Origin of the sequence: Bradyrhizobium sacchari (assembly GCF_002068095.1) — a bacterium.
GTDB classification, from domain to species: Bacteria; Pseudomonadota; Alphaproteobacteria; order Rhizobiales; family Xanthobacteraceae; genus Bradyrhizobium; species Bradyrhizobium sacchari.
In genome coordinates, this window is sequence record NZ_LWIG01000062.1 from 39,601 (window position 1) to 91,203 (window position 51,603).

Below are 51,603 nucleotides of genomic sequence, written 5' to 3' on the forward strand. Positions count from 1 at the left end.
AGTGGAGGGATCAGTGGGCCGCCCCTGCGACACCGAGGTGCCGCTCCAGGACCGACGGGTCAGCCTTCAACGCGGCGCTCGGAGCGTCGTGGACGATGGTTCCGCGCTCCAATATCACAACGCGGTCGGCGAGCCCCAGAATCTTTTGGGCATTCTGCTCGACGATGATCGAGCAGATACCCCCTGCCCGGGTGATGGTCCCGATCGCTTTGAGCAACTCCTCGACGATGATGGGGGCAAGGCCCTCGGTCGGCTCGTCCAGCAGCAGGACCTTCGGGTTGAGGGTCAGCGCGCGGCCGATCGCCAGCATCTGCTGCTCGCCGCCGGAGAGCTGATTGCCGAAATTGCTCCGCCGTTCCTTCAGCCGCGGAAACATTTCGTAGACCTTCTCCACCGTCCAGGGACCCGGCTGGGCCACAGCGGTCATGTTTTCTTCCACGGTGAGCGAGCGGAAGATGTTGCGCTCCTGCGGCACCCAGCCGATGCCGGCGCGCGCCCGCTGGTCGGGCCGGAGCGAGGTGACGTCAATGCCGGCCAGTGCGACCGTGCCCGAGAAGCGGCGGGTGACGCCGACGATGGAATTGATCAGCGTGGTCTTGCCGGTGCCGTTGCGCCCGAGCAGCGCCAGCACCTGCCCCTCGGCGAGGCTCAGGCTCATCTTCGGCAGCACCACTGCCTCGCCATAGCCGGCGCGCAGGGCATCGATCGCGAGCAGGTCAGACATTGACCGCCTCCTCGCCGAGATAGACCGCCTTGACCTGCGGATCGCGCGCGACCTGCTCGGGCGGGCCCTCGGTCAGCAGCGCGCCAGAGACCAGCACCGAGATGCGGTCGGCAAAGGAGAAGACGAGATCCATGTCGTGCTCGATCAGCAGCACCGTGACGTCGCGCGGCAGGCTGCCCACCACGGCGAGAATGTCGTGCCGCTCGCTCTCGGGCACGCCGGCGGCGGGCTCGTCGAGCAGCAGCACGCGCGGCTTTGCGGCGATGGCGACCGCGATCTCGAGCAGGCGCTGCTTGCCGTAAGGAAGCGTTACGGTCTGCTCGTTCATCACGTCGAGCAGGTGGAAGCGTGTCAGCAACTCGGCGATCTCGCCGTTGACGTCGCTGCGCGTGCCCATCCGCCGCCACCAGTCGCCGCCGTGGCCGAGGCGCTCTGAGACCGCAAGACCGATGGTCTCGAGCGGGGTCAGGTCGGGATAGAGCTGGTTGATCTGGAAGGTGCGCGACAGGCCCCGCAGCACGCGCTTGTGCACGGGCAGATCGGCGATGTCCTGGCCTTCGAGCAGGATGCGGCCCGAGTTCGGCTTCAGCACACCGGTGAGCTGGTTGATGACCGTGGTCTTGCCGGCGCCGTTGGGGCCGATCAACGCATGGCGGGCGCCCTGCTCGATCTTGAGCGAGAGATCGCGGGTGACGCGCAGGCCGCCAAAGGTCTTCTCGAGATTTTGGGTTTCGAGCGCGATGGTCATGCGTCGCTCTCCGGCACGGCGACGACAGATTTACGTCCCGCAACCTGCTTGATCACCAGGTTCGGCACATACAGCACCCAGCGATGCAGGCGTTGGCGGCCGACCAGCACGATCACGACCAGCACGAGGCCGATCCAGAACTGCCAGTATTGCGGCGTGATGGTTGAGAACAATTCCTGGAGCATGCGGAACACCACCGCGCCGACCAGTCCGCCATAGAGATAGCCGGTGCCGCCGATCACGAGCACCAGCATGAGGTCGGCGGAGCGTTCGAAGGCGAACACGTCGAGCGAGGCGATCGCGGTGGTCTGGGTGAACAGCGCGCCCGCAATGCCGGCATAGAATGCCGCGAGCGTGTAGATCGCGATCAGTCGGCGGTTGACGGGTATGCCGATGGCGGCGGCGCGCAAGGGATTGTTCTTGATCGCGCGCAGCGAGAGGCCGAACGGCGAATGCACGATGCGGCGGGCGAACAGGAACAGCACGAACAGCACGGCCAGCGAATAGAAGAAGCCGGCTTTGCCGAACATGTCGAACGGGATCTCGCCGAAGATCGGCTGCATCTCGATGCCCTGCAGGCCGTCAGTGCCGCCGGTGATGTTGGAGAAGCGCTCGGCGAGAGCTTCCAGCAGCAGCGCGATGCCGAGCGTCACCATCAGGCGCGTCAGGTCGACGCCGCGGATCACCAGGAAGCTGGTGGCGAAACCGAGCACCATCGCGGCAAGGCCGGCGACGATGAGCGCGAGCACCGGCTCGTTGATGATCCCATGCAGGGCAAGCAGTCCCGCGGCATAGGCGCCGACGCCGAAGAAGGCGGCGTGGCCGAGCGAGACGATACCGGCATAGCCGAGGATGAGATCGAGCGACATCGCAAATAGCGCGAGGCGCAGGATGTCGGTCATGATCAGATAGCGCGTGGGAAACAGAAAGCCGCAGGCCAGCACGACGAGCCAGAAGGCGAATTCGCCGTAGTGCCAGCGCGCCTGGCGCTGGGCGTGAAAACCGACGTCGGAGGAGGCGGTCATCGGCGAACTCAACGCGCGGCCGTGCGGCCGAACAGACCGTTCGGGCGCCAGATCAGGATCACGATCATCATGGTGTAGATCACGAAGGGGCCCATCTTCGGCACGTAATACTTGCCGGCGACGTCGCCCATGCCGAGCAGAAGGGAGGCCAGGAACGGACCGGTGATCGAGGATGAGCCGCCGACCGTGACCACGATCAGGAAGTAGATCATGAACTTCAGCGGGAAATACGGATCGAGGCCGAGGATCTCGGCGCTGAGCGCGCCACCGAGTCCGGCCAGCCCGCAGCCGAAGGCAAAGGTGAAGGCGAACACCTGCGGCACGTTGATGCCGAGGCCGCTCGCGGCGCGCGGGTCATCGACCGCGGCGCGCAGGCGGCTGCCGAAGCGGGTCTTGGTCAGCACCATCTGCAGGCCAATGGTGAGCAGGCCGCAGATGACGATGATCATCAGCCGGTAGCGGCCGATGCCGACGCCGAACACGTCGAACTGGCCCTGGAGCACGGCCGGCAGATTGATGAACACGCGCGAGGAGCCCTGGATGTAGTCGACGGCTGCGACCGACATGAAAGTCAGGCCGATGGTGAACAGCACCTGGTCGAGATGACTGCGCGTATAGAGATGTCGGTAGAGCGTGCGCTCCAGCGCGATGCCGATTGCAGCCGACGAGACGAAGGCAAGCGGCAGCGCAGCGAAGAACGGCCAGCCCATCCGGTTGACCAGCACCATGCAGACATAGCCGCCGGCCATGGCGAAGGCGCCATGGGCGAGGTTGACGAAGTTCATCAGGCCGAGCGTGACCGCGAGACCGCAGGCGAGCACGAACAGCAGCATGCCGTAGGCAACGCCATCGAACAAATTGGTGAGGATCGCGGTCATCGGGGGTCGAGGTCATCTCAAGTGTGGTCAAGGGCCGTGCTGCGCTCCCTCTCCCGCTTGCGGGAGAGGGTTGGGGAGAGGGTGTCTCCGCAAAGGGACAGTCCACTAGTGGAAAGAGCCCTCACCCGACGCTTCGCGTCAACCTCTCCCGCAAGCGGGAGAGGTGAAGCAAGCGCGTCACTTCTTGGTCTTGCCGAGATCCTTGACGGCCTCGAAGGTCGCGAACTCGACATTGTAAAGCTCGCCGTCGACCTTCTCGACCTTGCGGATGTAGATGTTCTGCACGATGTCGCGGGTCTCGGGGTCGATCGAGATCGGACCCCGCGGGCTCTCCCACTTCTGGCCCTTCATCGCCTCGATCAGCTTGTCGCCGTTGGTGTCGCCACCGGTCTTCTTCAGCGCCTCGTAGATCAGGTTGATACCGTCATAGCCGCTCACCGCCATGAAGCCCGGGCGGTTGCCGAAGGCCTTCTTGTAGGCCGCGACGAAGTCCTTGTTCATCGCGGACGGATGCGCTGCGGAATAGAGATGCGCGGTGACCGTGCCGAGCACGGCGTCGCCCATGTTGTTGAGCAGGTCGTCGTCCGTGACGTCGCCCGGCCCGATCACCTTGATGCCGGCCTTGTCGAGGCCGCGCTCGGCATACTGCTTCATGAAGTTGCCGCCCTGGCCCGCCGGCACGAACACGAAGATGGCGTCGGGCTTGGCATCCTTCATGCGCTGGAGGAACGGCGCGAAGTCGGGGTTGGCGAGCGGCGTCTTGACCTCTTCGACCACCTCGCCGCCGCCCGCGGTGAAGTTCTGCTTGAAGAAGTTGAGCGCGTCATTGCCCGGGGCGTAGTCCGAGGTCAGCGTCGCGACCTTCTTGATGCCATTCTTCACCGCCCAGTCGGCGATGATGGTCGAGGACTGCGCCAGCGTGAAGCTGGTGCGCACGATATAGGGCGAGCGCTCGGTGATGATCGAGGTACCGGCCGCCATCACGACTTCCGGGATCTTGGCTTGCGTCGCCAGCGGCGCGGCCGCGAGCGCCGCGGGCGTCACGCCGAAGCCGGCGATGAAGTTGACCTTGTCGTTGACGATCAGCTCCTGCGCGGCGGTCTTGGTCTTGTCAGGAATCGCCGCATCGTCCTTGAGGATGATCTCGATCTTCTTGCCGGCGACGGTGTCGCCCTTCTGCTGCATGTAGAGCTTGATCGCGTTCTCGATCTGCTTGCCGGTCGAAGCCTGGCCGCCGGTCATCGGCAGGATCAGGCCGACCTTGACGCTGTCCTCGGCTTTGGCCGACGCGACGGCCGCAAGGCCCGCGATGACGGCCGCCGCTGCGGTGCGCGAAAAAATCTTGCGTTCGAACATCAGATGTCCCTCCCCTTCATTCCTGATCTCTTGTGCGCCGGACCGAGTGCCCGGTCCTTGCCGCGCTTCACCTATGGACAAGCCATGCCGTGCGGCCACATGGCGTCCTCTGCAACCCCGTTGTCAATCGGACGTTGGGCGACCATTCGGCGCAAGCCGCTTGTCCGAGCCAATGACGGCGGGAGAGATTTGTACGATTGTACAAATATAATGGTCCTGTCAACGAAAAAGCCTTTTCGTTGCTCAGGCCAGTCTGGCGCTGGCTTGCTGATGCGGCAGTCTAGGAGGCCCCACGACGACGTGGATGGATAATTCCGCCTCTTATTTGCAGAATCTGAACATCCCGAATGTCGCGCCGTAAGGCATTGCTGGCCGACGTTCGCTCCCTCCGTACCAATGAATACGCGATGTATACCGTATCAACTGCAGTAGCGCCCGCAAGGGGATAATAACGGTATTATAACACCTTTATGTATACAAAGAAATCGGTCTTCGAATAGGCCAATTTTATTCGTTGAGGACTAGAGTCCGCCGCTTCGCCAATCCGGCCCGATACAGAAGTTGCTCATGCCGTTCCGTCCGCTTTCGATCGCTGTCGCAGTCGCACTGCTGGCTTCCACTCTTGGAGGCTGCGGCTCCGTCAACGAGAAGCTCTCGGCGGGCATGGGTGACTACGTCCCGCAATGGGCCGGCGGCCTGCCGGCCGATGCTCCGCCGCGACCGGGCACACCGCAATACGACGCCTACATGAAGGAACGCGAACGCAAGCGGCTGATGCCGGCGGCCGATCGCGAGAAGGAAGAGCAGGCGCAGAAAGGCACGACGGGGACGACGTCGGCCGGCGCGGTGCGTTAGCCTCTCGGCGTCATTCCGGGACGCGCGAAGCGCAAACCCGGAATGACGGTGCCCTAATCCATAAACACCACCGTCTTGCGGCCGTTGAGGATGACGCGGTCGTCGAGATGGTAACGGATCGCGCGGGCCAGTACGCGGCGTTCGATGTCGCGGCCCTTGCGGACGAGATCTTCCGGCGTGTCGCGGTGGCTGATGCGCTCGACGTCCTGGTCGATGATCGGGCCTTCGTCGAGGTCGCGCGTGACGTAATGCGCGGTGGCGCCGATCAGCTTCACCCCGCGCTCGTGCGCCTGGTGATAGGGTTTTGCGCCCTTGAAGCCAGGCAGGAACGAGTGGTGGATGTTGATGCAGCGCCCCGAGAGCTTCGCCGACAGGTCGTCCGACAGGATCTGCATGTAGCGGGCGAGCACGACGAGATCGGTCTTTGTCTTGCCGACGAGATCCATGATGTGCGCCTCCTGCTCCCGCTTAGTCTCCTTGGTAATCGGCAAATGGTGGAACGGGATGCCGCCGAAATCGAGCCCGTCATAGACTTCGCGCGGATGGTTGGAGACGATCGCCGCAAGCGTCATCGGCAACTCGCCGGTACGCCAGCGATAGAGGATGTCGACCAGGCAATGGTCGGACTTCGAGACCAGCAGCATCACCTTGCGATGCGCGGCGCGGTCGCGCATCTGCCATTCCATGCCGAACCGCTCGGCGATCGCGGCAAAGCCGGTCTGGAGCGCTGCGAGCTCCACGGCGAGATCTGCCGCGGTGAACACCACGCGCATGAAGAACTTCTTGGTCTCGACGTCGTCGAACTGCTGGGCATCGAGAATGTTCTGTCCGTTATGGGCCAGGAAGGTGGACACCGCCGAGACGATGCCGGGGCGATCCGGACAGGACAGGGTCAGGACATATTGATGGTCGGGCATCTTGATGAATGCGCTTGGCTCTTGATGAAGGTTTGTGCAACGGCCGCGGAACACCCCGCGATTTGCGTCCTGCTCTAGCACCGACGCTGGCCTTGCGCCAATCCCGGACGAAGAGTCAGGATAAACGGACGCTTGCGATTTACCACCGGAGCACGCCCATGGCCGACCGCTTGAACGGCACCCGCATCCTGATCCTGGAAACGCGCGAGGAGGCGCAGTTCTCGAAGCTGCTGGCCGAGCAAGGCGCCGATGTCGTGCAGTGCCCGATGTTCACCATCGTGGATGCGCCGGACCCCGCTCCCGTCGAGGCCTGGATCCGCCGTGCCATCGACAGGCCCTTCGACGACCTCGTGCTGATGACCGGCGAAGGCCTGCGGCGGATCATGAAGCTCGCGCGGGCCCGCGGGCTCGACCAGGCCATGGTCGCCTCCCTTGCCCGATCGCGAAAATTCACCCGCGGACCGAAGCCGGGAAAGGCGCTGCGCGAGATTGCCCTCGAAGCGCAGCAGACCACGGAAAAGCCGACCACCGAGGGTGTGATCGAGATGCTGGGCAGGCTCGACCTAAAAGGGCATCGGCTTGGCCTGCAGCTCTATCCCGACAAGGACCACAGCGCGCTGACCGGCGCGCTATCAGCGCAAGGCGCCGAGGTCGACACCGTGCTTCCTTATGTTTACGATTCCAAGGCCGCGGACGCCAACATCATCACCGCCATCGACGACATGGCGGAGGGCCGGATCGATTCGATCGCACTGACCAACCTCGGGCAGGTCCGCCGCCTGATCGAAGCCGCCAGGGCGCATGGCAGCGAGGCGAAGCTGCGGGCCGGCCTCGAACGCACGCTGATCGCGTCTGTCGGCCCGGCAGTCTCTGGTGAGCTCGCCGCGCACGGTTTGCGCACTGACGTCTCGCCGGCCGATGAAGCCTTTTTCATGCGTCCGCTGATCTCGGCGATGGCGAGTGCACTGGCGGAGCGGAAGGCGGGACGCGCAGCGAGGTAGGAGCCGGGCGCGGGGGCGGCCTGCAGCGGCTGTGATTGACAGGCCCACCGTCAGCGCTAGGTTGCCGAACAGCAAGAAGAAACAACAAAAGCAGGGAATCGCCGTGACACGCGTCATCGCCTCTTGAGCAGAGGCGCGCGACCTTCAGCGCTCGCACCGTTCCGCATTCGCAACTATCGCTTCCAGTGGCCGTCCGACCTGCTCACCTCCTGGGCTTTCGAGATCGAAACACTGGTGCTCGGCTGGTACATCCTGGTCGAGACCGGGTCGGTGCTGCTGCTGACCATTCTCGCCTCGCTGCAATATCTGGGAACGCTGATTGCACCGGCGCTCGGAATGGTCGGCGACCGCGTGGGGCATCGCGATCTCCTCGTCGTGCTGCGCCTCACCTATACGGCGCTGGCCTCGACCATCATGGTGCTGGCGATGACCGGGCACATGGCGCCGCTCAACGTCATGATCATCGTGACGATCATGGGCCTGATCCGCTCCTCCGATCTCGGCCTTCGCAGCGCGCTGCTCGCCGACATCATGCCGGCCGAGCAGCTGGTCGGCGCAATCAGCCTGTCGCGCACGACCCAGGATAGCGCCCGCATTGCCGGAGCGCTGACCGGAGCCGGACTGTTTGCCGTACTCGGCATTGGCCTCGTCTATGCGGCGGTCGCAAGCCTCTATTTCTTGGCCGCGATTCTCATGTCCTGCCTGACCCGGCCGGAACGGACCGTTGCCACGACGGACCTGCCGGCGAGCAGCCGCGCTGTTTCAAAACTGCTCGACGAGCTGAAGGAAGGGATTGTCTACGCCTGGAATGGCCCTGGAATGGGCGCCGCGCTGTGCGTCGCATTCCTCGCCAATCTCACCGCGTTTCCCTTCACCGGAGGATTGCTGCCCTACATCGCGCGCGAAATCTTTCACACCGACCAGACCGGTCTCGGCTATCTCTCGGCAAGCTTCGCCGTCGGCTCGCTGATCGGCTCGATCACGCTCAGCCTGGTCGGCGGACTGCGTATCGCCCGGCTGCTGATCGGCGCGACGCTGGCCTGGTACGCCATGCTGCTGGTGTTCGTCGAGATCAGGACCATGCCGGTGGCGATGGCCTGCCTCGTTCTCGCCGGCATCGCCCAGAGCATGTCGATGATCTCGGCGGCCGTGATCCTGATGCGCACGGCGAGCGCCCATCTGCGCGGCCGCGTGATGGGCGTGCGCATGATGGTGATCTACGGCCTGCCGCTCGGATTGCTCGCGGCCGGCAGCCTGATCGACACCATCGGCTATTCAGCGACGGGTTCGCTCTACGCCGCCGCGGGCTTCATCGCGATGCTGGCGATCGCGATCCGCTGGCGCGCCGATCTCTGGCCGCTGCACGCCCCCGCCAACACGCGCTAATCCCCATACCCGCGCAGCCGTTCGACATTAAGAATGGTGACGCCGCCATATTCCAGCCGCAGCAGCCCCTCTTTCTCCAGCCGGTTCAGCGCGCGGTTGGCGTTCTGGCGCGACATGCCGGAGAGCGCCCCGATCTCCTCCTGGGTGATCTCCAGATGCGCGGTCGATTCCGGATAGAGGATCGGGTTGAACAGCGAGGCGATGCTGCGGGCAAGCCGCGAGGTCGCATCGAGCGTGCGGTTGACCTCGAGCATGCCGATGAACTGACCGAGCCGCTCGTTGAGCTGTCGCACCAGGAAGCGGTTGAAGCCGACGCTGTTCTCGAACAGCCACATGAAGGCGCTGCGCTCCATCAGCGCGACGCGGCTGCTACGTAGCGCCACCACGTCGTAGCGGCGCGGCTCATTCTTGAGCACGCTGCCCTCACCGAACCAGGCCCCCGCCGTGAGCCCGGCAAGGCTGGTCTCCTTGCCGTCGCGCGACACCCCGCCCATCCGGGCCAGGCCAAAGACCATGCCGGCCCAATAGTCGAACGTATCACCGCGCATGAACACGGTCTCGCCGGTGCCGTAGGACCGCTCCGTGATTCCGGCGCGAGCGACCTCGATCTCCGCTTGCGCGAGTTCGCGCGACCAGGCGGCGATGCGCCTCAGATGATCCTCTGAAATCATAACCTCGAAGTCAGCCGCACCGTGTCGACACCCCGTCCTTATGCTGCGCTGCAGCATCACCATTCCGCCCAGGCATCCGACGAAAGATGGAGGCGGCCTCGGTCCGAAAAACTTTGTCGCAGAATTGTCAGGCCGGAGACATTTCAAAATAACGCTTTCCCCTATTGAGAGCCACCTCGGGTGGTGCGGCTTTTGATCCCGAAAGGGAGCGAGCGCCGCGCCGGTCCGGTCGAGACCAATGTGCATGGTCTGACCGGCACGGCCGTACTAGGATCGCCCGACAGGAACCGACGAAGAGCGCCAATCAAGCGCCATCACCGGGAGGGATTCGTTTGGTGGCTACCAGTCTCGAAGTGCGCGGCGTGTCCTTGCGATTCGGCGGCGTCCGTGCGCTGACCGATGTCAGCTTCGCCATCAAGGAAGGCGAGCTGTTCTCGATCATCGGCCCCAATGGCGCCGGCAAGACCTCGATCGTGAACTGTATTTCCGGTCGCTACAAGCCGACCGAAGGCCAGCTGTTCTATGGCGATCGCGATATCACCGGTTTGACGCCGAATGCCCGCGCTTCGCTCGGCATCGGCCGCACCTTCCAGAATCTGGCGCTGTTCCACCACATGAGCGTGCTCGACAACATCATGGTCGGGCGCCATCACCTCCTGAAGAACAACTTCCTCACGGGATCGCTGTACTGGCTTACCGGCGCGCGCAAGGAAGAGCTCGAGCACCGCCGCAAGGTGGAAGAGATCATCGACTTCCTCGATCTGCAGTCGGTGCGCAAGGCGACCGCCGGCACCCTCTCCTACGGCCTGCGCAAGCGCGTCGAGCTCGCCCGCGCCATGGCGCTGGAGCCACGCCTCATCCTCCTCGATGAGCCGATGGCCGGCATGAACTTCGAGGAGAAGGAGGACATGGCCCGCTACATCGTCGATCTCAACGAGGAGTTCGGGATGACAGTGGTGATGATCGAGCACGACATGGGCGTGGTGATGGACATCTCCCACCGCGTCATGGTGCTGGATTTCGGCCGCAAGATCGCCGAGGGCGATCCGGGCGCGGTGCTCGCCGATCCCCACGTCAAGCGCGCCTATCTTGGTGAAGAGGACGAGGCGCTGGTCGATCCCGACGATGCTCCACCGGCGCAGGAGAGCGCGGCATGATGGATTATGCAGGCCGCGTCGCACAGGCCGACACCTATCCGAAGATGCTGCGGCTCAATGCAAAAGAGCACGGCAACGAGATCGCGTTGCGTGAGAAGGATCTCGGGCTCTGGCGCATCTTCACCTGGAACGACTACCAGAGGCGCGTGCGCGACTTCGCGCTCGGCCTCATCGAGCTCGGCCTTGGCCGCGGCGACGTCGTCGGCATCATCGGCGACAACCGGCCGGACTGGGTGGCTGCAGAGGTCGCAACGCATGCGATCGGCGGCCTCAGCCTCGGGCTCTATCGCGACGTGCTGGACGAGGAGGCCTCCTATCTCCTCAATTATGGCGAGGCGCAGCTGGTCTTCGCCGAAGACGAGGAGCAGGTGGACAAGCTGCTTACGCTCGCCGACCGCGTCCCGAAGCTGAAGCACATCATCTATTCCGATCCGCGCGGTATGCGGAAATATGACGACCCGCGCCTGATGTCGGCGGAGAAGTTCGCCGAGCTCGGCCGTGCCCGGGCCGCGCGCGAGCCGGGGCTTTACGACGAGCTGGTCGATGCGACCAAGGGCGAGGACGTCGCGATCCTCTGCACCACGTCGGGCACCACCTCGCATCCAAAGCTCGCAATGCTCGCCGCCGGCCGCGTGCTCGGCCATTGCGCGACCTATCTTGCCTTCGACCCCAAAGGTCCCGACGACGAATATGTCTCGGTGCTGCCGCTGCCCTGGATCATGGAGCAGGTCTACGTGCTCGGCAAAGGCCTGCTCTGCCGGATGAAGATCAACTTCGTCGAAGAGCCCGACACGATGATGAACGATCTGCGCGAGATCGCGCCGACCTTCGTGCTCTTTGCCCCACGGGTCTGGGAATCCATCGCCGCCGACGTCCGCGCCAAGGTGATGGATGCGACGTCCCTCAAGCAGCGCCTGTTCGACATCGGCATGAAGTCGGGCCTCGCTGCGCTCGAGCAGGGCAAGCGCTCCGGCTTTGCCGACGCCATCCTGTTCCGCGCGCTGCGCGACCGCCTCGGCTTCACCCGCCTGCGCTCGGCCGCCACCGGTGGCGCGGCGCTCGGGCCCGATACCTTCAAGTTCTTCCAGGCCATGGGCGTGCCGCTGCGCACGCTCTACGGCCAGACCGAGCTGCTGGGTGCCTACACGCTGCATCCCGAGGGCAAGGTCGATCCTGATACGACGGGCGTGCCGATGGCCGACAACGTCGAGATCCGCATCGACAATGCCGACGTCCACGGCGTCGGCGAGATCGTGGTGCGGCATCCCAACATGTTCCTGGGGTACTACAAGAACCCGGAAGCGAGCGTCGCCGACATCAGGGACGGCTGGATGCTGTCGGGCGATGCCGGCTATTTCAATGCCAACCGGCAGCTCGTCGTCATCGACCGCATCAAGGATCTCGCCGAGACCTCACGCGGCGAGCGCTTCTCGCCGCAGTTCATCGAGAACAAGCTGAAATTCTCGCCCTATATCGCCGAAGCCGTGGTGCTGGGCGCGGGCCGCGACGCGCTCGCCGCGATGATCTGCATCCGCTACTCCATCATCTCGAAATGGGCGGAGAAGAACCGCCTCTCCTTCACGACCTACAGCGACCTCGCCTCGCGCCCCGAGGTCTACGCGCTGCTGCAAAAGGAGGTCGAGACCGTCAACGCCACGCTGCCGCCCGCCCAGCGCATCTCGCGCTTCCTCTTGCTCTACAAGGAGCTGGACGCCGACGACGGCGAGCTCACCCGCACGAGAAAGGTGCGCCGCGGCGTCATCAACGAGAAGTACGAAGGCATCATCGACGCGATCTACCGCGGCGATTCCGACATCCCCGTCGACACTGTCATCCGCTTCCAGGACGGCACCACGCAGCGCGTGCGAACGACGCTGCGCGTCGTCGACCTCGGCGGACACGGGCACATGGCGGAGGCCGCGGAGTGATACGGGTGTCTGTGGCAAGCGGCGCTGCTCTTCGCCTCTCCCCGCTCGCGGCAGCGCTATCCCATGTGCACTCCGTCATTGCGAGCGCAGCGAAGCAATCCAGACTGTTTCCGCGGAAAGATACTGGATTGCTTCGCTGCGCTCGCAATGACGATGTGGGTGCAGCAGGAGACCATACATGAACACCGCCTTCCTCATCCAGCTCCTGGTCAACGGCCTCGTGGTCGGCACGCTCTATGGCGTGGTCGCGATGTCGTTCGTGCTGATCTACAAGGCGACGCAGGTCGTCAATTTCGCGCAAGGTGAATTGCTGCTGGTCGGCGCCTGGGTGTGCTGGGCGCTGCTCGCCAAATACCAAGTGCCGTTCTGGATCGGCATGCCGATCACGCTGGTGTTTATGTTCGTGTTCGGCATCGCTGTGCAGGTGCTGATCCTGCGGCCGATGATCGGCGAGCCGATCATATCGGTCATCATGGTGACGATCGGCCTGTCCACCGTGCTCCAGGCCACGCTGAAATGGATGTTCGGCGTCAATCCGCAGCCGTTCCCGCGCGTGTTCGAGAGCCAGTCCGTCAGCCTGTTCGGCCTCCAGATCCAGACCGTCTATGTGATGAGTCTCGTGGTCTCGGTCGCGATGATGATCGGCATGGCCTGGTTCTTCCGCGCCTCGAAATACGGCCTCGCCATGCGCGCCACCGCGTTCAACCAGCAGGTCGCGCAGTCGCTCGGCATCTCCGTGAAAAGCGTGTTCGCGATGGCCTGGGCGATCTCGGCGACAGTCTCGGCCGTCGCGGGCGTCGTGGTTGCGGTCGTCAACGGCGTCTCGTCGGGCCTTGCCGCCTACGGCATCAAGGTGTTTCCGGCTGCGATCCTTGGCGGGCTCGATTCCGTCGGCGGCGCCGTACTCGGGGGCATCATCATCGGGCTCCTCGAGAACGCCGCCCAATATGTCGACAGCCAGTATCTGCATTGGGGCAATCTCTACGAAATCGCACCGTTCTACGTCCTTATCATCGTGCTGATGATCAAGCCCTACGGCCTGTTCGGCACCCACGACATCGAGCGGATCTGACCCATGGCCGGCCCTGCCCTCATTCCCGCTGGTGACTTCCGCACCTCCTACGCGGCCGACACCACGATCTTTCCGACCACGACCAGCCGCAATTTCGCGATTGCGGGCGTGCTGCTGCTGTGCCTCGCGCCGCAATTCTTCAGCGGCTACTGGCTCAGCATCCTGATCCAGATCGGCATCTTCTCGATCGCGGCGCTCGGCCTCAACATCCTGGTCGGCTTCACCGGCCAGATCTCGATCGGGCATGCCGCCTTCTTCCTGCTCGGCGCCTTCACCTCGGCCTACATCTCCAACAACGCGCCGATCCCGGTGTTCTTCGCGATTCCGCTCGCCGGCGTCGTCACCGCGCTGGTCGGATTGATCTTCGGCATCCCGGCCGCACGGCTGAAGGGCCTCTATCTCGTCATCGCGACCCTGGCCGCGCAATACATCCTGCTCGACTTCTTCTCCCGCGCCGAATGGTTCTCCGGCGGGTCGGTGCCGGCGAGCGCCGAGCCGTTTTCGATCTTCGGCTATACGCTGCGCGGCGATAAACAATATTTCTACGTCGTGCTCGCCTATGTGCTCCTGAGCTACATCCTCGTCACCAACCTGATGCGCACGCGCGACGGCCGCGCGCTGGTGGCGATCCGCGACCATTATCTCTCCGCCGAGATCATGGGCATCAACCTCACCAAATACCGCACCCTGTCGTTTGGCCTTGCCGCCTTCTTCGCTGGCATCGCCGGCGCGCTCTACGCACATTACCAGCTCGTGGTCTCCCAGGAAGGTTTCGGCATCGAGCGCTCGATCCTGTTCCTGGCCATGATCATCATCGGCGGCACCGGTTCGATCATGGGCACGCTGATGGGCACTGCGTTCGTGGTGCTGCTGCCTGAGACCATGGAGTTCATCAGCCTGTACTTGAAAGGCGGCGCGATCGACAAGGCGTTGTCGCTCAATAACAACATCACCTTCCTGCGTGAGATCGCGATCGGGGTGATCATCATCGCGTTCCTGATGTTCGAGCCCGACGGGCTCGCGCATCGCTGGCGGCAGATCAAGGCGTACTGGAAACTCTACCCGTTCTCGCATTGAGCGCGGCAATCTCACTTAAACAATAACAGGAGGAACCGACCCATGAAGGCAAAATCCCTTTTGAGCACCGCGTCGCTCGCGATCGTGATCGCCGCATTCTCGGCGAGCGCGCAGGCGCAGATCGCGATCGGGCATCTCGCCGATTATTCCGGCGGTACCTCCGACGTCGGCACGCCCTATGGCCAGGCCGTCGCCGACACCTTCGCCTGGGTCAACAAGAACGGCGGCGTCGGCGGCAAGCAGCTCAATGTCGACACCAACGACTACGGCTACCAGGTGCCGCGCGCGATCGCGCTGTACAAGAAGTGGTCGGCGCCGGACAGCAAGGTGGCGGCGATCATGGGCTGGGGCACGGCCGACACCGAAGCTCTGACCGGCTTCCTCGCCCAGGACAAGATCCCCGATCTCTCCGGCTCCTATGCCGCCGCGCTGACCGATCCCGAAGGCACCAGCGGCAAGGCCAAGCCCGCGCCCTACAATTTCTTCTACGGCCCGAGCTATTCGGACTCGCTGCGCGCGATGCTGATGTGGGCGGCCGAGGACTGGAAGGCCAAGGGCAAGAGTGGCAAGCCGAAATTCGTCCACATGGGCGCCAACCACCCCTATCCGAACGCACCGAAGGCCGCGGGCGAAGCCATGGCGCAGGAGCTCGGCTTCGAGGTACTGCCGCCGCTGGTGTTCGCGCTGACGCCGGGTGACTACAGCGCGCAGTGCCTGAGCCTGAAATCCTCGGGCGCCAACTACGCCTATCTCGGCAACACCGCGGCCTCGAACATCTCGGTGATGAAGGCCTGCAAGACCGCCGGCGTCGAGATCCAGTTCCTCGGCAATGTCTGGGGCATGGACGAGAACGCCGCCAAGACGGCCGGAGATTCCGCCAATGGCGTGATCTTCCCCTTGCGCACCGCGGTGAGCTGGGGCGGTGATGCGCCCGGCATGAAGACGGTGATGGAAATCTCCAAGATGTCCGACCCGACCGGCAAGGTCTACCGCCCGGTGCACTACATCGCGGCCGTCTGCTCGGCCCTGTACATGAAGGAAGCACTCGACTGGGCCGTCAAGAACGGCGGCGCCACCGGTGAGAATGTCGCCAAGGGCTTCTACCAGAAGAAGGACTGGGTCCCTGCCGGCATGGAGGGCGTATGCAATCCCTCGACCTGGACCGACAAGGACCACCGCGGCACGCTGAAGGTCGATCTCTACCGCACCAAGGTGTCGGGCGCGACCGACGGCGACCTCAACGACCTCATGGCGAAGGGCACAATCAAGCTCGAGAAGGTGAAGACCGTCGAGCTTCCGCGCAAGCCGGAACTGCTGGGGTGGTGAGCCACGCCGTTTCGCCACCCACAATTGTCATCCCCCGCCTCGCGCGCATTGCGCACTGGAGCGGGGGATCCAGTACGCCGCGGCTTCTCCGTGAATCTCAGGCGTCTCTGGAATACTGGGTCGCCCGGTCAAGCCGGGCGACGACAAGCGGAGAGTTTTGAAGCATGACCGAAACCGCAGAAGCCGTTCGTCCCTCACCCAGCATCGTCCCCGCGCCACCCCTCCTCGGGGTGCGCAACATCGAGGTCGTCTATGACGACGTGATCCTGGTGCTGCGCGGCCTCAGCCTCGACGTGCCCAAGGGCGCGATCGTGGCATTGCTGGGGGCCAACGGCGCCGGCAAGTCGACGACGCTGAAGGCGATCTCGGGACTGCTCAAGACCGAGGATGGCGAGGTCACGCGCGGTGAGATCCTGTTCGAGGGCCAACGCATCAACGGCATCGACCCCGACAAGATCGTCCGCCGCGGCATCTTCCAGGTGATGGAGGGCCGCCGCATCGTCGCCGACATGACCTCGCTGGAGAACCTCAAGCTCGGCGCCTTCACCCGCAGGGACCGCGAGGTCGATGCCGACCTCGACATGGTCTTCAACTATTTCCCGCGCCTGAAGGAGCGCACCGGCCTTGCCGGCTATCTCTCCGGCGGCGAACAGCAGATGCTCGCGATCGGCCGCGCGCTGATGGCGCGCCCGAAGATGATCCTGATGGACGAGCCGTCGATGGGCCTGTCACCGCTGCTGGTGAAGGAAGTGTTTTCCATCATCCAGAAGATCAACCGCGATCTCGGCGTCACCATCCTCCTGGTCGAGCAGAACGCGCGTGCCGCGCTGTCGGTGGCGAGCCACGGCTACATCATGGAGCAGGGCAAGGTCGTGCTCGACGGCACCGCGGACGAATTGCGCGACAACGAGGACGTCAAGGAATTCTACCTCGGCGGCGCCGGCGACCAGCGCAAGAGCTTCAAGAACCTCAAGAGCTTCAAGCGGCGCAAGCGCTGGCTGTGAGATTCAACTCAGCACCTGCTCCGCTTCCGTGACTGCGCAGAGAACATGATAGAACGACGACGCAGGAATGGTCTCGACCAGCGATTTGCCGCCGCTGTCAAACTGGTCGTACCAGCCGCCCTTGACGGGATGGCTGAGATAATGCCGTTCGAGCCGCACCAGCGCCGCGCGCGCCTCCTCCGCCGCGCCCGCCTCGCCGGACTCGGCCTGCGCGATCCACGCTTTTGCGATCTCCGTCTGCGGCCACAGCCGGCGCGTGCTGCGACGGATCTTGCCGCTCGCATCGCCCTCGTCGATCAGGCAGCCCGTCGTCTCGTCGCGATAGCGCAGCGCGGTCGCCAGCAGCTCGCTGCGCCGCTGCCCGGTCGGACAACCCGTGATGCGCTCAAATCCCTTCAGCAGCCAGACCCATTCCGCCTGGTGGCCCGGCTCGACGCTGACCGGCTCGATCTTGGACCAGTCCTCCTCGAAATACTCCGACAACACGTGCTTCTGCCTGTCGTAGAGGTTGGCGAGGAACAGCGCGAAGAACTCGCCGGCGCGGTTCTGGAACGACAGATCGTGGGACGCGTCGAAGCATGCGATCATCGCCTCGAACAAATGCATGTGAGGGTTCTGCCGGCGCGGCAGCGAGACCGGCAGGCCTTCGTGGACGCCGCCATGCGGCGAGCGCAGGTGGCCGTCGAGGAAGGCGAGCAGCGCGTCGATCTCGGCCCGAACCTGCGCATCCCTGTCGAGCGCGTAGACGGTCGCGAGCGCAAACAGGATGAAGGCGTGGTCATAGGCATCGCGCCGGCCATCCAGCACCGCGCCCTCCGGCGTCAGGCGGTGCACATAGCCGGGTTTGCCGTCGGGCGATTTGGCCTTCGCCAACAGGTGCTCCAGCCCCTTCAGCGCGATGGCACGGCCCGCGGGATACCAGCCCATCTGCGCCGCCTTGGCGTAGCAGTAGATCTGCCGCGCCTGCACGAACACCCGCCGCGGCGCGGCGGCATCCGCCGTGCCGTCGCGGTGCAGCCGGTCGATGAAACCGCCTGTGGCATGATCCCAGCCGACCGTCGACCACAGCGGCATCGCATCCTCGATCATGCGGTGCTTCAGGCGCGCGACGACGCCGGCCGTCTCCTCCGCCCCGACGATCCGTTCCCCCGCCATCTCGCCTTCTCCACATCCCGACAATGGCCGTCTGATACCTATGCCAGCGGCGGCGTGCAACGGATGCCAACCCGGAAGGATCAGCCATGACCGCCCATTACGACGCCCTCGAGACGCGCGAGCAAGCTGCGCGCGAGGCCGAGCTGTTTTCGCGCCTGCCCGGCGTGCTGCGCAGCGCGATGACGGCGCCCGCCTATGCCGAGCGGCTCAAGAGCGTGGATCCCGACACGGTAACCACACGCACGGCGCTGGCGGGCCTGCCGGTGCTGCGCAAGTCGGAACTGCCGGCCCTGCACAAGGCCTCCGCGCCCTTCGGCGGCTTCGTGGCGGCGGCACCCGGCTCGTTTGCGCGGCTCTTCACCTCCCCGGGACCGATCTTCGAACCGGAGGGACGACAAGCCGATCCGTGGCGCGGCGCCCGGGCGCTGTTCGCGGCCGGGTTCCGCGAGGGCGACATCGTGCTCAACACCTTCAGCTACCACCTCACGCCCGGCGGCTTCATCTTCGACGCGTCGGCGCGTGCGCTCGGTTGTGCGGTGATCCCGGCGGGNNNCGGGTCCCGGCAATACCGAGCAGCAATTCGAGTTGATCGAAGCCTACCGGCCGGTCGGCTACAGCGGTACGCCCGACTTCCTGAAGATCCTGCTCGACGCAGCGGCGACCGCGGGCCGCGACGTCTCATCGATCAAGCGCGCACTGGTCTCGGGCGCGGCCTTCCCGCCCTCACTCCAGGCCGAGATCAAGGCGCGCGGCATCGACGCCTACCAGGCCTTCGGCACTGCCGATCTCGGCCTCATCGCGTTCGAGACCGAAGCCCGTGAAGGCATGGTCGTGAACGAGAACCTGATCATGGAGATCGTCAAGCCCGGCACCGGCGATCCCGTGGCGCCGGGCGATGTCGGCGAGATCGTCGTCACCTCGCTCGACGCGCACCATCCCTGGATCCGGCTTGCGCTCGGCGATCTCACTGCCGCGCTGCCGGGCGCCAGCCCCTGCGGCCGCACCAACATGCGTATCAAGGGCTGGATGGGCCGCGCCGACCAGACCACGAAGGTCAAGGGCATGTTCGTCCGTCCCGAGCAGGTCGCTGAGATCGGCAAGCGTCATCCCGCGCTCGGCCGCTTGCGTCTCGTCGTTACCCGCCAGGGTGAAACCGACGCGATGACGCTGAAGGCGGAAACGACGGCCGCAAGCGATGCGCTGCGCGAGGAGATCGCCGGCACCTTGCGGGCGGTGACAAAGCTCGGCGGAAGTGTCGAACTGGTGGGCCCCGGCGCGCTGCCGAACGACGGCAAGGTGATCGCTGACGAGCGGTAAAGCATAAAGCCGCCAACCTCCAATTCCCTGCTAACAGGGAATTCTGCAGGGAAAACTCGGCGGCCGAGGCGCGCGCGGCGTTGAAGCGCGCCAGCAAGTGCCTTGAAAACACGGCAGTTGGGCACTGAAGCGTCAAAACGGTATCAGGGAAATGTTCGGAGCCGATCAGGGAAGGCGGTGCTCTCGAACAGGGAGCGCAAAGCGCGGAGAAGCTTTCACACCCATCGCGGACACCGGGATTTGAGCAGCTCAGAAGGATGCTCGAGTCGGCTCCGCTTTCCAATGGCTGACTCCAAGCCCTCCATGGCGGCCTATCTCGATAGTCTAGTTACCCCGCACCGCCAATGGCGTCAGGTAACCGATGTGGACGTGTTTTGGCTACCCACGATCGGGATCACGTTTGCCGGCTCGGCGCGAGTGATCGTAACGAGGACCGTAGCGCTACGGATTGAACGTTAAACGGCTGAGCCTCACGTTTGATCTTGGGGGCCCTATTAGCATCGAAAGGGACAACATGCCCCATTGCGAATCGCTACAACCGGAAGAACGCGATAACCGACGCTCGATTGCCGATGCCGTGGATCTTCTGCACCAGCACGCTGCTTTCGACGGAGGCCACACCGTAAAAATCCGGATCGGTGGCTTGCGACTTCCCTCACAAGATATCGTCGGCTTGGTCGCCGTTTGTGCCGAGAACGCGGCGGCGGAGACATCTTTCATCGTCACGCTCCCCACCTGCAAGAAAATCCGAGCCCGAAGTCACAGCCGCGAGGACCTCGAAGAGTTCGACATCTTTCAATTCGGCGGAGCGACCGTCCATGGCAATGGCAATGTCGAGCTTGTCGATGGCACGCGGCTTCGCGCCGTCGATGTCATCCCCGTATTGCTGCCCTACAACCTCACCGAGCTCGACTGGGTAATTCTGCGTCGCACCATCGAGATGAAGGGGGCTGAGCAGGAGTGCTACACGTACTCGATCCCCTTTGATCGGCCCGTCAAAGCGTTCGATTGCCGCAATCTGCCCCTTAGGGGGACGGCTCCGCCGGTGAAGGAGATCCTGCGGTACATTGCCAAGCGAGAGCCTACGCTGAAACGCCTTTCCAGGCAAAAGGTGGACGAGACACTGCGCAAGTTCGGGATGTGGAGGCCTCGAACCCGGCGCCTTCAGTCGGTTGCAGCAGGTTGAAGCGCATTGTTGCCACAATTCGACTAGCGCCGTGGCTGATGCGCGAGTTGTGAAGATGCTGAATACAGGGGCTTCATCAACAGGAATGGAGCTCCCGATGACCCTGGACCGCGCCACGATGGAGGCCGTCCACAAACTCCGGCCTGCCAAGAGCAAGCCTCGCCCCTCCAAACAAGCATTAACCGCCTCGACTGACCCTCGCGCCCTGCCAAATCAGCTTGATTGGGGTGAAATACGGCTGCTGCCGACCCTATCCCTCAAGCCCGCGCATAAGAACGCGCGAACGCACGCCAAGAAGCAAATCAAGCAAGTCGCAAACTCGATCCTGCAGTTCGGCTGGACCTATCCGATTTTGGCGGACGAGGATCGGATCATCTGCGGCCATGCCCGCTGGGAGGCGGCCAAGCAGCTTGGGCTGAAGGAGGTCCCCGTCTTGATGATGCGCGGCCTTAGCGACGCCGAAAAGCGCGCACTGGCGCTCGCCGACAACAAGATTCCGGCGAACGCAGGCTGGGATCGCAAGCTGCTCGCCGAAGAACTCGGTGAGCTCGCCTCGCTCTTGCCCGACTGCGATCTCAGCATCGACATCACCGGGTTCGAGCCGGCCGAAATCGACGGGCTTATGCTCGATTTCGGCAACTCCGAGCACGATTCAGCTGACGCGTCCTGCACGCTCGGAGAGCAGCCCATCAGCCACAGGGGCGAGCTGTGGCAGCTTGGCGCGCATCGCGTGCTGTGTGGCGATGCCTGCGACCATAACGATTGGGCAAGGCTGATGGGGTCCGATCGGGCCCGCATGCTGATCGCCGATGGGCCCTACAATGTGCAAATTTCCAAAACGCTCGGCCGCGGCAAGATCAAGCACCGCGAATTTGCGGTTGCATCCGGGGAGATGTCGCCGGTCGAGTTTACCGATTTTCTCACGCGCTGGATGCGCCTGGCCGCCCAATTCTCGCACGACGGGTCACTGCACTTCGCGTTCGTCGATTGGCGCCATATTGGCGAAATGCACAACGCAGGTCACGCCGTCTTCGGTCCGCTGCAGAACCTGGTGGTCTGGAACAAAACCAATGGCGGCCAAGGCAGCTTTTACCGTTCCCAGCACGAACTGATCTTCGTCTACAAAAACGGGGATGGGCCACATCTCAACAATGTTGAGCTGGGCCGCCACGGCCGCAACCGCTCCAACGTCTGGACCTATGCCGGCGTCAATACCTTCCGCCAGGATCGCCTCGATGATCTCACGGTGCATCCCACGGTGAAACCGGTCGCCTTGATTGCGGATGCAATCAAGGACTGCACACGGCGGGGCGATCTCGTTCTCGATCCCTTCCTGGGATCGGGCACCACCCTGCTGGCCGCGGAGCACGTCGGCCGCCGCGCTTATGGCCTGGAGATCGATCCGCTCTACGTCGACGTCGCGATCCGCCGCTGGCAGGACGTCACCAAGCGCGATGCCATCTTGGTCGCCACCGGCCAGACCTTCGACGAGGTCACCGCTGCGCGTTCCGGACCGGAGAGCAGCACATGAACCGGCGCAAGCAATCAGGCCCGGGTACGGCCGAAGGAAATCGAGGCGAAGGTGTTGGTTACGGCCGTCCCCCTCGCGAGCATCAGTTCAAGCCGGGGCAATCCGGCAACAAGAACGGCCGACCCAAGGGATCCAAAAACGAGGCGACCCTCATCAACGAGATTCTCGACCGAAAAATTCCCATCCGTGACAACGGCAAGATGCGGAAGATCACCGTGCTCGAAGGCATCCTGACCAAAGCTGCCGACGATGCGCTGAAAGGCAAGGACAAAGCGGCCGCCTTCCTTCTCAACCGCAAGCAGCAGGTCGAGTCTAGCGAACAGCCTGCAGCGCCGCAGCTCGACATCGACGATCGGAAGGTCTTGGATTTTTATAACGCACAGCTCTACGAGCAATTCAAAAAGCAAGGAGACTCCAAATGACTGCCCACGACTTCGCATTGTTGAGCGCCATCTTGCGCGCTGACTTCGTCAGCTTTGTCTACCGCTGCTTTCTTCACCTCAATCCTGGCGCGCAATTCCTGCCCAATTGGCACATCCAGGCGATTGCCTATCAGCTCGAGCGGGTGCGCCGCGGCGAGATCACCCGCTTGATCATCAACATGCCGCCGCGTTACCTCAAATCGATCACGGTATCGGTGGCATTCTCGGCGTTTTTGCTCGGGCACGCGCCAGGCCGCCGCATCATTTCCCTCAGCTATGGCGATGACCTCTCGGCCAAACACGCCAGCGACTTCCGGTCCATCGTGCATGCCGAATGGTACCGGCGCGCGTTTCCCAACATGCGCATCGCACGCAGCACCGAAACCGAGCTGGTCACCACCCGGCGCGGTTCGCGCCGGACGACATCGGTCTCCGGGACGCTGACAGGGCTCGGCGGCGATCTAATCCTGATTGATGATCCGCAAAAGCCAATTGATGCGCAGTCGGAGGCGCGCAGAACCGGTATCAACCAGTGGGTCACCAATACGCTGATGTCGCGGCTCGACAACAAGCAGACCAGCGCGGTGATCGTGGTGATGCAGCGCGTTCATCTGGACGATCTGTCCGGTTTTTTGGCCAGCTCATCCGATGACTGGAAGGTGCTCAGCCTGCCCGCGATCGCCGAGACCGACGCCGCGATCCGGATCGGCCCGGATCAATTTCACCTCAGGAAGGCCGGGGACCCGCTGCATCCGTCTCATGAGTCGATCGAGACGCTGCGCAAGCTGCGCCAAACGCTCGGGCCCGACGTATTCGCCGCGCAGTACCAGCAGGCGCCGGTTCCGGCCGGCGGCGCCATGATCAAGCGAGACTGGCTGCGATATTACGACCAGGTCCCCTCAAGGGAGGTGCTGGGCTGCCGCATAATCCAGAGTTGGGATACCGCCGCCAAGAACGGCGCCCAAAATGACTGGTCGGTCTGCACGACGTGGCTGGTCGTCGATGGGAATTACTACCTGCTCGATCTTGTGCGCGGACGGTTTGAATATCCGACGCTGCGCGACACCGCGCTCGAGCTCGCCAAGCGCTTCAAACCGCACGAGATCCTGATCGAAGAAGCCTCCACCGGAATCGCGCTGGCCCAGGAGCTCGGCGCGAAGGGCGATTGCTTCGTCAATCCCATTAAGGTGGACCACGACAAGGTCGGCCGCCTCTACGTCCAGCAGGGCAAATTCGCCGCCGGCCGAGTCTGGTTGCCCAGGAACGCGCCGTTCCTGGCCGAGCTCGAGATGGAGCTTTTGACCTTCCCGCAAAGCCGCCACGACGATCAAGTCGACAGCATCAGCCAGGCGCTTGCTTACGATGACACCAATGGCTACGATCACACATTCAGTTGGCTGTGATGGTTGCTGCTAAGCGAGCCTCTCCATCACCCAATCGTGCAGCCCGAGCCGCATGATGGTCGAACCTAACTCGCGACCGGTCCAGACGTGAACGTCGGCGCGGTCGTCGGGGGTCAGCGCCCTCTTCGGCGAATGACAAATGAAGAAGAACCGGTCGAACTGCTCGGTAGCGTCCATCCGGCGGATATAGGCGTCCAAGGTCTTTTGGCTGGCGGAAGACTTGGCCTGAACTGCTGCCCGCTCGTTGATCACCGCATGCTCCAGCTCAAGGTCAACCAGCTTCTTGGTGCCGCCGAGCACGGAGACCTGATTCCAGCCACTGCGCGCAAAGATGATGTCAACAAGGGTTTCGAAATCGGCCCAGTGCAACAGCTGCAGGGCCTCGATCGTCACCTCGAGCAGCGCGATTCGGGCTTGGCTCGCCTTCGACGATCGGCTCCTCGATGCCATTGATCCGCCGTAGCAGGTAGTCCTGCGCTTTCACGGCGCAGATCGTCCGACGATAGCTTGCGACCTTGGTGAGCTTGGTGCTGAGCGAGTTTATTTTGAGCGGTGTCCCATTGATGTCGGTGTTGCGCCACCCGCCGATGGCTGTCCTGAAGCGTTCGCCTGGACGCGTTGGATCAGGTTTGACCCAGGTGACCTCTCGCTCCGCAAACGTCCACCACAGATGATCGCGCGCGAACGTGACCCAAAGACACCTTTCGTCCAATTCGTAGAAGTCGGCAACCTCCTGTGCGTCGCGCGCAGCGGCCTGTGGCGATCGGCCCCAACGCATCAGATGCGCGATGATCTTCACCCGGTCGGCTTCCATGGCAAGTTCGTGGCTCACCGAACCGTACCCGAAGTGCAGCTCAGCACGGTCGAGGCTGCTCTCCCAGCGGCCGCCAGCGCCGAGCTTGATGTACCGAACCGTCGTCGCTGAAACCTTCATCCCCGTAGCTGCCAGCACTGATAGCTCGGGCCGTCGAACTTATCCAGTTTTGGGATAATCCAAGTTCGGGATCAAATTCACCGCCGCCGATTCTCTGGCCCGGCGGTCATGCAAAAGTCCCTGAGATCCGCGGAACATGCCCGCCTGATCAAACTTCTTGTCGCAGCGCGACAGAAGGCCGGCGTCCGCCAGCATGCTTTGGCCAAGAAGCTTGGCCGGCCGCAATCCTTCATCGCCAAATACGAGGACGGCGAACGGCGGATCGATTGCCCAGGCACTGGGCGCCGATCCCCTGAAGCTGTTCCGGGACTTACTGTCGACCCGGGGCTCGGCACCGAAGCAGCCCAGGCGCTAAGCCCAACACCTTCGGTGCGCGGTTGAGGAGCTTTACGGCACCCATCGGCCGGTGCGGCCAATTTCCAGAACGAAGCCACTGACCTTGCCTCACCCGCGTGCCAAGCCTAGCAAGCGAAGCGTCCGCTTCTGCTGCGCCAAAGCGGCCCGGTCGTAGCGCTCCAGCCCTGGAAGCCCTTTCAAATCTGCCGGCAGCGGGCCGGTCAGAAGCGCGGCCAACATCGCCTGCCGCAAGCTGCGGATTTGCAGCAGCGCGAGCTTGGAGCGCGCAAGCGCCATCGCCGCATCGGGCGCGACCTGAGGCCCGAGTCCCGAAGCAATCGCGACGGCAAGATTCGCCGCCTCGGCAGCATCGCTAATAGCGCTGCGCGCCAGCCCATGGCGCAGCGCGTTACGGCTGGACCTCGCCTTGCCACCCGCCGTTTTCGGCCCGGTGCTGCGCTTGGCGTTGCTGCGATTGGCTTCGATTTGTCGAATTGAGGTCATCTCCGAGCTCCTCGGCCGGGGCGGGTTGCGACCCCGAAAGCTCGCTCCAACCTCCTGATACATCAAGGGTTTTCGCACCAAAAGAACCGCAAAAATGCTGCAGAAACGACTGGCATTCCCGCGCAAAAGGAGCGTTAATCATTGGACCGGCCTTTCGGCCCTTGGCCCCGCTCTTTCCCCTCGCAGCAGCGGGGCTTTTGGCGGTGCGGCGGCAAGCCGCATGTGCCAACCAAGGAGAGACCGGTGACCACCAATGTAACCGACGGCGCCGAGGCGCCCCATTCCAGCATCACGTTCATGCCCCATGACCGGCGCGCCTTTGTCGGCGGCTCGGACGCGCGCATCATCATGGGCGACGATCAGGACGCGCTCCTTCGCCTGTGGCGGGAAAAGCGCGGCGAGATCGCGCCGCAAGATTTGTCCCGCAACCTGATCGTCCAGCTCGGCATCGCCACCGAAGCGCTTAACCGCAGCTGGTACCAGGCCGCCACCGGGCAAGCGATCACCGACATCCAGAAGCGGGTGCGGCACCCCATTCACTCCTGGATGGCGGCCACGCTGGATGGCATCGTCGCCCCGACCGGCGCGGTGTTCGAGGCCAAATTCATGCTGCCCTGGGGCTTTACCGAAGAGGCCGCGGCCGAGAAGCACATGGCGCAGCTGCAGCACAACATGTGGGTGGTCGCGGCGCGCGCGGCCGTGCTCTCGATCATCACCGGCGGCGGCAAATGGATCGAGATCACCCTGCACGCCGACCCGGTCTATCAGCACCTGCTGCTCACGGCAGAGAAGAAGTTTTGGCGCTGCGTGCAGAGCGGCGAGCCGCCGCTGCTGTTTGGGATCGAGACCCCACGGCCGCGGCTCGCCGCCGTCAAGGTCGTCGACATGACCGCGTCCAATCTCTGGGCCGAATGCGCCGCGATCTACCTGCGCACCCGCGACGCCCATGCCGAGCATGAACTGGCCAAGGCCGAGCTCAAGAAGCTGCTGCCGGAGGATGCCAAGGAGGCGTTTGGCCACGGGATTCGCGCCAAACGCTCCAAAGCCGGCGCCGTCAGTTTTGATCCGGTTGAGATGGAGGCCGTCCATGCACCAGGCCAGTGAGAAGATCGGCGCGATCGCGGCGGCGCTGGCCCGCGCGCAAGCCGAGCTGACCAACCCGGAAAAGACCCTGACCGCTCAGATCCGCTCGCCGTTCCTGCGCGATGACGACCGCACCTTTCGCTACGCCTCGCTGGCGAGCGGCCTCGACATCGTGCGCAAGACCTTGAGCCAGCAGGAGATCGCCACCATCCAGACGACCCGGGTCGAGCCAACCACCGGGCACATCCACCTCACCACCCTGCTCGCCCATTCCTCCGGCGAGTGGATCTCCTCGGACTGGCCGGTCTGCGCCGCACGGGACATCGAGGCGCCGCATCGGATGGGTGCGGCGTTGACCTACGCCCGACGCTACGCCCTGTTCGCGCTGGTCGGGATTGCCGGCGAGGATGACCTGGACGCCCCGGACACGGTCGCCGGTCCCGTCGTACCGCCCAACCTCAAGGCCGCCCCCGGCAAGGACGCACTCAACCGTGCGCCCTTGCTGCGGCCGGGCGAGTCCGCCGCACTCCGGGAGCAGCTCTTGCGCCAGCTCGAAGCGCTGCCGGCCAACACCGATCTGCTGGGTTGGGCCCGGGCGAGCCTCCCGCTCAAGAACAGCCTGCAGGAGCCGGACGCCCGGCGCGTCGAGGCAGCCTATCAGGCCAAGCTTGAGGACGCGAGCCGTGCTCAGGCCGAGCAGTCGGCCGACTTGGGTGGCGTCCCACCCCTGCCGGCAGCGCCGCTCCCGACCGAGGCCGCGCTGCAGCCCGCGCTCGCCGAGGGCCGGCTCGCTCATCCCAAGGAGCCGCCCCGCAAGCGCAGCAAGGCGCACCTGCTGTTTGTCCGGGAGCAGCCCTGCCTGGTGTGCCGGCAAACGCCGTGCGATGCCCATCATCTGACATTCGCCCAGCCGCGGGCGCTCGGGCGCAAGGTCAGCGATGAGTTCACGGTGCCGCTGTGCCGCGCCCATCACGAGGAGCTGCATCGGCACGGCAACGAACGGGCGTGGTGGGCGAACCTGCAGATCGCGCCGCTGCCGCTCGCACAGGAGCTGTGGGCGGCGAGCCCGGTCCACGGTCCGGCCGACACGGCGGTCGGCGCCGCAGCCGTCCTCGCCAACCTGGGCGCGGAGGCCGAATCCCGATGAACGGCCCTTCCAAACCGCACTGACCCCCACTGCGCTGCCGGCAGAGTTTGCGGTCTTGGCGCCGCCGCCCCTGCTGCTGCCCGGCGAACACCTCGACCGTTACCACGCGCTGCAACAGGCCATCTTTGCGGACCTCGCGCCCCGATCCGCCATCGAATGGCTGCTTGCCATCGATGTGGCCGAACTGTCCTGGGAAATCCAGCGTTACCGCATGTTGCGGCACAGATTGCTCGAGACCTCTCGCCAAAAGGCCATCGAAGCGGCGCTCCGGCACATCGACATGGTCGGGATCGATCCCGACTTCGAACGCCAGGCCGAATACTACACGCAGCAAAATGCCCTGAGCTGGCGCACAGACCCGATCGCTGCGACCGAGATCGAGGCGCGGCTGGCCGCCTATGGCTTCGATCAAGACGCCGTCACCACCGAAGTCTACGTCCAGGCGCGCGAGGTCCTGGTCCTGTTCGAAGGCTTGCTCAACGCCGCACAAACCAAACGCACGTTGCTGCTGCGCGAGATCAGGCATCAGCGCTTCGTCAGCGCACCGATGCGCCGGCCGCGCTTCTAAAGCAGATCGAGCTAGGCCGTGTACCCATAAACCCGGCGGCGCGATGCGAATAAAGAAATTTCTGCATTGGTCCTATAGCGACAGACTCCGTGCGGCAGCGCAATATGTCGCCATGGCGCAAGCAGCGGAAGTCAACGTTGGCCGAAATGAAAGAGGCCCGATTGTGTGACGTAGAGGCCCGGGTTGCTTGAGCTAATGCCTCGATGTCCTTGCGGACGATCTGGCGAATTTGATCTGTGCGATCTGGATCGGGCGCTGGATTGGCCCAGCCAACTCTCAAAGTATGCGGTCCCGGTGCTGGATATGTTGAACTTGGGACCCGTGCTTGGCCTACGACCTCACCCACATCAGAGCACGCAGGCCCTCCTGTTCCAACGCCTGCAGTGCCGCAAGCACGTTGGGGACCGCTGTCTGCGGTTCAAACGCCCCAACAGCTCGTTACGGTCGGTTCATCCCTGCATTGGCCTCGCGCGCCAGTCGCTGCGCCTTTAAGCGCTCGCGATTTTCCTGGAAGGACCGCTGCGCCTTTGCGTAGTCAGTCGCTGGGGTCAGCGGCTCACGAGCTTTGAATGCTTTGTTGGCCTCGCGAATGGCTCGATCACGGGCGAACTCTCTTTGTTTCATCATCTCTCAAACTCCAAATTGAGCGGCAACGCACAGCCGCCATTCACGCTCGCTTATCGCCTCAGCCGGCAGATCGACTTGCCTTCCGGCGGTCGACGCGAACGCGGCTAAACTCTTCAGGCCCGTCAAGCAGGTGTCGCTTGCTTGCAGCTTTATCGTCGGCGGTCAGGTTGGCATTGATCATATCGTCAATCGTCTCGCCGGCCATCTTGCGTGCGCGCCGCTCTTGCCTGTCTTCGGATGGGTCCGCTCCTTTTACCTTGAGGCCACTTTCGACCAGCTCACACACCGCCTGCGACAAGGTGAGCCTCTCGGCTTGGCGCTTCGCCCACTTGACGATCGCCGCCCGCAGCAGAGGTGTCGGCCGAAAGACCATTGAGGCGTCGCGATTGCTACGGCTCTTCATTTTCGCGTTCATCTGCACCGCAGGCTTTGGTGGGAGGCGGGACGGTCGGCGTCACTGTACGTGTCAGGGACAACAGGTGGCGCCTGCATCGGTTCCTCACCGGACGGACTGGCGCACTGAAGGACAGTTGAGCATCGCACGCGCTCGCAACGCGCCAAGCCGGGTGAGCTGCTCGTTCGCCTACAACATCGTCAGCTTGATCAAGCCGTCTTCGATTTGGCCAAGCGCGAACCGCTCGCGGGCTAGTTGCTCGAACCGCTTGCGGTGCTTGTGCAGATAGTTGAAAGCCTGATTTTGCGACGCGAAGTTGGTCTGAAGGCGGCACATCTGCCGCACCGTGCCGATGGCCAGCACAAAGGTGACAGACTGTCCGTTACGCGAGTTGACCTCGGGGGCGATCCGCACATCGTTCAGCATATGCCGTCTTCCACCTTTTGACGAAGCCCTGTCTTCTATCGGTGCTGATAAAGGCTTAATGCGGCAGCCCTATCCAGCATTCCCTTTGCTGCGCTTCTTCTTTGGTGGCGGCAGAGCTGTCCGCGCACTCGCTTCCTCCAACAGCCTGGCTTCCCGCAACGCGCGAAGCCGCTGCATGTTCAGACGGACTTCGACGGCCCGGCGGTTCGCATCTGCCAGAGCTTGCGCGCCTTCCTCCCGGGCCACACGCTGCCGGTTGGCGCGCGCGACGCTATCAGGGGATGGCTCGCCCGTCCTCTTGCCAGTCATGTCTCATCCAAATTGAAACGCGCAACGCCCGCTCAACCCTGTGATCGAGCGGGCCGCACTGCCGTCTCAGTACATCCGTGAAACGGCGCTACGATATCAAGCCAGCGACAGGTTCTCAGCGCTGACCTTGCCTCGCATCTTGTCGGTCTTGATCTCGAAAGCGACCTTCTGACCCTCTCCGAGTCCGGAAAGGCCAGCTCGTTCAACAGCGCTGATATGAACGAACACATCGTTGCCGCCGTCGTTCGGCTGAATGAAACCGAAGCCCTTTTGGCCATTGAACCACTTAACAGTACCTGTCGTCATTTTCTTCTCCAAAGCGCGCAAGCGCGTGCCGCGTGACAATCACACGGCCATCTTCAACTTCGTCGATGTCTTTGGAAAAGGAGCCCGCGGGCGCATTCAACAAGGCACAGCGGCTAATCGAACAACTCCTAATATACATCACCGTTCGGATTTTGCAAGGTGGGAAGACATTTTGTTTTCATCCGGCTCGTTCTGGTCCTCCCTCCAGGGAGGCGCTGATGGAGTCCGTAGGTCTTTATAAAGCGCTTTCTTGATTGACAGTGGTCAACGAGCGTGGGCACGTTGATGTCACCAGGCTGCATCGCTGCTGCAAGCAGATCAGCATGTCACCTCCGCGACGAATGTCGCCGCCGCTATTCTCAAACTCGCAATGAAGCTCCTGCGCATTTGGCTGCCTGCAGGAACTGCCCCATGGCAGCCAAGAGCGAGGACGATCAATTGCAGGTACTCGTCAGAGACAACAATGTTGAGCAGGCCCTTCGTGTTCTCAAGAAGAAGATGCAACGCGAGGGCGTGTTCCGGGAGATGAAGCAGCGACGCTCCTACGAAAAGCCGTCGGAGAGAAAGACCCGCGAGAAATCCGAAGCTATTCGCCGAGCGCGCAAGCTCGCCCGCAAGCAGGCGATTAGAGAAGGACTGCTGCCCGCGCCGCCGAAAAAGAAGCCTTTCGAGCGCAAGCCGCCCTTGCCGGAGGTCAAAGCACGCGTTCCTACGACCTGAAATCGATGCCTCGCAGCACGATGCCCGGTGGCGTGCCTTCGAACTCCGTCGCGCGATATTTGCTTGCGGCACATGCCTCGATACGATCCCGCAGGCGGGTGAACTGGGCTTCGCGCTGCTCGGGTCTGACTTGCGGCCCGCCCTCGAGATGGTCCATCGCCGAGGTCGAGATCGCGCAGGGAACCTCTTTGGCTCCATCGTGCATCGAGAACCGAACAATCATCCGGTCGTATTCGTGGCCGATGAAGCGGCCGCTGGTTAGTGTCATGGCTTACTCCGTTAGGTTGATCGTGTGTCGGCATTATCGCGCGCTCAAATCACCTCCCGCGACGGCGCAGCTTCTCGTCGCGCCGAATGGCACGGGTCGCGATGCAGGCAGCGCTCGTTCGCCTCACTCCTCCCCCGACAACCGGGCGAAATCGTCGAACAGTGCTGCCACTAGCGCGCGGTGGCGCGTGTCCTCGGAGGACAGGCTTGCAGCATAGAGGTTGAGGAGATACCGCGCTTTGGCTGCGGCCTCGGGCCATGACGCGGCCGCCACTGTCAACAGGCGGTTCTCCAGATCGGCCTCGCGCTCACGCAGCTCGCGCATATTGTTCTCGACCTCGGCCAGCGCTCGGCGCAAATCGGTCGCTTTCTGCGCGGCCATGCCGCGATGCTTGTCGAGATCGACAGTGTGGTCAGTCATTGGTGACACCCGCATCCCGGTTGGGCCCTGCGGACACAAGCCATTCGATGCCGCGGATGCGGAAAGAATGCCCGAACGCGATGGTCTTGCCGCGAGCAGATAGTCATGCACGCTTGCCCTTCGCAGTGAAGTCCGATCGAAGCCGACCGGGACGACCATGCTCCGATGGCCCGCCAATAGCCAGCACTATCCTCATCCCGCGGTAAACGACCTCCTCACGACGCGACCGACCTGCAACGCATTTAGCGCTCGCTAAAGGCTCAGCGGGGGCGTAGGGTCGCTGTCATCACCGCACTTCTCAACGGCTTCGACCGGTGACTGAGGGTCACGTGTGCTCCCGCCGAAGGCTTCGCAGGAGCGTTCGATGCAGCGTTTTCGCTTTTCGGAATGGATCGTGCCGCCGGTGATCGTTCCCTTGTTTCTACTGCTTCTCGTGTGCGGAGCCGCCGTCCTCAATGGCTAGGTCCACCCGAGTGCCGTATCTGGTCAGTGGAACCAACGAATACGGCGGCTCCAATCTCGGGCGTGGCAGTGCCTCGGTCGCGCTACGGCTCGCCAGAAGATTTCTGCGTGAAGGCTACATGGACGTCAGGGTCTGCACTCCGCGGGGCCGCGTGCTGCAGTCGGATGAACTCGACGAACTCAAACCACCAAAGGAGCGCGACATGGCGAAGGGACAGCAACGCGGCAATCGCGAAGCCAAGAAACCGAAAAAGGACAAGGCCAAAGTGATCGCCGCAGCGCCGAGCCGCAAGGAAGCGGCTTGGCAGCCTGATTTCGGGCCTGCAAAGAAGAAGTAGCTTAGTGCCGAGCAGACGGATCCTATCTCGCTAGGCTGTGTACCATTAAGCGGCTGGCGCCTGATACCGCTCGCCCCGCTTCAAGCGCGGTTTTAGGCTTCGGACGCCAGCCGCCGAACACCGGCGCGCCCATGCGGGGCAGCATCAGAAAACCTCTTCACAAGAGTTGACGTCGGAGAAGGAGACGGCCTACCACGGAGCCGGCTCAGTGCCGAGTCGGCCTTCTCCGCGTTACCTCGCTGACGTTTCCCTTTTCGTCGCGAACCTCAATAATCATTTCGCAGAGGTACGACTTCTGGGGGTTCCCCTCAGCTTGTGTTGCGAAGCTGTTGAGCACTTGCATCGCCAAGTCCCTGGCCGGCGCCAAACCCGGTAGCCGCATGCCGACCTCATCGACGCTAATGGCGTCGCCGTCTCTCAGGTCGAAATAGAAAATGGGCATGAGGCGCTCTCATATTGAGGCGGGAGCGCTCGCATCTCTCAGCCACCAGCGCCTGCAAGAACACGCGTTGCTGATGGTGGCTTTTAAATCTCTCCACTCTGCCGAGGTTCCTAGTCCAGCGGTTTGAGCCCGCGCGAATCCAGCCACTCGCTTATGTGCGAGCCGCTCTCGGCCTGGCGAGCCTTGCGGAGCGCTTCATCGCGTACAGGTCCGTGGGGGAGGAGTTCGGCCTCTTCGCGGAGGCGCCTGGCTGCTTCGGCAAGGCGAGCTTCAAGAGAGCTCGTTTGCTTAACTCTGCGGCGCTCTGGCACGGCGCACTCCTTGAGTCGTTGAACGACTCCCAAAACGTCACAAGCAAGATCCAGTTCCTATAGAGAAACCGGTCCGCCAGCGGCGACAATCGGAGTGTACCGGAATGGAGGAGGCCGCACACCGCAATTGCCTTACTCTTTGGGTTGCTCTGAAGGCCAAGCTGTGGGGACAGGTTGTTGAAGCAGCTTCCGTGAGCGCTCAAGTGCTTCGTACGAGCGAAGCAGCATCTCGCGCGTCACCGCCTGCTTCAAGCGCTCGCGTTCTAGACGTATCTCGACAAATCTTTGAAACCATTCCCGCTCGCTCGGCAACATCGGCCTCTCCCGGAGCGCGTCGGGAACATTAACTCAGCTTGATCCACCGGGTTCCGTTGTGGTTTTCGGGTGCTGGCGCTCTTGGCAATCCGCCATCTGGCGGTACTCTTCCGCCATTTCCTTCAGCGCGAGCCGCGCCTCCGGGGAGGCTGCAAGCGCGGCCTGCTGTTCGCAAGTGCGTTGGAGTTGGCGGTAATTGTCCATTGGCGCCAATTCACAGAAGCAGGCGGCGTTCCCAATTTAGGACTATGGTCCGTCCTTTTTGACTCTCATGTTCCGGGCCAAGTCGTCTTGGCCGTCCGCGAGCGTGTCATAGGCCTCCGCCATCCGGAGGTATTGAGCGCTCGTCTCCGGGTCTTTCATCAAATCACTCTTAGCTCGCAGTTCTTCGGCTTGGTCTCGGTAGCGCTTTGCGTTCGCTGAGTAATCCATCTATTCCCGATCTTCCCGGTATGCCTTGCATTCCGTCAGATACATCGCGCTTTCCAACACGGACAGGCGAAGTGCTTCGCGACAATGCAGTTGTTGTGCCCGCAAGGCGCGTCTCGTCGTTTGGAGCGCTTGGCTCTCTTCAATCGCCAACCGGGCACGCGCGAGCAGCGGATCATCCATCCCGCGAGGATGCCGGCGGGGAAACTCCGTCGCCATCATCTATGTTACTTTTCGTGTTTTCTTTCGGAAAGGGTTTGTAGGTCTTGCGACCGAGGAAGGTATCGAGTTCAGACTGCTTCAGCACATCACGCGCCTTGCTAATGGCGTCACGCGCCATTTCGACGTGTGCAGCATCAGACATTAGCGGATGGATAGGACGCCGGATCGGCATTGCCGCGCTCCCTGCTTTGCAGGCGGGAGCACAGACAGTCTCTCTGCCATCGACGCCTACGGGCGGGGCCTCGGCCGATGATGTGGGACAATACCACCACGAAGCGGCGGTTCCAAGCGTCTTGCCAATCCCAACTGATGTGTCCGCGCGCTAAGGCTCAAACTCCGTAAAACTCAAACATAATAGCTCTGCTGTCAGGCGGATGCTGTCCAAACGCCTAGACTGGAAGTTCATTGAGCTCGTGCTCCCCGGTGTGATTCAAACTCCCAAACTGGGAGCTCGAATCATGCGCTACGCACTCACCGACAGAGAGTGGTCTGCCATAAGGCCAATGTTGCCGAACAAGCCGCGCGGGGGGTACCGCGGGTGAATGACCGCCGTGTACTCAACGGCATCTTCTGGGTATTAAGATCTGGGGCGCCATGGCGCGATCTACCAGAGGCCTTCGGGCCGTACACGACTTGCTACAATCGCTTCGTTCGCTGGCGACGAGCAGGTGTGTGGGCGGCGATTATGAAGGCCTTGGCAGCCGCCCATGATGTTGCTGTGCAAATGATCGACACGTCGATTGTCCGCGTGCATCAACATGGAGCCTGCATCAACCGGAATAAAAGACAATGCATGGGACGCTCACGGGGCGGATTGACGAGCAAGATCCATGCAGTCGTGGATACAAACGGCCTGCCTGTCCGACTTGCACTGACGCCTGGCGAAGCCCACGACAATCGGCTCGCTGGAAAACTCCTGTCTCGTATGAAACCTGGATCGATGCTGCTGGCGGACCGTGGTTACGACGCCGATTGGATAAGAGAACTTGCGAATAAGAAAGGCGCATGGGCGAACATCCCACCAAAAAGCAATCGCAGCGGCCCGATCTGCTTCAGCCCGTACCTATATCGCGCTCGCAATCGAATTGAGCGGTTCTTCAACAGGATCAAGCAATGTCGTCGGGTAGCGACGCGCTACGACAAACTTGCCGCCAATTACCTCGCTTTCGTCCAACTCGCGTCCATCAGGCTATGGCTCGGCGCTAATGAGTCCACGGCCTAGATCGTCAACGCCACTGAAACGGGGCAGAAGTAAGCAGTTCAGGAAACGCCGCGCATTGCGCATTGGCATTGCGAGGCGGACCGGCTGTGTCTTGACCGGTTGATCAGGCGGTCCAGAGCCACGAATGCCATTCGCAAGCGCAGCAATCCAATGCATACCGTAAGAGTTTGATCCTTGAAGAGCGACAGCTCAAGCTGTTCTATGTGTTGGTGGCTCGCGTCCCGATGAGGTGAAGATGAGTAATGCGCTCATCGTTCACAAAGTCCATCTGACAAAATCGCTCCTCAGCGCGCGGGCAGCGCAATATGTCCGCATGTCCACTGATCGGCAGCAGTACTCGATTCAAAATCAGGCTGCCGTCATTGCCGCCTATGCCCACGCCCACAATCTAACGCTGGTTCGAACCTATAAGGACGAGGGCGAAAGCGGGTTGCTCCTGAAGAACAGGATCGGGCTCGTGCAATTGCTCGAGGATGTCCAGAGCAACCAAGCCGATTTTGGTCATCTCCTAGTTTATGACGTAAGCCGATGGGGCCGTTTCCAGGACGTTGACGAAAGCGCGCATTATGAGTTCATTTGTCGGCGAGCTGGCATTCAAGTCTCCTATTGCGCTGAGCAATTCGAGAACGATGGGAGCATGCTCGCGAGCATCGTCAAGAACATCAAGCGCGTGATGGCCGCCGAGTACAGCCGCGAGCTGTCCGCGAAGGTCTACGCCGGTCAATGCCGCTTTGCGCGGCTCGGCTACAAACCCTGCGGAGGTGCTGGTTATGCGCTCAAGCGGGAGCTCGTCGACGAAAATATGCAGACGAGACGAGTGATGAAAAAAGGCGAGCGGAAGTACCTTCTGACCGACCACATCCGCATTAGACCGGGCGACCCCATGGAAATCGCGGTTGTGAAGTGGATATTCAAAAGGTTCTTAGAGATTAAGTCGGAGACGGTGATCGCTTGGGAGCTCAACCAAAAAGGACTTGTCTCGAGTACGGGCATGCCATGGACCCGCGCCGCGGTTGGCACTGTTCTCAGAAACGAGAGCTATATCGGCAACCTTATCTTCAATCGGAAGTCCCAAAAGCTCCGACAGGCCGCGGTGAGGAATCCCCCTGAGAAATGGATCAGATGCGAGGGCTGCATCGAGCCCATCATTGACTGCGAGGTCTTCTTCAGAGTTAGGAAAATCATAGAAGAGCGGCGCGTTGACCTTTCCGAAGAGGAAATGCTCGTGCGGCTCCGCAAAACTCTTCTCAAGGAAGGGCGCTTGACGCCCGCTATTATCGATCGGACTCCGGGACTGCCCTGCTCTGCGACCTGCCAAACCCACTTCGGCAATTTTCGAAATCTATATCGGTTGCTTGGTTACATCCCGAAGCGAAATTATGAATTCCTCGACTCGCGTCCGGTTTGGTCCGAACTAAGATCGAAGCTCGTCGAACAGGCTGCGACCGCGATCAAAGCGGCGGGCGGACGCATAGATTCCGGCGGCTGGAGCAACTGTATCCGCGTGAATGGAACGGCGTGTCTTTCGGTAAGGGCTGCTCGTTGGACCCCTGGCCAAAAGTCAACGCATGCACCGCACTGGAGCATCGAGCGCGAGGCCTGCCTTCCTCACGGCTGGATTGCTGCCATCCGGCTCGCCGAGCACAACAAGACAATCCTGGACTACGTACTGTTGCCGACCGATGGCAAAGTAAAGCGTACCATCCGCTTCTCGGAAGCAGTGCGAATGCGGAGGGGAATTCTGCGTTTCAAAACGGTCAACGGCCTTGTTCGAGCGATCACTCGGCGCCTTGTAGGAGCGCGAGCTACCTCCCAAACCAGGCCAGCGCCCACCGGCCGACAGAAAACGGTACGATCCAAAACTGGCTGAGGCCACGGCCGGCTCTGGTGAGCTGCATCTGGATTTGCTAGTCCTCCGGGTGGGCTTTGATAGCCGCTTTAGGACCTGATGTGATGGGCGGCAGATCGATGGTTGCAAAGATCCTCAGAGACGAACTCGCGTCGATCGGCATTCAGTCGCTCACCATCCAGGAATCAGAGAGCATTGCGGCTCACATCTTCGAGCGAATCTCTGATCCTGAATTGGAGCTGCACATGACGTTTCCGTTGCCGCGATCGCGACTAGCCTTCGCGATTTTTTTGCTGTGCAGCTTCGATACGCGCCGCGCAAGTATTAAGCGGCCTCGAGGCCAAACCTCCGCCGACAACGATCACGCCAGAGGTGAAAGGGTGGAAGTTGCCGTGGCTGTATGATGACCGGGTCGACGTGCATGAACGAGCTACCAAACGGCAAGGGTCCCCGTGAACGCCGGCGAGTTCCCACTCTATGGTCGGCAGGCGACCACTGATGATCGCCATCTCAGTTAACGCCCGCCGCCCCCAAGCCGGCGGGTTTTTCGATGAACTTTGACCGATCAGTTCGACCGCGGACGTTAACTGGGCTTTAACATTGGTTGTGCGGCGGCGCGGACTCCTATAGATAGTAGACAGGATCTGCGTCAGCGTCAGTTGCTTTTGAGAGTCATGATTACGTACAAGCAGTACCACATCGAGCGAGTTGAGCACGGCCCAAGAGGTTGGGTTGCCCGCATCACGCGGGCGGATGGCAAGAACATCCGCACCATCCTGCCGGCCTCTGAGCATCCCTACCTTGAAACGAAGCCCGCCGCCTCCGCTGAGGCGGCCGAGGAGCTTGCCAAGGAAGGGATTGACTTTGGCGGTGTGGTTTAGCCGGGTTTTCGAAGCTTATCCTCAGCACATTCGAGCGCCACTCCGCGCCGACGTGGGAGATAAGCGACTAAAGCTTGAGTTGCACCGCCCTCAGTGCCGCGATCGGAATCGTGTGGGCACGACCAAGCTCTATCAGCCTCTCACCTCAGACTCATGACGACACGCCATGCTTTCCCAGCCACGCCAATGCTGCAGAGCAAACCGCTGAAAGCAGAGCGGTCCAAAACCAGGACCGCCCGCGAGCCGCGCTGACCGAGCGCAGATACAAGAAAGCTCCAAGAAGCCTCCCGTAGTTCCTTCGAAATTCTCCGTTAAGCTTGGCTACTTCCGGCAGATCGGACAAAGCCTTGCATTCCTCGGCCATTGGCTGGGCTCCATTTGCGGCTGGACCAGCACCCTATAAACTACTGTTTTGCCCGACGGCGCAAGTTCAATTTTCGGTTTTTTCGATGCAACCAAATTTGAGCCTCTGTATAGCCTGGCCACCAGACAGCTGTCATTAGGCTTGCTATTGCCCCCCTAAGCCGGGGATCGGCGTCCAAAATTGCCCCCCAAAGGTTGGGCTGGTACTGCTGCTGCTTTGGACGAAGCAGGTGGTCGCCCAGGTCCGGCTCTGCCACAGCCGCATGCTGTTCGTGCGGGCCTATCCGCGGGAGACGCAGATAGTCTTCACGCCCATGACCGGGCGTTCGCCCTGTTCAAGGGCACCTGCAGTCGCGGCATCCACGACAACATGAAGACCGCGGTTGAGACCATCTTCTTCGGCAAAGGGCGGCTTTACGATCGCCGCTTCATGCAGATGTGCAGCCATTACCTGGTCGATCCGGTCGCCTGCATGCCGGCGTCGGGCTGGGAGATGGGCCACGTCAAGAACCAGATCGGGCTGGTCAGGGAACGCTTCTTCACACCACGGCTGAGGTTCAAGCACCTGGACGAGCCAAATGCCTGGCTGCTCGACAAGTGCATCGCTTGCGCGAAGGCGCATCCCCATCCGGAATTGGCGGAGCAGACGATCTGGGAGGTGTTCGAAGCCGAGCGTCCCAAGCTCGTTCCCTATGCCGGCAGGTTTGACGGCTTCCATGCGCTGACGGCGTCGGTCTCGAAGACCTGCCTGGTACGCTTCGACAACAACAAATACTCAGTCGCAGCCAGCGCGGTCGGGCGCCCGGTCGAGGCCCAGGGTTATGCCGATCGAATCGTGATCCGCCAGGATGGAAGCATTGTTGCTGAGCATCCGCGATCCTTTGGCTGCCGTGGCGAGACGACCTACGATCCCTGGCAATATGTGCCGGTGCTGGCTCGCAAACCCGGCGCCTTGCGCAATGGCGCTCCTTCAAGGACTGGGACTCCTAGCAGCGATCGAGCGGATCCGGCTCAGGCTGATCAGCACAGACGATGGCAATCGAGGTCGACATCCCCAATGCGGGCTGACGGTCGGTCTGCCGGCGGTGGAAGCCGCCTGTGCCGAAGCGGTCAGGGTCCGCCGACGTCGCGCTCAACATCCTGGCCCCGCAATGCGAACCCGCTCCACCGCAAACATCATGACGCCGGCCGCACTGACGCTCCGTCATGCGCCGATCGCCGATTGTGCCCGTTACGACAACCTCCGGAGGACCTGCTGATGGAACGAACTCAAATCTTCGACCTCATGGGCGAGCTCAAGCTCTACGGCATGAAGGCCGCGTTTGACGAGGTCATGGCGAACACCATCAAGCGACAGCATGACCTCAGCGCATCGTCGGCGACCTGCGCAACGCCGAGATCAACGAGAAGCAGGCCCGGTCGATCAAGTACCAGCTCACCATTGCCAAGCTGCCGCTTGCCAAGGATATCGCCGCCATCCAATTCGAAGGCACGCCAATCAACCAAACGGTCGTCACCGATCTTGCCGGCGGTGGCTTCATCGCTCAGCAGCACAACGTCGTCCTGGTCGGCGGCACGGGCACCGGCAAGACCTATCTGGCCATCGCAATTGCCAGGAGCTGCATCAGATCAGGTGCCCGTGGCCGCTTCTATAAGGTGATCGACCTCGTCAACCGCCTCGAGACCGAGACCCGCAGCGGACGGCAGGCCCGGCTTGCAGACCATCTGACCCGGATGGACTTCATCGTCCTGGACAAACTCGGATATCTGCCCTTCGCCCAGTCCGGCGGCCACTTCTGTTCCATCTCGTCAGCCGCCTCTACGAACGCACCTCCGTCATCGTCACCACCACTCTCGCCTTCGGCGAATGCCTGAGCGTGTTCGGCGATGCCAAGATGACCACCGCGCTGCTCCATCGGCCGCCCTGCCACTGTGACATTGTCGATACCGGCAACGACAGCTGGCGATTCAAAAGCCGAGACGAAGATCATACCATCCGCGCTCGTCTCGCCTCCGCTATCCCGGCCAGCTCCGACGAGACGAGCGATACCGCCAAACCTCGCCGCCCGACGGGGTCAAAATTGGACGCCGATGAGGGGTCAAATCTGCAAGCCGATTGACAGTTGGTGACGTATGAGCAAGGAAGTGTGCAAAGTGAACCAATTGCGTGCCTCAGGAAATTTAGTCGCTCGAGGCGGCTAATCCCCTGGTTGTGCTATTGAAGGTCAGCTATAAACAGGATCTTTTTAAGCGCGAGGCTAGATTGCCAATGACGAGCGATGAACCGCCCCGACCTATAGTCTCTATCGTCATTCCAGCGCATAACGAGGCCGAGAATTTACCGATCTTGCTTCGCGAGCTTTGCGCCACAATTACTCCGCTGGCACGGCTCCAGATCGTGTGCGTCGACGACGGAAGCACCGACGGCACTTTCGCCGTCTTGCTCGATGCTGCAAAGCAGGACCACCGAATCAAGTATATTCGTTTGTCGCGAAACTTTGGCCATCAGGCTGCATTGCGTGCGGGCCTTTTCTACAGCACCGGCGATTGCGTAGTTTCGATGGATGCCGATTTGCAGCATCCGGTGCGACTTGTTCCGGACATGATCAAAAAATGGCAAGAGGGATATGAGGTCGTTCTGACCAAGAGAAAGCAGTCCGACGACTTGCCAATATTCAAACGTTTCACCTCCGATCTGTTTTATTTGGTAATTAACGGGTTGTCCGACGTATATATTGACCCGGGAAGTGCTGACTTTCGCTTGCTTGATCGAAAAGTCGTCGACGTAGTGAAGTCACTATCGGAGACTGACTTCTTTCTACGCGGAATCATTCCTTGGGTCGGATTCAAGTCGTGCAATATCGAGTACATGCCAGACCGCCGCCGGTTTGGTGATACCAAATATTCGCTACGTAAGATGATATCCTTTGCCATATCTGGCGTGGTTTCAAACAGCATTCGTCCATTACGGATCGCTACACTACTGTCAGCGATGATTTCAGGATTGGCGGCGCTATACATGCTATATGCGGTGCACATCTATTTCGTTTATGGACAGGTGGTTCCGGGCTGGGCCTCGGTTGTTGTTGTGGTGTGCTTTATCGGTGGGCTCCAGCTCTTGGTAATGGGGGTCGTCGGGGAATATATCGGACGGATTCTTCGAGAAAGCCGCAAACGACCGGGTTTCGTGGTATCGGCAACCAACATGAATGCACAGGCTGGCGAATGATGGAACGCGGTGACGACCTGGTCGAGCGTCAGAGGGAGCATTTCAATTCGATCGCCGGCCGTTATCAATCTGCGCGCCGTGGGGACAACCATCTGCATCTCAAACATCGCTTATGGGACGACGTGTTCTCCGATCTTGTGGACTTCCGAGATAAGCAGATCGACGTTTTGGAACCGATGTGCGGATTCTGCGATGGTCTCGACATCTTATCCCATCATCTGTCTAAGAACCTGACCTACAAAGGTTTTGACTACAGCGATGCGGTCGTTGAGACAGTCCGAAGGCAACGGCCCGGCATTGATGTTTCCCAAGCGGATGCGACGAAGTACCGTGCGCCCGATAATGCGTTCGATGTCATTATCCTCATCGGCGGTCTCCATCACACGCCGAGCAATGCAGCGCAAATTGTCGCAAACTTGGTCCCGACGCTGCGTCAAGGAGGGATTTTTGTCAGCTTTGAGCCGACGCACGGCAATCCTATCTTCAGAAAAGTAAGGGAACAAATCTATCGTAAGAATTCCCTTTTCGACGAGGAGACCGAGCAGGCATTTCCTGTGCACGCCCTAATACAGCTGTTCAAGGCTACGGGTCTGAAATCGCGGAAAGTGCTTTATCCCGGCTTGGTATCCTACGTGCTTTACTATAACCCCGACGCCTTTCCAGGCCTCAACGTCGGGGGCCGGCGGTTGGTTGATGCCACATACGCGTTTGATAAACTCTTCTATACCAACCTCGTGGGCCGCGCGCTTTCGTTCGCTACTTTGTCAGTCTGGACCAAACCTTAAAGACCGTCCCAGTCGCCGATCTGGGTGCGCCAGCGCAGATCCACCGTTTGAGCTCGAGGATATCGCACAAACAAGACCTGCTGCTTAGGCATTAGAGAGGGCGGCACGAAAAAATACCCCGATCGAAGAGGCTTGAACGGAAACCAATTTGCCATCAGGAAGACTGCAACCATGCCGTTTTTACCGGTCCAGCGTTGTACCTTATGCAATAGGCGCGCCGCCAAACCTTCGGTCGAATGAAACTCCATTACAATGGCAACGTTCATGCCGAACAAGCGGAAGCTCCGGACGATTGCAAAACCCTCGGCGCCCCCGCCGATCACTTGATAGCTGAACGCAGGGTGCTGCTCATATCGCCACGCCAAGTACTTTGCGTCCCTGTGCACGCTCGAATATGGCGGGTTCTTAGAAACAACTGCCGAAAGATCGAGAAAGTTGATTTCGTTCTGATCTTCGGAGAGCCGCCCGCCAATGACGGGCAAAATTGGTCTGACAAAAGTCTGAACTTCTGCGACGGCCCTGAAGCCAGCTTGCTCGATTGCCCGTTGCGATTGACCGTTTGGAAAGCAGATCAACAATTGATCGTCCAATCGCTGGACAATGTCAGATAGACATTCGCGATATAGACCGCGTCCTCGCATTTCCGGAGCGGTCATGATGTCGCCGATCTGCCATCCCTTTATTGGCCCGCGACCGGGCAGATTAAAAATAAGCGGAAATGCCGAAACGCCGGAAACCGGCCGAGCCCCGTTTCTGACATACGCGATGATTGCTTGCCCCGCAGGGGTGTCGTACTTCCACCTGTAAAATGCCTCGGTCAGCGTTACGCCGATTTCGCCAGCCCAGCGCGACGATCCAAATGCCTGGCGTAGCGCAGTCACATGCTGAGATAGACTGATCGCATGCGCCTCAGAAACTTCCGCCATCAGCGCCGAGTTCCGTTAAAGTTGAGCAAGCGTTTTCAAGTTGAGGTAAGATTATGCGATTCAATTTCGAGTGGAAAGTGATGCTCGCTCATAAAATGGATTTTACGATCGTGATTGTTGCGCTGTTCGTTCTCGCGGGCATAGGCAGCCAGCTTTGGCAACCTTTCATGCTAGGATTTGAGCACGACGATTGGTGGCTCTTTGTGAGACCGTACGTATTGCGAGACTACTCGAATTATCACCCCGATCGGCCCGGATATTTCCTATTATCGCAACTCATTTTGCACATCTGGAATGGCAGCCCGGCTGAGTTCCATTGGCTCAAGGTTATTATAAATCTCGCGACCGCTAGCTCAATATTTTGGCTCACGTTGTCGATTCAACGATTGTTTGATGTATCAAGTTCGGCGCTTGCGGTCGGCGCGGCAGTGCTCTGGCTTACGGCTCCATGGGGAATGGGCTATACCATCTGGGCGACCGCAGCGTTTACAAATGTCGCCCTTCTGTCCTTTTGTGCTTCCATGGTCCAGTTCGTCCGCTGGGTAGAGCTTGGAAGCTGGGTTCGTTTCGTGGCTGCAACGCTGTTGTGGATTGTGTCGATTGAGACCTATCAATCGACGTGGTTTGGATTTGTGCCGGTGGCGTTAGCCATCCTGCTGTCGGTCTATGAACGGAAGGATGCGAGAGGCCGCTTATTTGCCTTGGCTTTTGTGTTGCTTGTGATTCAGCTCGCATGCGTCTTCCACACTGCGACAACAACGCCGAAATCCCACACTCCAAACACGTTCTGGATTTTCGGACACAACCTGCGAATCCTCATAGAGATACAGATAAGGTATCTTGGCCCGTTCTTATTCGCCGCTGTGCTGCTGGTTGTCGCAAGCTTGATCAGGGCCGCCGCGCGAGACGGGCGAGAGGGATATTTGCAGCTCAGGCGCATTATCGCCGGATTCGCGCTTGCGGTTCTCGGCTCTTGCGGTTCGGCGCTGCTGTATGCTGCCGCAGGCTACGGTTTCACCGACACAGGCGAGCAGTCCAAGACCTCGGTCATGTTTACGTTCTGGATTGGGATTGGATTTTCCCTCGTCGTCTCAGCAAGTGCGGAAGATCGGAAAGGACGCATCATTGGAATTGCAACACTATTCATCGCAATCGTTGCCACCATTTTTAGCTTCCCGAGCGCGGCAGACCCTTGGGTTATCGCGTGGGAGCGGCAGCGCGAGGTCATCAATGCCATAGGGCAGCAGTCCTTTCCGCGAAAACTCGAACCCGGCGATGTGGTGCTAGGCGACCTTCCGTCGATGGAACGAAACGTCCCTGTGTTTGGCGCGCCTTGGAGCGCTACGGCGCTGTTGATCCTCTGGGAAGACGTCGTTCCGAATATTGCTCGCCAACCAATCACAATCCTGAGCTTCGATGGCGATTACAACATGGCTTGGGAACCCGGGAAGCTGACTATCAGGCCGGGTTGGGAAGTGGCTGGAAAGCGCCTTTGGTTGTGGCGGTGGCGAACGGGGGAGGCTGTGTTGGTCCGGTCGCCGGGTCCCCTGCCAAGGGGCGCTTTCGATGCCCTATTTGAACGCAATCAGTAGACGGGTTTGAGAGATGAAGGCGCTCTGTTCCGTGGTCAGCGATCAACCGACCGAGCGTTAGTTGCTTTGGGCAAGACCAGATCAGGAAGAGGTGCCAGTCTCAACGAGAGGGGTCGATGTCGCGCTGTGCACAGATCAGCAATGACATTCCACTTGCAATATTGCCCCCTAAGCCGGGGATCGGCATCCAAAATTGCCCCTCTAAGATTGGGCAGTTGCGCTGCCTGCTTGGACGAAGCAGGTGGTCGGGATGCTGATCGTGGAGACGATCCCTCGGCGCGAGCACTTCATCAAGGGTAAGACGATCAAGGAAACTCGAAGGCGCATCGCTCCAGACCAGCTGATGGAACGAACTCAAATCTTCCACCTCATGGGCGAGCTCAAGCTCTACGGCATGGACGCCGCGTTTGACGAGATCATGGCGACCGCCATCAAGCGACAGCATGAACCTCAGCGCATCGTCGGCGACCTGCGCTACGCCGAGATCAACGCCAGGCGCAGCCGGCACGCGCGCCGAAATCCTCAAGTACCAGGTAGATGTCTCGGTCGAGGCGATCGGCCGGCACGATCGATGGCGAGGAACGCATACGCATACTCCGGGGGAACTGACAGTCAACTTCGCTGCAAAATTGAACGTTCCACGTCGCCCCCTTTCCCCCTGCCATGGCCGACTGCGGTCCTTATCGATGTCCCGAGCATCGTCTATTGCGGCACCTTGCTGCAACCGATTGAATGCAGTCGGTCACAGGGTGACCTCGTTGCTGCACTCGCGCTTGCGGGTTGTGGAAGGGAGCCAGGCCGAAAGGCGAACCCGGCTCGCAAGGTCCGGCCGGACCGCAGGGGGCGCAAGGCATCCAAGGTGTGCCGGGTCCTCAAGGGCTGGCCGGGGCGCAAGGCCCGCGGCGCCTAAGGGCGAGAAGGGGGACAAAGGCGATCCTGCGCCGGTGAATATACGAGCTGTGCAAGCTGACGGGCCGTCAACTGCGACACGAGCGAAATTTTGGTCTCTATCTTCTGCCCAAGTGGCGGTGCTGCTGACGTTGCGAAGTGCGGGGCCTCGCCAACCATTGGCCTGTGCTTGAAAAAGTAACAACCCGCTCAGCGCTTAATGCGGTGATAGCGTGTGGCCACACTGAAAGCCAACATGCATGCCGCAGCTAAGGACCAGATCGTTTTGGTGATTTCTTTCGGCATGAGGGCCTAAACCCTCGGAGCCATTCCACGGTTCCGAGCGAAGATTCGGACAGACGCAACACAGCGAGAACAATGTTCGCTAAAGAGCGCGTAGCAAAATGTCTATCAGACGTTCGGCCTGAATCATAATTGTTTGAATTTACGAATGGATTTTGGCGTGCTCAGCGCCGCGGCGCTTCCTAGCGGACTTTAGGCTCCTAAACATATTAAATACTTAGAGGACGGTGGGACAGAAAACGGTTCTACGGAATCGTTTATTGCTTATAGCGCGACTGTCTCACCAGTGGCGCCCCAAAAGGGGCGGTCGCGCGAAGGTGGATTCCAAGATGACTGAGACTGCAAACGGTGGCCGCTCCGAGGCCGCCGCAAAGCCTGTTCGCGCCAAGACAGGACTTCAACGACGCGCTGCTCCGACGACGCCGATCTAGGATCGCATCGCCGACGGAATCGGAAACGGCGACACCGACCTGTCGGCCTACGCCCCGCCCACAGCACAGGAGGGAGCGCAAAGCGATAGGAGCGCCGTGAATACGCCAGACGCGCCCCCGTGGCGGGAGCTTCGATGTCGAGAAAATTAACGTAGCGAAGCCGTGGCTATTTGGGGCGGCAAAACCGTGGTGTTGAATGAACAGGCCGCCGGCTCGGTCAATGATGCGCGGGTGACGTCGTTCGAGTCACAGAACTCTTGGTTGCGAACCGGTACACGGAAATCAAGGGGTCGGATGGCAAGGTTCGGGTTGTTACCTGGGCGCAGGCTTGGCAGAAACACCGACACCTGCTTTCCCAGCGCTTGTTCACGGGCCGGGACTCTTCGTTGCGTCAGCGCGATTCGCTTCGATTTGTCGCTGTGACGCCAACTTGTCTCCTACATTTCCTTGCTTAGCAATCGAGCAGTCGTGTGGTCGCGAAGACCACGGCCTCACTCTTCCGTTCTCGCGTCTCCGCAATGCGGCCGCGATTGATCCGCAGGACAGGACCGATCGGCCAACAACGGAGCAACGAACGCATGGAGGTTTGATCCATCAAACAGATGGGCAGTTATGCCGGCCGCTTGCGCTGCTTCAAGGTCGCTCTGCTTATCGCCGATCATGAAGCTAGCATCGATATCCACCGCATGCCGCTCCAGCAGCGCTCTAATCATCCCCGGCTGCGGCTTACGACAGTTGCAGAGGATACGGTAGCGCTCAATCAGGCCGTCGGGATGGTGGGGACAAAATTCGAACGCGTCAATATGGGCACCAACTCTAGCAAGCTCACGCGACATCCATTCGTGCAAATTGCGAACATGCCGTTCCTCATAAAACCCCCTCGCGATTCCGGACTGGTTCGTCACGACAAACGCAAGATAACCGGCGTCATTGACTGCCTTTACCGCCTGTTGGGCTCCTTCCACCCACCGGATCTTGTCCGGATCAAAAGCATAGCCATCGTCCTCGTTGAGGACGCCATCGCGATCAAAAAATACTGCCGGACGCATCAAGCTCATCAGCCTGCGCTGGAGGGGACACCGATCTTCCGACGATCACGCCTCCTGTTGCTAACCGTCAGAAACGACCAGAACACACGGACGCCGTTCGACTCGACAAATCCCATGAGGAGGCATGACTCAGGCGAGCTCTGAGCTCACGGGACAGAACCCATTTCGGCACAAATTGCACGCGAGAGTACCGGAAATTTGCACCCGAGGCGCTGCGAACTTTCTATAGTAGAAAATGGCTTCTCTTTTAAGAAAAAAACTTCCCAAATTCAAGGCAGGGGCGAGCGCCCTTTCAAAGGCAGTCCCCTGGAGGTGCTCGCTCATATCTTGCAAATCGCGGGGGAAAACGTCATGCATTAGCTCGACTACGGATGTCTGCTGCAAACCTCCCTTGGCCTCCAAGTATCTCTTATGAACGACCGAATTACCGTGCTCGTGACCGGCGCTGACGGCTTCATCGGACGCCATCTCGTACCTTACCTTGCTTCGCTGGGTTACAAGGTGATGGCCGCGTCTAGGACAGAGTTCGCTTTCGAAGGCGAGAGCATAGCATCGGTTCAGCTGCCCGATTTATCCGCGCCGTTCGACTGGGATCCGTTACTGAAACAATGCGACGCTATCGTTCACCTTGCGGGGATCGCCCATAAATTCGCCGACGACGCCTCATATGGCCGCGTGAACTATCGAGCCACAGAGGCCTTGGCGAAGGCCGCGTCTCGCGGAGGCAAACATCTGGTTTTCGTCTCTTCGATTGCTGCGCAGTCCGGCTCATTCTCGGATCATGAGTTAACCGAAGATAGCGTTCCGAGACCGATCAATAGCTATGGGCGATCAAAGCTCGCTGCTGAGCAGAGCGTTCGCGCAGCAAAAGCGCCATTCACGATCCTTCGGCCTGTCGTGATTTACGGCGATGGCGAAAAAGGCAATTTCGCAATCGTCCACAAGATAGCGCGGCTGCCAATACCGTTGCCGTTTGGAGCCCTTACGGCGAAACGATCGATATTGTCGATTGAAAACTTCAGTTCTGCCGTTGCAATAGTACTAGCCGATTCTCGCGCTATCGGAGAAACGTTCATCGTGTCGGATCCCACGCCTCTCACCGTTCCCGAACTTATCGCACGGTACCGAAGCAGTATGGGCCGCCCAGCTTGGCTTATACCCGTTCCGGAAAGATGGATTGAATTATCACTCAGAGCTGTTGGCCAGAATGAAATCTGGCAGCGGATCGGCAAACCCCTGTCAGTTTCGCCCAGAAAGTTGCTCGCGCTTGGCTGGAAGGCATCTTGAGTCCTGCTAGTCAGCCTACTCGCTCCCTTCGTGATAAAGGAGCGTTTCGCCGCAATTCTTGTGTATCAGCTTGGTCGGCATGGGGCCGCCTGATTCTTGATGGACCCAGATCAGGTCGAAGTCGATTTCAGGCGAACAATTGACGGGTGATACCGACTTTGGCTCTAGCTAGGAGTCACCCGTACTCTGGGAAAGATACGCTGCATAGGCGCGTTTCAGGCCATCCTGCAGACGGGTCGGCGCCGACCAGCCCAAATTTGTGAGACGACTGACATCGAGAAGCTTGCGCGGGGTGCCGTCGGGCCGCGATGTATCGAAAGAAATCTCGCCGCTGTAGCCGACGATGTCGGCGACAACGCGCGCGAACTCGGCGATGGTGACGTCCTTGCCGGTGCCGATGTTGACCAGTTCCGCACTCGAATAGGTCTTCATCAGGTGCACGCAGGCATCCGCCATGTCGTCGACGTAGAGGAACTCGCGCCGCGGCGTGCCGGTGCCCCACACCACCATGGTTTTCGCGCCCGAGACCTTGGCCTCGTGAAAGCGGCGGATAAGAGCCGCCACCACATGGCTGAATTCAGGATGATAATTGTCGCCGGGGCCGTAGAGATTGGTCGGCATCACGCTGATAAAGTCGCTGCCGTACTGACTGCGATAGGCTTCCGCCATCTTGATGCCGGCAATCTTGGCGATCGCATAGGGCTCGTTGGTCGGTTCCAGCGGACCCGTCAGCACCGAATCCTCACGCAGGGGCTGCGGCGCGAGCTTCGGATAGATGCAGGAGGATCCGAGGAACATCAGCTTCTCGGTGCCGTTCAGATGCGCAGCCTGGATCACGTTCGACGCGATCGCGATGTTGTCATAGATGAACTCGGCGCGCAGCGTGTTGTTGGCGACGATACCACCGACCTTGGCCGCAGCCAGAAAAACGACCTGCGGCCGTGCCTTCGCAAACCAGTCAAACACCGCCGCCTGGCTGCAGAGATCGACGATGCCCCGGTCAGCCGTGAGAAGCCGCACATCCTCCCGCGCCAGCCGACGCACGATCGCGCTGCCGACCATGCCGCGATGGCCGGCGACGTAGACGCTCTTGCCCTTCAGTTCAAACGGTACGTTTGCCACTGCCTGCGTCCCGCTTTGCGTCCGCCAGATCACTTCTCATCATCTCCGCGACGAGCTCCGTGAACGTCCGCTTCGGCTTCCAACCCAGCACCTGGCGCGCCTTGCTGGCGTCGCCGACGAGCAGATCAACCTCGGTGGGGCGGAAATAGGCTGGATCGATCTTCACCACCGTCTTGCCGCTTGCGGCATCGACGCCGGTCTCCTCGACGCCCTTGCCGCGCCATTCGACGCGGCGGCCGACTTGCGCGAACGAGAGCTCGACCATCTCGCGCACCGAGTGCATCTCGCCGGTGGCGAGCACGAAGTCGTCCGGCTTGTCGGCCTGCAGGATCTTGTGCATGCCCTCGACGTAATCCCGGGCATGGCCCCAGTCGCGCTTGGCCTCGAGATTGCCGAGATAGAGCGTATCCTCGAGCCCGACCTCGATGCGGGCGACGCCACGGGTGATCTTGCGGGTGACGAAGGTCTCGCCGCGGATCGGGCTCTCGTGGTTGAACAGGATGCCGTTGCTGGCGAACATGCCATAGGCTTCGCGGTAGTTCACCGTGATCCAGTAGCCGTAGAGTTTTGCGACGCCATAGGGCGAGCGCGGATAGAACGGCGTCGTTTCCTTCTGCGGGATCTCCTGCACGAGACCGTAGAGCTCGGAGGTCGAGGCCTGGTAGAACCGCGTCTCCTTCTCCATGCCGAGGATGCGGATCGCCTCCAGCAGGCGCAGCACGCCGACCGCGTCGGCATTGGCGGTGTATTCCGGGCTCTCGAAGCTGACCGCGACGTGGCTCTGGGCCGCGAGATTGTAGATCTCGGTGGGGCGGATCTGCTGCACCAGGCGGATCAGATTGGTCGAATCCGTCATGTCGCCATAGTGCATCAGGAACGGCACGTTGCCGACATGCGGGTCCTGATAGAGGTGGTCTACGCGCCCGGTGTTGAATGAGGACGAGCGTCGCTTGATGCCGTGCACGATGTAGCCGAG

The 51,603-nt window shown here is 61.3% G+C and carries 51 protein-coding genes and 4 pseudogenes; 31 read left to right on the forward strand and 24 right to left on the reverse strand.

Translation table 11 applies throughout. The features are described from left to right. Window positions 1-10 precede the first annotated feature (10 nt). The 5 genes from A5906_RS37145 to A5906_RS37165 form a co-directional block, all read right to left on the reverse strand. Window positions 11-724 (reverse strand): ABC transporter ATP-binding protein, encoded by a 714-nt coding sequence (locus tag A5906_RS37145; protein ID WP_080140069.1) that lies wholly within the window; start codon window positions 722-724, stop codon window positions 11-13. After that, window positions 717-1,472, reverse strand: coding sequence for an ABC transporter ATP-binding protein (locus A5906_RS37150; RefSeq protein ID WP_080140070.1), 756 nt, complete (start codon window positions 1,470-1,472; stop codon window positions 717-719). Before A5906_RS37150 ends, A5906_RS37145 begins: the two co-directional genes overlap by 8 nt. After that, on the reverse strand, window positions 1,469-2,497 hold the full coding sequence (locus A5906_RS37155; RefSeq protein WP_080140071.1) for a branched-chain amino acid ABC transporter permease: 1,029 nt from the start codon (window positions 2,495-2,497) through the stop codon (window positions 1,469-1,471). Before A5906_RS37155 ends, A5906_RS37150 begins: the two co-directional genes overlap by 4 nt. A gap of 8 nt (window positions 2,498-2,505) precedes the next feature. Further along, entirely contained in the window at window positions 2,506-3,375 is an 870-nt protein-coding gene (locus A5906_RS37160) for a branched-chain amino acid ABC transporter permease (RefSeq protein WP_080140072.1), read from the reverse strand. Window positions 3,376-3,552: 177 nt separating this feature from the next. Continuing rightward, window positions 3,553-4,731 (reverse strand): ABC transporter substrate-binding protein, encoded by a 1,179-nt coding sequence (locus tag A5906_RS37165; RefSeq protein WP_080140073.1) that lies wholly within the window; start codon window positions 4,729-4,731, stop codon window positions 3,553-3,555. A gap of 567 nt (window positions 4,732-5,298) precedes the next feature. Here A5906_RS37165 and A5906_RS37170 point away from each other — a divergent pair. Next, window positions 5,299-5,586, forward strand: a complete 288-nt coding sequence (locus A5906_RS37170) for a hypothetical protein (protein ID WP_080140074.1) — start codon at window positions 5,299-5,301, stop codon at window positions 5,584-5,586. Between the two features lie 53 nt (window positions 5,587-5,639). On the opposite strand, the gene purU is transcribed toward A5906_RS37170, so the two are convergent. Beyond that, window positions 5,640-6,503 (reverse strand): formyltetrahydrofolate deformylase, encoded by an 864-nt coding sequence (purU, locus tag A5906_RS37175; protein ID WP_080140119.1) that lies wholly within the window; start codon window positions 6,501-6,503, stop codon window positions 5,640-5,642. 158 nt (window positions 6,504-6,661) lie between these two features. On the opposite strand from purU, the gene A5906_RS37180 reads away from it, so the two are divergent. Together A5906_RS37180 and A5906_RS37185 are read left to right on the forward strand one after the other, a co-directional pair. Next, complete coding sequence (locus A5906_RS37180) at window positions 6,662-7,504, forward strand: uroporphyrinogen-III synthase (RefSeq protein WP_080140075.1); 843 nt, start codon at window positions 6,662-6,664, stop codon at window positions 7,502-7,504. A gap of 123 nt (window positions 7,505-7,627) precedes the next feature. Then, window positions 7,628-8,890, forward strand: coding sequence for an MFS transporter (locus A5906_RS37185; protein WP_080140076.1), 1,263 nt, complete (start codon window positions 7,628-7,630; stop codon window positions 8,888-8,890). Here the strand turns inward: A5906_RS37185 and A5906_RS37190 are convergent. After that, on the reverse strand, window positions 8,887-9,561 hold the full coding sequence (locus A5906_RS37190) for a Crp/Fnr family transcriptional regulator (protein WP_080140077.1): 675 nt from the start codon (window positions 9,559-9,561) through the stop codon (window positions 8,887-8,889). The two genes, A5906_RS37185 and A5906_RS37190, sit on opposite strands and share 4 nt — an antisense overlap. A gap of 335 nt (window positions 9,562-9,896) precedes the next feature. Between A5906_RS37190 and A5906_RS37195 the strand changes: the two genes are divergently transcribed. The 6 genes from A5906_RS37195 to A5906_RS37220 all read left to right on the forward strand — a co-directional run bounded on the left by A5906_RS37195 (window position 9,897) and on the right by A5906_RS37220 (window position 17,125). Next, window positions 9,897-10,718: an ABC transporter ATP-binding protein gene (locus A5906_RS37195; protein WP_080140120.1), complete on the forward strand. Its 822-nt coding sequence runs from the start codon at window positions 9,897-9,899 to the stop codon at window positions 10,716-10,718. Continuing rightward, window positions 10,715-12,646 carry a long-chain fatty acid--CoA ligase gene (locus A5906_RS37200; RefSeq protein ID WP_080140078.1) on the forward strand — a complete coding sequence of 644 codons (1,932 nt, stop codon included), beginning with the start codon at window positions 10,715-10,717 and terminating at the stop codon, window positions 12,644-12,646. The genes A5906_RS37195 and A5906_RS37200 overlap by 4 nt, the downstream gene beginning before the upstream one ends. A gap of 178 nt (window positions 12,647-12,824) precedes the next feature. Then, window positions 12,825-13,718 carry a branched-chain amino acid ABC transporter permease gene (locus A5906_RS37205; RefSeq protein ID WP_080140079.1) on the forward strand — a complete coding sequence of 298 codons (894 nt, stop codon included), beginning with the start codon at window positions 12,825-12,827 and terminating at the stop codon, window positions 13,716-13,718. A gap of 3 nt (window positions 13,719-13,721) precedes the next feature. Then, the gene (locus A5906_RS37210; protein ID WP_080140080.1) at window positions 13,722-14,795 is read left to right on the forward strand and encodes a branched-chain amino acid ABC transporter permease; all 1,074 of its coding nucleotides are present in this window, start codon (window positions 13,722-13,724) and stop codon (window positions 14,793-14,795) included. A 42-nt stretch (window positions 14,796-14,837) separates the two neighbouring features. After that, complete coding sequence (locus A5906_RS37215) at window positions 14,838-16,121, forward strand: ABC transporter substrate-binding protein (protein WP_080140081.1); 1,284 nt, start codon at window positions 14,838-14,840, stop codon at window positions 16,119-16,121. Between the two features lie 164 nt (window positions 16,122-16,285). Beyond that, a complete protein-coding gene (locus A5906_RS37220; protein WP_080140082.1) occupies window positions 16,286-17,125 on the forward strand; it encodes an ABC transporter ATP-binding protein in 840 nt (279 codons plus the stop codon). Between the two features lie 3 nt (window positions 17,126-17,128). Here A5906_RS37220 and A5906_RS37225 read toward each other — a convergent pair whose 3' ends face one another. Next, window positions 17,129-18,280 (reverse strand): AGE family epimerase/isomerase, encoded by a 1,152-nt coding sequence (locus tag A5906_RS37225; protein WP_080140083.1) that lies wholly within the window; start codon window positions 18,278-18,280, stop codon window positions 17,129-17,131. 86 nt (window positions 18,281-18,366) lie between these two features. On the opposite strand from A5906_RS37225, the gene A5906_RS45720 reads away from it, so the two are divergent. The 6 genes and pseudogenes from A5906_RS45720 to terL form a co-directional block, all read left to right on the forward strand. Beyond that, window positions 18,367-18,830, forward strand: a 464-nt coding sequence (locus A5906_RS45720; RefSeq protein WP_430642447.1) for a phenylacetate--CoA ligase family protein, incomplete at its 3' end; no start/stop codon positions are given. A 3-nt stretch (window positions 18,831-18,833) separates the two neighbouring features. After that, a pseudogene (locus tag A5906_RS45725) lies at window positions 18,834-19,597 on the forward strand (phenylacetate--CoA ligase family protein); the annotation flags it as partial. A gap of 514 nt (window positions 19,598-20,111) precedes the next feature. Next, window positions 20,112-20,783: a hypothetical protein gene (locus A5906_RS37235; RefSeq protein ID WP_136615760.1), complete on the forward strand. Its 672-nt coding sequence runs from the start codon at window positions 20,112-20,114 to the stop codon at window positions 20,781-20,783. Between the two features lie 97 nt (window positions 20,784-20,880). Beyond that, the gene (locus tag A5906_RS37240) at window positions 20,881-22,314 is read left to right on the forward strand and encodes a site-specific DNA-methyltransferase (RefSeq protein ID WP_245327112.1); all 1,434 of its coding nucleotides are present in this window, start codon (window positions 20,881-20,883) and stop codon (window positions 22,312-22,314) included. Beyond that, on the forward strand, window positions 22,311-22,736 hold the full coding sequence (locus tag A5906_RS37245; RefSeq protein ID WP_080140085.1) for a DUF5681 domain-containing protein: 426 nt from the start codon (window positions 22,311-22,313) through the stop codon (window positions 22,734-22,736). Before A5906_RS37240 ends, A5906_RS37245 begins: the two co-directional genes overlap by 4 nt. A gap of 167 nt (window positions 22,737-22,903) precedes the next feature. Further along, window positions 22,904-24,139, forward strand: coding sequence for a phage terminase large subunit (terL, locus tag A5906_RS37250; RefSeq protein ID WP_245327113.1), 1,236 nt, complete (start codon window positions 22,904-22,906; stop codon window positions 24,137-24,139). 9 nt (window positions 24,140-24,148) lie between these two features. Here terL and A5906_RS37255 read toward each other — a convergent pair whose 3' ends face one another. The 3 genes from A5906_RS37255 to A5906_RS37270 all read right to left on the reverse strand — a co-directional run bounded on the left by A5906_RS37255 (window position 24,149) and on the right by A5906_RS37270 (window position 25,913). Continuing rightward, window positions 24,149-24,532, reverse strand: coding sequence for a restriction endonuclease (locus tag A5906_RS37255; RefSeq protein WP_080140087.1), 384 nt, complete (start codon window positions 24,530-24,532; stop codon window positions 24,149-24,151). After that, window positions 24,477-25,073, reverse strand: a complete 597-nt coding sequence (locus A5906_RS37260) for a hypothetical protein (protein ID WP_080140088.1) — start codon at window positions 25,071-25,073, stop codon at window positions 24,477-24,479. Before A5906_RS37260 ends, A5906_RS37255 begins: the two co-directional genes overlap by 56 nt. A 444-nt stretch (window positions 25,074-25,517) precedes the next feature. Then, window positions 25,518-25,913: a hypothetical protein gene (locus A5906_RS37270; RefSeq protein WP_080140122.1), complete on the reverse strand. Its 396-nt coding sequence runs from the start codon at window positions 25,911-25,913 to the stop codon at window positions 25,518-25,520. A gap of 297 nt (window positions 25,914-26,210) precedes the next feature. On the opposite strand from A5906_RS37270, the gene A5906_RS37275 reads away from it, so the two are divergent. The 3 genes from A5906_RS37275 to A5906_RS37285 are packed head-to-tail and all read left to right on the forward strand — an operon-like array spanning window position 26,211 to window position 28,711. Continuing rightward, complete coding sequence (locus A5906_RS37275) at window positions 26,211-27,017, forward strand: YqaJ viral recombinase family protein (RefSeq protein ID WP_136615768.1); 807 nt, start codon at window positions 26,211-26,213, stop codon at window positions 27,015-27,017. Next, entirely contained in the window at window positions 27,001-28,143 is a 1,143-nt protein-coding gene (locus A5906_RS37280) for an ERF family protein (protein WP_080140089.1), read from the forward strand. The genes A5906_RS37275 and A5906_RS37280 overlap by 17 nt, the downstream gene beginning before the upstream one ends. Before the next feature lie 55 nt (window positions 28,144-28,198). Then, complete coding sequence (locus A5906_RS37285; RefSeq protein ID WP_245327114.1) at window positions 28,199-28,711, forward strand: hypothetical protein; 513 nt, start codon at window positions 28,199-28,201, stop codon at window positions 28,709-28,711. 438 nt (window positions 28,712-29,149) lie between these two features. Here the strand turns inward: A5906_RS37285 and A5906_RS37290 are convergent, their stop codons facing one another. The 4 genes from A5906_RS37290 to A5906_RS37310 all read right to left on the reverse strand — a co-directional run bounded on the left by A5906_RS37290 (window position 29,150) and on the right by A5906_RS37310 (window position 30,773). Further along, the gene (locus A5906_RS37290) at window positions 29,150-29,338 is read right to left on the reverse strand and encodes a hypothetical protein (protein WP_080140090.1); all 189 of its coding nucleotides are present in this window, start codon (window positions 29,336-29,338) and stop codon (window positions 29,150-29,152) included. Between the two features lie 58 nt (window positions 29,339-29,396). Then, window positions 29,397-29,741 (reverse strand): hypothetical protein, encoded by a 345-nt coding sequence (locus A5906_RS37295; RefSeq protein ID WP_136615762.1) that lies wholly within the window; start codon window positions 29,739-29,741, stop codon window positions 29,397-29,399. A 180-nt stretch (window positions 29,742-29,921) separates the two neighbouring features. Next, the gene (locus A5906_RS37300; protein WP_080140092.1) at window positions 29,922-30,158 is read right to left on the reverse strand and encodes a hypothetical protein; all 237 of its coding nucleotides are present in this window, start codon (window positions 30,156-30,158) and stop codon (window positions 29,922-29,924) included. Window positions 30,159-30,563: 405 nt separating this feature from the next. Next, window positions 30,564-30,773, reverse strand: coding sequence for a cold-shock protein (locus A5906_RS37310; RefSeq protein WP_080140125.1), 210 nt, complete (start codon window positions 30,771-30,773; stop codon window positions 30,564-30,566). Window positions 30,774-31,211: 438 nt separating this feature from the next. On the opposite strand from A5906_RS37310, the gene rpsU reads away from it, so the two are divergent. Beyond that, window positions 31,212-31,493: a 30S ribosomal protein S21 gene (gene rpsU, locus A5906_RS37315; RefSeq protein WP_080140126.1), complete on the forward strand. Its 282-nt coding sequence runs from the start codon at window positions 31,212-31,214 to the stop codon at window positions 31,491-31,493. Here rpsU and A5906_RS37320 read toward each other — a convergent pair. Both A5906_RS37320 and A5906_RS37325 read right to left on the reverse strand, forming a co-directional pair. Beyond that, window positions 31,483-31,761 (reverse strand): DUF1488 family protein, encoded by a 279-nt coding sequence (locus A5906_RS37320; RefSeq protein ID WP_080140094.1) that lies wholly within the window; start codon window positions 31,759-31,761, stop codon window positions 31,483-31,485. The genes rpsU and A5906_RS37320 overlap by 11 nt on opposite strands. A gap of 123 nt (window positions 31,762-31,884) precedes the next feature. After that, window positions 31,885-32,181, reverse strand: coding sequence for a hypothetical protein (locus A5906_RS37325; protein WP_080140095.1), 297 nt, complete (start codon window positions 32,179-32,181; stop codon window positions 31,885-31,887). A gap of 473 nt (window positions 32,182-32,654) precedes the next feature. On the opposite strand from A5906_RS37325, the gene A5906_RS43400 reads away from it, so the two are divergent. Further along, complete coding sequence (locus A5906_RS43400) at window positions 32,655-32,981, forward strand: hypothetical protein (RefSeq protein WP_080140096.1); 327 nt, start codon at window positions 32,655-32,657, stop codon at window positions 32,979-32,981. A gap of 205 nt (window positions 32,982-33,186) precedes the next feature. On the opposite strand, the gene A5906_RS37335 is transcribed toward A5906_RS43400, so the two are convergent. From A5906_RS37335 to A5906_RS42225, 3 genes are all read right to left on the reverse strand, one after another. Then, window positions 33,187-33,423, reverse strand: a complete 237-nt coding sequence (locus A5906_RS37335; RefSeq protein ID WP_080140097.1) for a DUF6894 family protein — start codon at window positions 33,421-33,423, stop codon at window positions 33,187-33,189. Window positions 33,424-34,082: 659 nt separating this feature from the next. Continuing rightward, window positions 34,083-34,253: a hypothetical protein gene (locus A5906_RS42785; RefSeq protein ID WP_161495484.1), complete on the reverse strand. Its 171-nt coding sequence runs from the start codon at window positions 34,251-34,253 to the stop codon at window positions 34,083-34,085. Window positions 34,254-34,653: 400 nt separating this feature from the next. Continuing rightward, window positions 34,654-34,872 (reverse strand): hypothetical protein, encoded by a 219-nt coding sequence (locus A5906_RS42225; RefSeq protein WP_136615764.1) that lies wholly within the window; start codon window positions 34,870-34,872, stop codon window positions 34,654-34,656. Window positions 34,873-35,158: 286 nt separating this feature from the next. On the opposite strand from A5906_RS42225, the gene A5906_RS37355 reads away from it, so the two are divergent. The 8 genes and pseudogenes from A5906_RS37355 (at window position 35,159) to A5906_RS37395 (ending at window position 43,029) form a co-directional block, all read left to right on the forward strand. Continuing rightward, window positions 35,159-35,922, forward strand: a protein-coding gene (locus A5906_RS37355) for an IS5 family transposase (RefSeq protein WP_167523602.1) whose coding sequence is annotated in 2 segments (ribosomal slippage) — window positions 35,159-35,218 and window positions 35,221-35,922 — 762 coding nt in all. Because the reading frame shifts where the segments join, the coding sequence is not laid out codon by codon here. A gap of 235 nt (window positions 35,923-36,157) precedes the next feature. Beyond that, the gene (locus tag A5906_RS37360; RefSeq protein WP_080140099.1) at window positions 36,158-37,792 is read left to right on the forward strand and encodes a recombinase family protein; all 1,635 of its coding nucleotides are present in this window, start codon (window positions 36,158-36,160) and stop codon (window positions 37,790-37,792) included. Between the two features lie 98 nt (window positions 37,793-37,890). Further along, window positions 37,891-38,175 carry a hypothetical protein gene (locus A5906_RS37365; RefSeq protein WP_167523591.1) on the forward strand — a complete coding sequence of 95 codons (285 nt, stop codon included), beginning with the start codon at window positions 37,891-37,893 and terminating at the stop codon, window positions 38,173-38,175. 270 nt (window positions 38,176-38,445) lie between these two features. Beyond that, window positions 38,446-38,652: a hypothetical protein gene (locus tag A5906_RS37370; protein WP_080140101.1), complete on the forward strand. Its 207-nt coding sequence runs from the start codon at window positions 38,446-38,448 to the stop codon at window positions 38,650-38,652. 596 nt (window positions 38,653-39,248) lie between these two features. After that, a pseudogene (locus A5906_RS37380) lies at window positions 39,249-40,341 on the forward strand (Mu transposase domain-containing protein); the annotation flags it as partial. Next, window positions 40,274-40,994, forward strand: a pseudogene (istB, locus tag A5906_RS37385) (IS21-like element helper ATPase IstB); the annotation flags it as partial. The pseudogenes A5906_RS37380 and istB, both read left to right, overlap by 68 nt. Window positions 40,995-41,233: 239 nt before the next feature. Further along, window positions 41,234-42,244, forward strand: coding sequence for a glycosyltransferase family 2 protein (locus tag A5906_RS37390; RefSeq protein WP_136615765.1), 1,011 nt, complete (start codon window positions 41,234-41,236; stop codon window positions 42,242-42,244). After that, window positions 42,241-43,029, forward strand: coding sequence for a class I SAM-dependent methyltransferase (locus A5906_RS37395; protein WP_080140104.1), 789 nt, complete (start codon window positions 42,241-42,243; stop codon window positions 43,027-43,029). The genes A5906_RS37390 and A5906_RS37395 overlap by 4 nt, the downstream gene beginning before the upstream one ends. Here A5906_RS37395 and A5906_RS37400 read toward each other — a convergent pair. Beyond that, window positions 43,026-43,955 (reverse strand): GNAT family N-acetyltransferase, encoded by a 930-nt coding sequence (locus A5906_RS37400; RefSeq protein ID WP_080140105.1) that lies wholly within the window; start codon window positions 43,953-43,955, stop codon window positions 43,026-43,028. The two genes, A5906_RS37395 and A5906_RS37400, sit on opposite strands and share 4 nt — an antisense overlap. 53 nt (window positions 43,956-44,008) lie before the next feature. Here A5906_RS37400 and A5906_RS37405 point away from each other — a divergent pair, with 53 nt between their 5' ends. Both A5906_RS37405 and A5906_RS42230 read left to right on the forward strand, forming a co-directional pair. Next, on the forward strand, window positions 44,009-45,547 hold the full coding sequence (locus tag A5906_RS37405; RefSeq protein WP_080140106.1) for a hypothetical protein: 1,539 nt from the start codon (window positions 44,009-44,011) through the stop codon (window positions 45,545-45,547). Window positions 45,548-45,890: 343 nt separating this feature from the next. Then, window positions 45,891-46,061: pseudogene (locus A5906_RS42230) on the forward strand (IS21-like element helper ATPase IstB); the annotation flags it as partial. A 1,599-nt stretch (window positions 46,062-47,660) separates the two neighbouring features. On the opposite strand, the gene A5906_RS37415 reads toward A5906_RS42230, so the two are convergent. Continuing rightward, the gene (locus A5906_RS37415; protein WP_080140129.1) at window positions 47,661-48,221 is read right to left on the reverse strand and encodes a D-glycero-alpha-D-manno-heptose-1,7-bisphosphate 7-phosphatase; all 561 of its coding nucleotides are present in this window, start codon (window positions 48,219-48,221) and stop codon (window positions 47,661-47,663) included. Window positions 48,222-48,629: 408 nt separating this feature from the next. Between A5906_RS37415 and A5906_RS37420 the strand changes: the two genes are divergently transcribed. After that, complete coding sequence (locus tag A5906_RS37420) at window positions 48,630-49,505, forward strand: NAD-dependent epimerase/dehydratase family protein (protein WP_080140108.1); 876 nt, start codon at window positions 48,630-48,632, stop codon at window positions 49,503-49,505. A gap of 168 nt (window positions 49,506-49,673) precedes the next feature. Here the strand turns inward: A5906_RS37420 and fcl are convergent, their stop codons facing one another. Both fcl and gmd read right to left on the reverse strand, forming a co-directional pair. Next, a complete protein-coding gene (fcl, locus tag A5906_RS37425) occupies window positions 49,674-50,627 on the reverse strand; it encodes a GDP-L-fucose synthase (RefSeq protein WP_080140109.1) in 954 nt (317 codons plus the stop codon). Next, a partial coding sequence (gene gmd, locus A5906_RS37430) for a GDP-mannose 4,6-dehydratase (RefSeq protein WP_080140110.1) occupies window positions 50,608-51,603 on the reverse strand: 996 nt, incomplete at its 5' end. The genes fcl and gmd, both read right to left, overlap by 20 nt.

Excerpts from the sequence above, each read along its gene's own strand:
- A5906_RS37145 (WP_080140069.1), bottom strand. The coding sequence starts at position 724 with ATGTCTGACCTGCTCGCGATCGATGCCCTGCGCGCCGGCTATGGCGAG.
- A5906_RS37150 (WP_080140070.1), bottom strand. The coding sequence starts at position 1,472 with ATGACCATCGCGCTCGAAACCCAAAATCTCGAGAAGACCTTTGGCGGC.
- A5906_RS37155 (WP_080140071.1), bottom strand. The coding sequence starts at position 2,497 with ATGACCGCCTCCTCCGACGTCGGTTTTCACGCCCAGCGCCAGGCGCGC.
- A5906_RS37160 (WP_080140072.1), bottom strand. The coding sequence starts at position 3,375 with ATGACCGCGATCCTCACCAATTTGTTCGATGGCGTTGCCTACGGCATG.
- A5906_RS37165 (WP_080140073.1), bottom strand. The coding sequence starts at position 4,731 with ATGTTCGAACGCAAGATTTTTTCGCGCACCGCAGCGGCGGCCGTCATC.
- A5906_RS37170 (WP_080140074.1), top strand. The coding sequence starts at position 5,299 with ATGCCGTTCCGTCCGCTTTCGATCGCTGTCGCAGTCGCACTGCTGGCT.
- purU (WP_080140119.1), bottom strand. The coding sequence starts at position 6,503 with ATGCCCGACCATCAATATGTCCTGACCCTGTCCTGTCCGGATCGCCCC.
- A5906_RS37180 (WP_080140075.1), top strand. The coding sequence starts at position 6,662 with ATGGCCGACCGCTTGAACGGCACCCGCATCCTGATCCTGGAAACGCGC.
- A5906_RS37190 (WP_080140077.1), bottom strand. The coding sequence starts at position 9,561 with ATGATTTCAGAGGATCATCTGAGGCGCATCGCCGCCTGGTCGCGCGAA.
- A5906_RS37200 (WP_080140078.1), top strand. The coding sequence starts at position 10,715 with ATGATGGATTATGCAGGCCGCGTCGCACAGGCCGACACCTATCCGAAG.
- A5906_RS37205 (WP_080140079.1), top strand. The coding sequence starts at position 12,825 with ATGAACACCGCCTTCCTCATCCAGCTCCTGGTCAACGGCCTCGTGGTC.
- A5906_RS37210 (WP_080140080.1), top strand. The coding sequence starts at position 13,722 with ATGGCCGGCCCTGCCCTCATTCCCGCTGGTGACTTCCGCACCTCCTAC.
- A5906_RS37215 (WP_080140081.1), top strand. The coding sequence starts at position 14,838 with ATGAAGGCAAAATCCCTTTTGAGCACCGCGTCGCTCGCGATCGTGATC.
- A5906_RS37220 (WP_080140082.1), top strand. The coding sequence starts at position 16,286 with ATGACCGAAACCGCAGAAGCCGTTCGTCCCTCACCCAGCATCGTCCCC.
- A5906_RS37225 (WP_080140083.1), bottom strand. The coding sequence starts at position 18,280 with ATGGCGGGGGAACGGATCGTCGGGGCGGAGGAGACGGCCGGCGTCGTC.
- A5906_RS37235 (WP_136615760.1), top strand. The coding sequence starts at position 20,112 with ATGCCCCATTGCGAATCGCTACAACCGGAAGAACGCGATAACCGACGC.
- A5906_RS37240 (WP_245327112.1), top strand. The coding sequence starts at position 20,881 with ATGACCCTGGACCGCGCCACGATGGAGGCCGTCCACAAACTCCGGCCT.
- A5906_RS37245 (WP_080140085.1), top strand. The coding sequence starts at position 22,311 with ATGAACCGGCGCAAGCAATCAGGCCCGGGTACGGCCGAAGGAAATCGA.
- A5906_RS37260 (WP_080140088.1), bottom strand. The coding sequence starts at position 25,073 with ATGAAGGTTTCAGCGACGACGGTTCGGTACATCAAGCTCGGCGCTGGC.
- A5906_RS37270 (WP_080140122.1), bottom strand. The coding sequence starts at position 25,913 with ATGACCTCAATTCGACAAATCGAAGCCAATCGCAGCAACGCCAAGCGC.
- A5906_RS37275 (WP_136615768.1), top strand. The coding sequence starts at position 26,211 with ATGCCCCATGACCGGCGCGCCTTTGTCGGCGGCTCGGACGCGCGCATC.
- A5906_RS37280 (WP_080140089.1), top strand. The coding sequence starts at position 27,001 with ATGCACCAGGCCAGTGAGAAGATCGGCGCGATCGCGGCGGCGCTGGCC.
- A5906_RS37290 (WP_080140090.1), bottom strand. The coding sequence starts at position 29,338 with ATGATGAAACAAAGAGAGTTCGCCCGTGATCGAGCCATTCGCGAGGCC.
- A5906_RS37295 (WP_136615762.1), bottom strand. The coding sequence starts at position 29,741 with ATGAAGAGCCGTAGCAATCGCGACGCCTCAATGGTCTTTCGGCCGACA.
- A5906_RS37300 (WP_080140092.1), bottom strand. The coding sequence starts at position 30,158 with ATGCTGAACGATGTGCGGATCGCCCCCGAGGTCAACTCGCGTAACGGA.
- A5906_RS37310 (WP_080140125.1), bottom strand. The coding sequence starts at position 30,773 with ATGACGACAGGTACTGTTAAGTGGTTCAATGGCCAAAAGGGCTTCGGT.
- A5906_RS37320 (WP_080140094.1), bottom strand. The coding sequence starts at position 31,761 with ATGACACTAACCAGCGGCCGCTTCATCGGCCACGAATACGACCGGATG.
- A5906_RS37325 (WP_080140095.1), bottom strand. The coding sequence starts at position 32,181 with ATGACTGACCACACTGTCGATCTCGACAAGCATCGCGGCATGGCCGCG.
- A5906_RS37335 (WP_080140097.1), bottom strand. The coding sequence starts at position 33,423 with ATGCCCATTTTCTATTTCGACCTGAGAGACGGCGACGCCATTAGCGTC.
- A5906_RS42785 (WP_161495484.1), bottom strand. The coding sequence starts at position 34,253 with ATGGACAATTACCGCCAACTCCAACGCACTTGCGAACAGCAGGCCGCG.
- A5906_RS42225 (WP_136615764.1), bottom strand. The coding sequence starts at position 34,872 with ATGCCGATCCGGCGTCCTATCCATCCGCTAATGTCTGATGCTGCACAC.
- A5906_RS37360 (WP_080140099.1), top strand. The coding sequence starts at position 36,158 with ATGAGTAATGCGCTCATCGTTCACAAAGTCCATCTGACAAAATCGCTC.
- A5906_RS37365 (WP_167523591.1), top strand. The coding sequence starts at position 37,891 with ATGGTTGCAAAGATCCTCAGAGACGAACTCGCGTCGATCGGCATTCAG.
- A5906_RS37370 (WP_080140101.1), top strand. The coding sequence starts at position 38,446 with ATGATTACGTACAAGCAGTACCACATCGAGCGAGTTGAGCACGGCCCA.
- A5906_RS37395 (WP_080140104.1), top strand. The coding sequence starts at position 42,241 with ATGATGGAACGCGGTGACGACCTGGTCGAGCGTCAGAGGGAGCATTTC.
- A5906_RS37400 (WP_080140105.1), bottom strand. The coding sequence starts at position 43,955 with ATGGCGGAAGTTTCTGAGGCGCATGCGATCAGTCTATCTCAGCATGTG.
- A5906_RS37405 (WP_080140106.1), top strand. The coding sequence starts at position 44,009 with ATGCGATTCAATTTCGAGTGGAAAGTGATGCTCGCTCATAAAATGGAT.
- A5906_RS37420 (WP_080140108.1), top strand. The coding sequence starts at position 48,630 with ATGAACGACCGAATTACCGTGCTCGTGACCGGCGCTGACGGCTTCATC.